Here is a 56180-nt window from a genome sequence, read left to right on the forward strand (position 1 = left end):
CGGGAACACGTTCGGCATAGGTGGCAATCTGGCCTGCCGAGTTTGTGTCGATTCCGGTACCTTGAGGCAGGGCGAGTGAAAGATCGAAGTCATGGGGCACACAGACAGTCGAACATGTCAGCAAGGACACACGGGCACGCAGTTTCAGAGGGTGCCCGGCGTCTTCAAGTCTCGCGCGGATCGGCAAGACAACCTGACCCGAATAGCCAAAGTTCTCGATTCCGAAGGCCTCGAAACGTTCCGGCGCGGGCCAGAGCAGCTCCGCAGATTTCAGATTGGTCGAACCAGTCCAGTCGATCTCCGGCGCTAGGCCAACCTCACCGGGCGTGCGCCAGTATCCTTTCCAACCCTCGCCGTACTCCAAAGCCAATCCAAGTGAAACCGAGGCGGCATCTGGCGCAATCCCGTCTTCGGCCGAGATCAGACGCGCGGTTACGGCGGGGTTTGAAAAGCCCTCGGATTCGGCAGCCTTGGCGGCATCGGATAGGAAAAGGCCGACGCAACCAAGAAGGAGGAGCAGAGGCCAAACTCCGAAGCGAAAGACGCGGACCGTCATTTTGATGAGCATGCGATCAACGCAAAGTGTCAGGCAGGCTTGCCAACGCCGCCTCCATATCCGTCACGGGCAATCCGCGTGCGATCCAGCCTGGCCCCTTCGGTGATCCCAGCATCCCTTCTGAGACATCGATGAAGCCCGTGTATCCAGCTTGCTTCAAGGCGCTCAAAAGGTGGCCACTGCGCCCTCCGGTGGCGCAGATCAGAGCAATGGGTTTCTCGCCTGAGAAATCGCGTGCGGCGAACAAGCGGTGCTCGAATCCCGGTTCATGCATGCTGATCGGCCATGCATCTTTTGCGACGCCCGTTTCTATCCACTCAGGCCGCGATCGCACATCGATCAGGGAAACCCTGTTCTGCGCCAATGCGTCGGCAGTCTCGGCAGCCGACCAGATCGTGCGGGTCGCGGCCGCGACGAACTGCGGGGCCACGACCCACGACGAGCCAAGCAGGAAGAAACACCGCCTATCCATATTGTCTCCACAGTCGATGGACGACAAACGCCAAGACATCTTGGGGCGAGCCTTCCAGCCTATGCAGCCGTGCAGACATCTCGCCAACCCTCTTCGCGCTCCAGCGCGATGATTTCCCGAACCATATTGTCGCTGATCTGACCTTGGACGACGGTCCGGCCGATCACGAGGGCCGGCGTGCCGACAAAGGCGAACACGCGTGCAAGAGCCGCGCTGTCCTCCAATTCGCGCGCGATCGCAGCACTCTGCATGTCGGCAACCAATTTCTCGCTATCGACGCCAAGATCAGTGGCGAGGCGCGAGAGATATTCTGGCGTTGCCTGGAAAGGGGATTTCATCAGCCGTTCATGAAAGGCGACATAGGCATTTTGCCGTTTCGCTGCCAAAGCCGCTTTAGCCGCGAGATTCGACGTATCGCCGAGGAGCGGCAACTCGTGCCAGGCCACTGTAATTCTGTCCGGCATCTCGCTCGTCATGTCGGCCAACCGTTTGGTCTGCACCCGGCAAAAGGGGCAATAGTAATCCGAGAACGACGCCATCGGGACCTGGGTAGGCGTAGGACTCAGACCACCGTACAGGGCCGAACAAATATTCTCGGAAACACGCTGCAAAGCTGCTGCTTTCTGCGCTGCCACCTCGGTGCTGTCCGCCGTGCCAAGGCCTACAAACGGATCGAAGCCGCCTGACGTCTCACCCGCAACATACTTTCGAAATCCAGCTGGACTATCGAGCGCCTGCAGCTCCAGTTTTTCCGGAAGCAGCGACGGAACTGTGCGCAGGGCCGCGTACCCTGCGATGACCGCACCGATCGTCAAAAGTGTTGACCGTTTCTTGGAATCCATCTGAAGTCTGATCTCACCGTGTCCCCCTAAAAGTCGTAGTGTGCAGCCTTGGAAAAGGTCAACTTTACAAACTGATACAATCTTTCTGTCCCGCTCCGATTGCCGCAACTTCTGGAGAGCGCTATCTCACGCTTATGATTTTGAACGCGTTCTTTTTTCTGCGATCGGCATGTCTTGCCCTTGTGTGTCTGACGATCACAGTCGTCGGAACCCAAGCGATGCCGTTTGGAGAAGAGATCAGCAGCGCGGAGGATGGTTTTCATATCGTCAACGGATCGCCCGGTAACATCCACGCGCATCATTCTCATGACATGTCGGACGACAAAAAAGATGTTCACGCAGGACATGGCGACGGATGCCTTACCTGTCTGTGCTGCGTCATGGATTACCAAGTTACCATTGCGGATCGGAGCGACGAAAGCGCCGCAGCTCCACCGGCTGAGATGAGGCTTTTTGCGGCACACTCAACCCGAGAGCCGCTCGTCCCCGACCGACCGCCCCAACACTCCTGACATTTCGCTGTCCGCCTACGCGGGCTTTTTGATCATGCGATCGCTGCATCCGGTGCAGCCGTCAGGAGACGATATTCATGCGTGGAAGATACGCGGCACTTTCAGTCCTTGCTCTCGCTGCCGGAGTTGGCGGCGGAATATTCCTTGAACGTCTTTACTTGAACCCGGTGGCACAGGCCGGATCCACCGGGCCTGAAATCCTCTACTGGGTTGCCCCGATGGACCCGAACTTCCGGCAACCCGGTCCGGGGAAATCACCCATGGGGATGGACCTGGTCCCTGTGTACGAGGGCGAAGAGCCTTCGGGGGATCCCTCGGAAGTCACGCTGGACGCGGCTGAAATCAACGCGATTGGGGTGCGCACAGCGCTCTCACGCATGACGGAGGTCGAGCCTCGAATCGAGACTGTTGGGTTCGTCGGATATGATGAGCATTTGACCAGCCACGTGCACACCCGCGTCGAAGGGTGGATCGAGAAACTCAAGGTGAGGGCCGTCGGTGACCGAGTGCAAGGAGAACAAGTACTGTTCGAATTGTTCTCACCACTGATTGCTGCGGCAACCGGCGATTTGGTGCGCGCCGTTGAGGCTGGTGACCCTCGTATCCTTGATGCGGCTCGCAATAAGCTGATGAGCCACGGCATGTCAGCACGTCAGATTGCCGAAATCGAGGCTGGGGGTGAACTTGTACGCAACATCGAAATCGAAGCCCCGCAGAACGGTGTTGTCATCGCCCTGAATGCGGCGGACGGGATGTATTTGCAACCTGGGACACTCGCGTTTTCAGTCGCGGATCTGTCTCAAGTCTGGCTCATCGTCGACGTCTTCGAACGTGACATCGCCAGACTCTCGGACGATATGCGAGCGGTCGCTCAGTTCGAACATCTTCCGGGACGCAGTTTCGAAGGTGAGATCGACTATATTTATCCCGAGCTGGACCCTCAGACCCGGACCCTGCCTGTAAGGCTAAGGTTCGACAATTCCGATGGTGTCCTTCGTCCCGGCATGTTCGGGAGCGTAAGCCTAGTACCGACAGAAACACGGACTGTATTGACCGTACCGTCAGAGGCAGTGATCCGCACTGGATCAGCGGAACGGGTCATTCTGAAAACGGGTGAGGGGACCTTCAAACCCAGACTGGTGACTACAGGATTGCGAGACAGTTTCGGCGAAGGTGGACGTACCGAGATTTTGCAGGGGATTGGGCCCGGCGAGGAGGTGGTGGCCTCCGCACAATTCCTGATCGACAGCGAAAGCGCTCTGAGTGCCGGCTTTATGCGCATGGCACCAACGGATGCGGAGCCTGCCCGCGGCAAAGGCATTCTCGTAGATCTCGACCGCGAAACCCGGGTCGCGCGCGTTCGTCATGATATGCTCGAGAGCCTGGACTGGCCGGCGATGACGTCCGAGTTTCCTGTAAGGGCTGGCGTTTCGCTTGACCGGCTGAATGCGGGTGACGAGGTCGCCTTTCTTGCTGCAAGGGGTGCCGACGGGCTTCTCAGCTTGATGGAGCTTGCACCTGATGACGGCATTGCAGGTACGGGAACCGGGATGGCTCTGGCCGTCACGCCAGACGGCAAATTGACCCTTGAGCACGGTCCAATCCCTGAGCTTGGCTGGCCCGCCATGACCATGGATCTACCGGTGGTTGGTGTCGATCTCGACGCAGTGCCGCTTGATGCACCTATTGAGTTTGATTTGGCAGCGGACGACGGCGGAATGTTCTCTGTCATAGCAGTCCGTGCCGAAGGCGCAGAGTCCGTCGCCGTGATGGAGCCAGCAGAGGAGCCCGCGGAAGGGGCTCCACCAATCGTCGTCTCTGGGACCATTGATGCTCTGAACGCCGAGAATGGGAGAGCGACGATCACTCATGGTCCGATGGCTGAAATCGGCATGCCCGGGATGACCATGGAGTTTCCCATCGATCCAGCCTTGGATGCGACTACATTGATGACCGGCGCGGAAATGACGCTGACATTCGCGCGCCCGGACGGGATGAATATGGTTTTGGCTGCGGCCGAACCGGTGACCCCCGCCGCCGCCCCTATTGTCACGACCGGCTCCATCAACGCTGTGGATGCCGCGGCGCTCAAAGCAACGATCAGCCATGGGCCGATGAAAGAAATCGGGATGCCTGGGATGACCATGGACTTCCCGATTGATCCCTCAATTGATCTAGCATCCTTGCCGACAGACGCCGAAATGACGCTGACCTTCGCGCGTCCGGATGGAATGAATATGGTTCTGGCCGCGGCTGAAGTTGTCCCTCCACCGATGCAGGTCACAGGTCAGATCAACTCCATCGACAATGATACGAGGACAGCAAACGTCACTCATGGCCCCATGGTCGAAATCGGGATGCCAGGCATGACCATGGATTTTCCATTGTCGGAGGACGTCGAGGTTTCACGCCTGCCAATTGGAACTGACGTGACGCTTATTCTGCGACGAAACCCTGACTTCTCGATGACGCTCTTGGATGTGACCGTTGACGGGAGCGTGACGCAATGATCCCGGCGATAATACGCATCTCGCTCGCCAACAGGTTCGTCATTGTTGCTTTAGCCTTCATGATGGGTGCGGCAGGCATTTGGGCCATCCGCGAAACACCGGTCGATGCTATTCCGGATTTGTCCGATGTACAGGTGATCGTCCGCACACCCTATCCGGGACAGGCGCCCCAGGTCGTAGAAAACCAGATAACATACCCGCTCGCGACGGCCTTGCTTGCAGTGCCCGGTGCCGAGGACGTCCGTGGGTTTTCCTTTTTCGGCGACAGCTTTGTCTATGTTGTTTTCGAAGACGGCACGGATCTTTACTGGGCCAGATCTCGTGTGTTGGAATATCTCGGACAGATCTCAGGCAGCTTGCCGGAGGGGGTCTCACCGCAGCTTGGACCCGATGCCACGGGCGTGGGATGGATTTATCAGTACGCGCTGATTGACCGGACTGGAAATCATGATCTGGCCCAACTCAGAACACTCCAAGACTGGTTCCTGAAATACGAATTGCAAGCCGTGGATGGTGTGTCCGAGGTCGCCACCATCGGCGGCATGGTCAAACAATACCAGGTTGTTGTCGATCCCAACAAACTCCGGGCCTATGACATCACGCTGGCCCAGCTCAGAAACGCGATCCAAGCCGCCAACCGTGAAACCGGCGGCAGCGTCATCGAGATGGGCGAAGCGGAGTTCATGATCCGCTCGTCCGGCTACATCGATGAGCTGTCAGATCTCGCAAGCGCGCCTCTCATGGTCAACGAGCGCGGCGCGGCACTCACCCTTGGGGACGTCGCGGACATTCGGTTGGGACCGGAGATGCGGCGCGGCGTCGGTGAACTTGATGGGGAAGGGGACGCCGTCGGAGGCGTCGTGGTTCTGCGTTGGGGTGGCAATGCTCTTGCAACGATCAAAGCGGTCGAAGAGCGCATTGAGGAGTTGCGGCCCAACCTGCCGGACGGCGTCGAGATCATAACGACCTACGACCGGTCAGGCGTCATCGAGCGGGCCATCGAAAACCTGCAGAAGAAGCTAACGCAGGAATTCATTGTGGTGGTTCTGGTCTGTGCCGCCTTCCTGCTGCACCTGCGATCCTCGCTGGTGATCCTGCTGTCGCTGCCATTGGGAATTTTCGCCGCGTTCATCCTGATGAAAGCACAGGGCGTGAACGCCAATATCATGTCCCTTGGCGGCATAGCCATCGCGATCGGGGCAATGGTGGATGCGTCTATTGTCATGATCGAGGCTATGCACCGAAGACTGGAAAAGGAAAAACTGACCGCAGAGAACAGATGGCGGATCGTGCAGGAATGTGCGGCCGAGGTCGGCCCGGCACTCTTCTATTCCCTCGCGATCATCACGGTAAGCTTCCTCCCTGTCTTCGTGCTGGAAAACCAGGAGGGGCGGCTATTCTCTCCACTCGCCTATACCAAAACCTACGCGATGGCCGCCGCGGCGATCTTGTCGATCACGCTCGTGCCAGTCTTGATGGGGTACTTCGTTCGAGGGCGGATTCTGCCTGAACGGAAGAACCCGCTGAACAGGCTGGTTGTCTTCATCTATCGCCCGTTCCTTGATGCGGCGATCGCATGGCCTTGGGCCACCACTTTGCTGGCCGGTGCGCTGGTCGCCTCGATGTGGTATCCCTATCAGCGCCTTGGTTCAGAGTTCATGCCGGAGCTGAATGAGGGCGACTTCCTTTACATGCCCAGCTTCTACCCGGGCATATCGACAGGAAAAGCGCGCGAAGTTCTCCAACAGACCAATCGACTGATCGCAACCATTCCGGAGGTCGAAACTGTTCACGGCAAGGTGGGACGGGCTGAGACGGCAACCGATCCCGCGCCCCTGACGATGGTCGAGACAACGATCCAGCTGAAGCCGGAAGAAGAATGGCGTCCCGGCATGACGATGGAGAAAATCCGCGACGAGCTTGATCGGACGGTCCAGGTGCCGGGTGTCACAAATGTTTGGATCCAGCCCATCAAAAACCGCATCGATATGCTGGCAACCGGGATCCGCACACCAGTTGGTGTGAAGGTCTCGGGGGCCGATCTCGATGTGATTACGCAGATCGGGATAGAGGTTGAACGCGCTGTCGCGGAGATCGAAGGCACGGCGTCCGCCTATGCAGAACGACCAGTCGGCGGTCGATTCATCGAAATTGACGTGAAGCGGGACGCTGCCGCGCGGTACATGATGAGTGTCCGGGATGTGCAGGATGTTGTGCAGACTGCGATCGGCGGGATGCAGGTCTCAGAGTCGGTTGAAGGTCTCGAGCGTTTCCCTATCAACCTGCGCTATCCGCAGGCGTGGCGCGACAGCCCCGAGCGGCTCGAAAACCTGCCGGTCGTCACACCTTCCGGCGCACATGTACCTCTAACGGCCCTCGCGGATATCCGCATCGTTGATGGGCCTGGCATGATCCGTTCAGAGAATGCAAGGCGGACAGGTTTCGTCTTCATCGACATCGCCGGGCGAGACTTGGGCGGATACGTGGCTGAAGCCCAGAAGGTCGTTGCTGAGACTGTAGACTTGCCACCCGGCTACTCTCTGACTTGGTCCGGTCAGTACGAGTATATCGAGCGGATGCAGGACAGGCTTGCCATCGTGGCACCCGCGACCTTGTTGATCATCACGCTGATGCTGTTTCTCGCCTTCAATCGGGTAATCGAGGTCGGCATCATCCTTGCTGCCCTTCCGGTGGCACTCGCGGGGGGCGTCTGGTTCCTGTGGTATCTCAGTTTCGATATCTCGATTGCCGTGCTGGTTGGCTTCATTGCCCTTGCGGGTGTAGCTGTCGAGACGGCTATCGTCATGCTGCTTTACCTCAACCTTGCTTGGGAAAAGCGGCGAAAACTGGCCCAGTCCGAAACACGCAAGCTGACCCGTGACGATATCGAAGACGCGGTGTTCGAAGGTGCCGTTTTGCGGGTCAGACCGAAAGTCATGACGGTGGCCACGATCTTCGCGGCCCTCATCCCGATCATGTATGGCACCGGGACCGGCTCTGAAATCATGCAGCGGATTGCGGCCCCCATGATCGGCGGAATGGTCACCGCAACGCTACTGACTCTGTTCGTCATTCCTTCGATCTTCGTGATCTGGAAGCGGCTCGCACTGCGCCGCGTGAACCGCGAGATCGGTCCCCTTGTTCTGCGACCGACCGATGCGCTGCCCGCTGAATAATTCAACTATCAACCCAAACAAATGGAGACACCAATGAAAACACTGACAGCAACACTTGCTCTGCTCAGCATCACCGTGACGGCAGGTTTCGCCCAGATGAACCACAACATGGATCACTCCAACATGCCGATGTCGGATGAACAAATGGAGGGAGCTGTCCATGCCAAAGCCGTGATCAATTCGATGGGTGACGGAGTCGCAAATGTAAGCCATGACCCCATCCCTGAAATCGGTTGGCCGGCAATGACGATGGATCTGACGGTGCTCGACAACGCACAGATGATGGGCGAGGTGGCCGCCGGTGACGAGGTGACGCTCATGCTCGTGCAAGGCGAGGATGGCATGTACGCAATCGGCGCAATGATGCCGAACTAAACAGTTGTTTGCGGTCGTCAAAGCATTGTCGACCGCAAACTCTGAGCATATCGACACTGGTATCAGGTTAAGAGGGTTAAGCATGAGATCATTATCCCCTATGCAGATTGGCGGTATCGCCGCCCTTGGATCGGCGGGTCTCCTACTCGGTGCATTCAGCTTTCAGGCACTTGGTTATGCACCGTGCGCGATGTGCATCTGGCAGAGGTATCCACACGCCGTGGCGATTGGGGCAGGCGTGTTCGTGGCCATTGGACTTGCTCCATTGCTTTTCCTAGCTGTTGGTGCCGCGTCCGCAGCGACGACCGCTGCTATCGGGGTGTACCACACGGGTGTCGAACGCGACTGGTGGCAAGGGCCCACATCTTGCACCGGGTCCGGACTGGATTTCTCGAATATGACCGGCGCAGATCTTCTCCCATCAGCATCGTCGGGTCCTTCCAACCTGGTCATGTGCGACGAGGTCGCCTGGGAGTTCCTTACTCTGTCAATGGCAAGTTGGAATGCTTTTTGGAGTGCCGTGCTTGTCGGGATTTGGGTTCTGGCGATTGTGCGAGTATTGGCCCACGGGCAGTCTGCAATGTCGACCTAGAGCTGCAGACGAACGAAAACGGTTGCCAGAGCTGTCAGGCAGCCTGCTCCGGCGAAAAATATCAGAAGCGCGAAGGCAGTCGGTCCGATAGGTGCGGGAAAGAAGCGGAGCACCGGCGCGAGGCGTGTCGAGCGCCGGACCGCTGATGCGTACAAAGGTATGGCGCTTACCAAAGTTGCATAGAGATAGACCCCGGAGATGTTGTCGAAGAGTGCAGAGCGCGCAAGTGTCGGTGCGACGACCCGCAAAGCCGTCGCACGGCTTCCACCAAACGATCCGTACCAGTCGGCTGAAGCAACGTAAATTAACGCGTGAAGGCCAACGAAAAGACCAAGTCTGAAGAAGATGTCGACGACGATGTAGGTCCCTGGATCGTGACCGCTTCTGGAACTTTCGTGAGACAGCGCGAAGAGAAAGAAACCAACGTAGTTGACGATGACAACTACTGGCAAACCGTTCGTCAAAACCTGCCGCAAAAATCGCCCTAGAGCGGGACCTCCGCCTGCCAAAGCGGCTGTAAAACCAGGCGAAAGCGCGATGTAGAGTATCAAGCCCGGCAGCAATCCTGCGAGACTGAATAGCAGGACGTTTCTGAGAAATACCATTCCTGGCATCCGGGTGGTGAAGTGCCGTTCCAATTGAGTAGACCAAGCTTAAGCGTTGTCTTCAGTCTAGCTTTAAAAGAAGATGCTTTTCTACAGACAGTCATCCAAATCGCTCAGTGTTTCCGTCTTCCTGTTGATTGCAATATCCCGGGTCAGGAAATTGCATATTACTTAACATAAGATTGATTATGCGCCATGTCAGCTGTAGCCGCAAAGCTAAAATGTCACCCGTCTGCAAATCAGGAATGTCACTCTCGCCCGCAATGATAACGAGCAGAGAGATCGGACATGGGATGGGTGATTATGAGCGAGCGCGAGCTGAACCGCGTGGAAGTGTTGGCACAGGTTGATGATGGACGTCTAACCGTCGACAACGCAGCGAACATGTTGGACCTGACACGTCGCCAGGTATTTCGGCTGTTGAAGCGGTATCGACACGATGGCGCATCAGCGATCCGGCACAAGGCGCGCGGCAAACGTCCGAACAATTGCATCCATCCTGCCAAACGAGACTACGCCTTAAGTGTGATCAAAGAGCAGTATTCAGACTTCGGGCCAACACTTGCAACTGAGATGCTGGTCGAGCATCGCGGCTTTAAGGTGTCGCGCGAGACAGTTCGCAAGTGGATGCAGGAAGACGGTCTTTGGCTTTCGCGCAAACAGCGCCGCACGTTCCACCAGCCACGATCGCGCCGGGAATGCTACGGTGAGTTGATCCAGATCGACGGCTCAGACCACCGATGGTTCGAGGATCGCGGCGATCCTTGCACCCTGCTCGTTTTCATTGACGATGCGACCAGCACGTTGATGGAACTGCGGTTTGTGACCTCAGAGAGCACCTTCAGCTACTTCGAAGCACTGGAAAGCTATCTGCTCAAACACGGTCGCCCTGTCGCCTTCTACAGCGACAAGCACACCGTCTTCCGTGTTCCAAAGCCCAACGAACACATGACGGGCATGACCCAATTCGGGCGTGCCCTGGCGGAGTTGAACATCGAGATCATCTGCGCAAACTCTTCTCAAGCCAAAGGTCGCGTCGAACGCGCAAACCGCACATTGCAAGACCGCCTCGTCAAGGAGCTTCGCATTGCGGGGATCTCAAACATGGAGGACGGCAATGCTTTTCTGTCTGGCTTCATCGAACGCTATAACGGCAAGTTTGCGAAGGCTCCCGCCAAGCCAGACAACCTGCACCGCGCCTTGAACATCGAGCCGGATCGCCTTGCCGAAGTGTTCTGCCTCCGCGACAAACGCTATGTCACCAAGGATTTGACGCTGAAGTATGACCGTAAGCGGATCAAGCTGGAAGTGAACGACCTGACCCGCGGTCTCGTCGGCAAGTACGTGGATGTCTACGAGATGCCGGACGGACGTATCCAAGTCAGGACCAAAGGTATCGCCCTGCCCCATTCGATTCTCAACCCGGAACGGCGTGTCACTCATGCCGCAATCACAGAGAGCAAACATCTCAGCGCGGTGCTGGCCCACATCAAGGCCGAGCAGGATCCGCAGCCAGCCAGTCCCAAGGTCAAACCGGTCAGCCGCAAGAATGGATATGTAAAAACTGGGCGGCGACCGCCAGGAAGGCCATCTAAACTTGAACTTCACTACGCAGCAAAGCGGGCCGCAGAGACCTAATGTCCCTCGGCTGAGGTCGAGGTCATTAGTGCGTCCAGCATCGGGCAATCACGTGTACCGGCCGAGCAGTTTTCGACCAACTCGGATAAAGCCCCTTCAAGTTTCTGAAGCTCGAAGATCTTCGCTTGGACATGCTCAAGGTGTTTTCGGCCAAGTTGTTCGACCGCTTCACATGCGTCCGATGGCACCTTTGCCAAGTTTTTTAGCGCGACCGCGTCGTGGACAGAGAAGCCTAGATCACGGCACCGTTTGATAAAGCGGAGCTCAGATATCTCAGCGTTTGAGTACAGTCTTCGGCCCGACGCGGTGCGCTGTGCTTTTGTGACGATACCCTCGCGTTCATAGTAGCGGATCGTTTCAATCGATACGCCGCTCAAACGTGAAGCTTCTCCAATCGCGATCACGTGAACATTCTCCACTTGCTCCTGTAGTGACTACAGGTTGTATCAGATTTTCATGATGTCGAACACCGATACCCTCGAAGAAGAAGTGAATGGCCCAAACCGCATTTTGATCGGCGGAGCAGGTTTTCTCGCTTTACTCAGCGCGTCTTGCTGTGTTCTGCCCATTGGGCTGTCGATTATTGGACTCGGTGGCACGTGGCTGACGATGCTTGGTCCCTTCGTTGCTTATCGCGTAGAGATTCTGGTTGTTGTCGGTTTGATCCTGGCCTGGGGGTGGATCCGGCTTTGGCAGAGATGGGGTTGCGCGCGTCGGAGACGGTCCACGGTCATCCTTCTTGGCTTCACAACACTCGCATTTCTCTTGGCTGCCAGTTCACCATTTTGGGAAGAAGACGCGGCCCGCACCATGTGGGCATTGTGGAGGCAATCGCGATGAAGGGTTGGTTGTTACCTGTGAGCTTAGGCGGAGCTGGATTGGCTGCGGTCTGCTGTCTCACACCCTTCCTACCTTGGTTGTTCGGAACACTTGGGATCAGTGGAGCGCTTAGCTACGTCTACCGTGACGACGTATTGCTGCCGATCCTTGCAGGTTTTCTAATTCTATCAGGATACGCACTATGGCAACGCAAGCGAACGAAGTAGCTCTACAGTCCACGATCACATGCCCGGAATGCGGGACATCAGTCGAAGAAACGATGCCGACAGATGCCTGCCAATGGTTTTACGAATGCACAAGTTGCAAGGTCGTGCTGAAGCCAAAGCCGGGCGACTGCTGCGTCTATTGCTCCTACGGAACCGTCCCCTGCCCGCCCATTCAAGAAGGAGGCTCGTGCTGCGGCTGAAGCTCCGCAAGGCTTTTCAGCCCTGCGATATTTGAGGTCTCCGGGCTGCTAAGCCTTGCTCCCGTCGCGCTCTGTGGTGACACTTCTGCTTTGCAAACCGAGTGACATTTCTACTTGGTTGCAACATTCAGCAAAGCTGACGCACCTGAGCTCAGCGCCGATCTTACTCAATACATTTTGTCAATAGTATTAGATATGATGCTGACGGCATCAATCACCTGACCTTCTGTTGAAAACCGTCCAAAACTAAATCGGATACACTCCGCTGCATCTGAGTCTGACCAGTCCATGGCGCGCAAAACGTGAGACGTTTCGATCGATCCGGAAGAACAGGCAGATTGAGATGAGGCGGCAATCTGCGGTTGGAATCGCGCCAAGAGATCAGATGCGTCAAACCCAGGGAACCGCATTAACGCATTGCCGGGATGTCGGTGATTCAACACTCCAACCAGCTCTGCTATACCCTTCTCTTGCAGTTGCATTACGAAACTGTCTCGCAAATTCGCAACCATCCTTCGCTCGGCCGCTCCGCCTTCTCCAAGTATTCGACATGCCTCTCCAAACCCAACGATCAGCTCGGTTGGCTGTGTTCCACCTCGCAAGCCAGCCTGTTGGCCTGCACCTACGATCACAGGCCTCAAGACTTTGGACATCCCAGGCAAGGTCAGCAAAGCCCCTACCCCCTTTGGACCGTAGAGCTTATGCGCGGAGATCGTCGCAAGCCCGACATCAAGTTCGAGCAGATCGATGTCCAAAGCCAACGGAGCTTGGGAAAGATCGACGTGCAAGAGAACGCCATGTCTTGAGCAGAACTCGGCAATGGCACGGAGATCAGTGATAGCGCCATTTTCGTTGTTTACACCAATGATCGATACGAGTGCTGTCTGTTCGTTAATGACATTTTTGAGATGGTTGGCATCGGGCGCTCCGCCTCTGTCGAGGGCAATATGTTGGACGACCAGACCAGCGTTTTCCGCCTCATTCAGCACAGACCAATGATCACCAGCTCCGACGAGTACGGCATTGCGGTTCGTGAGTTTCGAAATGTTCTGAGCCGAGCGAAAAACCATAGCATTCGCTTCACTTGCGCCCGACGTGAAGACAACGTCATCACCCTGTAATCCAAAGAGATTTCCGACTTTTTGGGCTGCTTCCTTGATCGCGACTGCGGCTTGCCACCCGAGGGCGTGATCTGCCGAATGAGGGTTGGCAAACAAGGTTCTTGTTGCATGTGACATTGCCTCAACGACGCGGTCGTCAACGGGTGTCGACGCTTGGTAGTCTAGATAGATCGTTTCACCAACCTGCATGTCAGCTCCAATACTGGACGGAGTATCCAGAAAGTGTATAACTGAGTTGTGTACTGGATGACATCCCCAGCAGGTCAGGCAAGCATGCAAAATCTTAAATCCGATGGCTATCGCCCGACCTTCTCAGGTCATGAGACTTTCCCCTTGCGATATGGGTGGCTACAAAAAGCGTATCGTGCTGTAGACGACGCGCCGTCCGCGAAAGCCGCAGTGCATGTTTTCCGAGACCCGGACTCTATCGCGCGCTTTGGCGTCGGGCGAAACATGGTCGGTGCAATAAGATATTGGGCGACAGCCGCAGGTGTGCTCGACGAGACCGAAGAAGGCCTTGAAACGACTTGGCTTGGCGACCTGCTATTTGGGAAAACCGGAACGGATCCGTACCTTGAGGAAGATGCGTCTCTATGGCTGCTTCATTGGAACTTGGTCTCACGCCCAAGACTAACCTCGGCCTATTGGCTCTTCAATGAATACCGAGGCGGAAGCTTCGTTCGAAAAGATATCGAAGAGCAGCTTCTCAAACTTGCTCTGGAATGTGGGTGGAGCCGCGTGGCACCAACGACAGTTGACCGCGATCTTCAATGCCTGCTGAGAAGTTACATCGGCGGACGCGGGTCGAGTGAAGCGGGCGACTCCATTCTCGCAGAGCTTGGTTTGATAAGGCCTATGGACAAGACGCGCTCACGACTGTCCCGCGGTCGGAAACCTACCCTGCCAGATGCGGTATTCCTGTACTGTTTCAAAGAATTTTGGGAGCGCTTTTCACCAAGTCAATCGACAATGACATTTGAGAATACCGCCTACGCCCCCGGCTCACCGGGGCGCGTATTTCTTCTGGACGAGGATGATATTGTTGAGCGCCTTGAACGGCTTGAAGAAAACTCGGACGGGTCTCTCGTTTGGTCCGAAACAGCGGGTCTGCGGCAAATCATTCGCCACAAAGACCGATCAATGAAGACTGAGCGCCGGCTCTTGAAGGATGCCCTCAGTCGCAGTCGGGTGCAGGTCGCAGCATGAGCGAAGTCGCAACGATCACGCCAAGGTTTAGACGATCGGTACGGCTCGATATTGACTTCGCATCCGCAACCGCAATAGATGGTTTTCATTGCCCCGCATCTTTTCGAGCGGCCATAAAATTCATGGCATCGCACGTAGCCGAAACTGAACAGGGTGCCTTCACTTGGACAGGGCCTTACGGCGGAGGCAAATCAAGTCTGGCTGTTGCGCTGGCATGTTTGTTCGGCGCCGCGAAGCCAATCAGAGAGCGGGCAGCCAGCCTGTTTGGGGACGACGTTTTCAACGCCCTGAAATCCGCGCTCCCGTACTTCCCATCGCGATGGGATGTGCTGCCACTGGTCACCGAGCGGCGGTCACTGACTGACCAATTGGCCGAACTCCTCGATCTGCCGAGGCCATGCAACGCATCTGAAATCCTGAAGGAGATCGAAGGCAGAACAAAAAACCGATGCCTATTGCTCATCATGGATGAGCTAGGGCGCGGGCTGGAAGCAGCAGCAGATGGAGACGGGGACCTCCACCTACTTCAAGATATTGCCGAACTTGCGGCTCGAAGCCAAGGACGGTTCATTTTCCTTGGCGTTTTGCACCAAGCGTTTGAAGAATATGCGGAACGCCTCGGACGCAAAGCCAGAGATTCCTGGGCAAAAATTCAAGGTCGGTTCGTCGACATATCGATATCCGTGTCACTTGAAGAAACCGTAGAACTCATTGGGGAAGCTTTAGGTCACGAACGCGCTGTCCGAAAAGCTCTGCCTCTGGCAGAAGAATGTGTTACTCAGTTGCGGCCATTGCGGAAGAAAACCGAAGCGAAGCGGATGGCCGGCAAACTCGCTCGGACTGCGCCGCTGCATCCTCTGACCGCATGCCTTGTAGGCCCACTCTCTCGGAGGCGGTTTGGGCAGAACCAACGGAGTGTGTTTTCATTCTTGAGCTCGGCAGAAGCCTTTGGTCTGCAGGATGCGCTCGCAAGAGATTTGGCCGCTGAATACTACCCTCCTCATTTGCTGTGGGATTACCTTCAATCAAATTTCGAAGCTGCGATCCTGTCGTCCGCTGACGCACGCCGGTGGGCCTTAGCGCATGATGTTTTGGAGCGATGCGTTGCTCGGAGCGCAGGCGAAACGGAACAAGCCGTTTTGAAGACGATAGCAATCTTCGAGCTACTCAAAGAGCGATCCGGGCTTGTGTCTGATCTCGACACCCTAGCGCTTGCGCTCAACGAAACTCGTCGTGTTGATGTTGAGACCGCGCTGGCCCGCCTTGAAGAACAATCGGAGATCGTTTTTAGAAAACACGTAGGCAGCTACGTCCTTTATGCAGGATCAGACTTCGACGTCGAAGCTCGCCTTGAAGAAGTCTTGTCCGAAACCAGAGAAATAGACGTCAATCTGGTCCGCGCGCTTGCAGACCTGCAACCGATGCTTGCAAAACGGCATCACGAAGAGACTGGTGCCATGCGCTGGTTTGAAATGGTGATCGAACCTATCGATGCACTGGATGACGTAAAACCAGCGAAAATCGTGCAAGATATCATTGGACGCGTCGTCTTTGCTCTCCCCATGGCCGGAGAGAGCCAAAGAGAAACACGCGACAGATGCACGCGCGCGGCGAAAGCCCATCCCGAATTTCCACAGATCGTCGGTCACCACTCTGAGGCGTCGAAACTGCTCGACCTCGCTCGCGAACTCGAGGGTCTCAATGCGCTCGAAAGAAGGTTTCCGGAACTGCAAGGCGACCCTGTTGCACGCAAAGAAATCGATGCCCGATCTTCGGAGGTTCGCCAACGCATCGAGGCATTCCTGCATAACTTGATCAATGAGTGTGATTGGTATGTGGGAAACAACAAGCCCCAAAAGTTCAGCAAACGTCGCCTGAACGAGCAACTGTCTGATCTCGCGGATCACATCTATCCTGATGCCCCGCTGATCTCGAATGAGCTTCTGAACTGCTCAGATCCATCATCGAACGCTGTGAGCGCACGCACAAAGCTCATGAAGCGCATGGCAATGCGAGGCGTTGAGGATGATCTTGGCTTTGGTGGAAAAAACTACCCCGCCGAGCGTGGTCTGTACATCTCCTTGCTGAAGGAATCGGGAATTCACGATGGAGGAACGTATCTCCAGCCAACTCCAGAAAGCGCGCTGGCACCGCTTTGGCGATGTGCTGACGATCTATTGGCATCTCGGGCAGGTACAGTAGGCGCCGACGAAATTATTCGTGCTTGGGGCGAAGCACCGATCGGTTTGAAGAGTGGGCTTGGCCCTGTCTTCCTGACTGCTTATGTGTTTTCACGCCGGGATCGCGTCGCGGTCTATGGGGAGGGCGTCTTTCAAGCTAGTTTCAATGAGCTCTGCGTGGAATTTCTTGCAAGAGACAGCAAGGACATCCAGCTGCGGCGCGTTGAAATGGAGGGTTTTGTTGGGGCAACACTGAAGACCTTGGGCAGCCTTTTGAAGATCAAGGGCGAAGTGCAGCCCCTCATTGTCGCGAGAACCATAATCGGTGAATTTGATGCGCTTGTCCCGTGGACGTCCCGAACTCAGTCGTTGTCTCCCAAAACGCTGAAGGTTCGCGAAATCCTCAAGCGCGCGAGTGATCCAAATAAGCTTCTGTTTGATGATTTGCCAAAACTGACAGAACCCCGCGCCGACGGTAGCTTCGACCCAAACGCAACTGCGGTTTTGCTCCGAGACGCGCTTGCAGAAATGAGAGCTGCCTACCCGAAGATCCTTGAAGATCTGAAGGACTTGATGCTGCGGGAGCTCGACGTGCGCAGTCAATCCGAAGACGCATACCAATCACTTCGTGATCGTGCTGATAACATTCGGCATATTGGTGGCGATCTGCGTCTTGAGGCGTTTGTCGGTAGGTTGACGCAGTTTCATGGAACCCGCGAGGACATGGAAGGCTTAGCTGGCGTCGCCATCAATAAGCTTCCGCGAGATTGGAATGACAGTGACCGCGAACAGGCTGCCGTCGGTCTAACCGAGTTGGCGACCAACTTCTTGAAGACTGAAACCATGGCCCGGGTGAAGGGCCGGAAAGATGGTCGACACGCAATGGCTGTTGTCATGGGCAAAGAGGACATGCCTCATTCGCTCTTCGAAGAGATCCAGGTCGCCGATGTTGATTGGGGTGACGTTGAGAGACTTGCAAGGAACTTGGATCAGGCACTCAGCGAAGCAGATCAGCAACGTCGTGAGGTTATCTTGGCTGCGCTTATCGAGGTGGCGTCCAAATATCTCAATGCGAATGACAAACGCCGCGTTGGGGAACGTGCATGAGCCAAACACGCCACGTCTTGGGTCTGTCGGGCGGGCGGGACAGTGCAGCGCTCGCGATTTTCATGCGCCAGCGCCACCCTGAGATCGATATCGACTACTTCTTTACTGACACCGGGAAAGAACTGCCCGAGGTATATGAATATCTGACCCGTTTAGAGGGGTATCTCGGCAAGCCGATCCAGCGTCTCAACCCAGATCGTGACTTCGATTTTTGGTTGAAGAGCTATAAAAGCTATCTCCCGTCCGCGCAGTCCCGTTGGTGTACTCGGCAGCTGAAGCTTCGGCCTTTCGAGAAATGGGTGCGCGAGTACTTGGAGGCCGGCGACACTGTGGTTTCGTATGTCGCCATCCGAAGCGATGAAGAGTACCGTGAGGGATATCAGTCTAAGAAGGAAAAGCTGTTCGTACGATTACCATTCAAGGACGCGAACATCGACAAGCCTGGTGTCATTGAGATCCTTGAAGGTTCCGGGCTAGGCCTTCCCGACTACTATCACTGGCGCAGCAGGAGCGGGTGCACTTTCTGCTTCTTTCAGCAGAAGATCGAGTGGGTTCGCCTGAAAGAAGAACATCCGGAAGCATTTGAGGAAGCGAAGCGGTACGAGAAAACCGCGCTAGAGCACGGTTCGCCGTTTACGTGGAGCCAGGGTGAATCTTTGACCGAGTTGGAGCAACCAAAACGGCAAGCGAGGATAAGGGAGGAGCACGAGAAACGGCTCGAACGAGCTCGGGCGAAGCTTCAATCCAATCCACTTCGACCTAACGAAGCGATAGACCTTGATGATGTTTATGGAGGCGCAGCCAAGGCCTGTCTCACATGCCACAAGTAGAGATTCTATGGGATGCAGCCCCGTTTTTAGCGCACATTGGCTATGAAAAAGGCCGCAACCAAAGGTTAGAAATAGTTGATTTTTCTTAGGCTTAAGGGTCAAGTCGAACCAACGCGCAACAAGCACTCAATGGGGCAGATTAGTTATACGTCATGTTCACTGTTACGGCGAGAACGGTACTAGAGCTCGGCTCAGAGCTAATATCTTCAGACGTGATCGCCTTTTATGAGTTGATCAAGAATGGGTTTGATGCCCAATCCTCGTCTGGCGTTAAAATAAAATTTGACATTTTACTAACACAAAGGTCCGCTCAAACGGTTTTGCGTTCATCGGTTCAAGATCCGGAAGAGTTTAAGGCATTGATCGAAAGGCACATAGAACGCGATATCGATCCGTCCATCAAGACAGCGTTTGAATCTGAGCTCGACGAAGCAAACTCGACAAAAGAGCTTAGGGAGATTGTTGCAAACGCTCCCGAGAAGCATAACCGAATTGTCGTTGAAGACACCGGCGATGGCATGTCAGCAAAGAGCCTGAAAGAGGCTTTCTTGGTCATTGGAACATCATCACGCCGAGATGCAGTTTCCGAAGCCCTAAAAACGGGAAAGGCAGCCACACCTTATTTGGGTGAAAAAGGGATAGGTCGTCTCAGTGCGATGCGCCTTGGGGACACTCTGGAAGTCGTCAGTGCCAGTGAAACGGACACTCATCTAAACATTCTGAAAATTGATTGGAGTGACTTCTCTGAGCCGGGCCTCATGCTCGAGGACATAGATGTCAAGCCACGCAAGGGTCGCAAAAAGCCCACCCCTGACTACCATGGAACAAGGCTCTTCATTGGGCGGCTTGAACAGTCTTGGTCACGTGAAAAGGTAGCCGAACTTGGAAAGTATGACTTCGCTAGGCTTATCGATCCACGCATGCCTCAGAAGAAGCGCCCCAAGGTTACCGTGTATTTCAACGAAGAGCGAATAGCGACTCCGAGACTGCCTTCCTCGATCTTGGAAGCAGCTCACGCTTCGATGAAAGGCCGGTTCGAGTACGTCGACGGCGAACCAATCCTGACGTGCAATGCGGAAGTGAAGGACCTTGGGTTTGATCATCCGCCGGAGACCCATACTTACGTGCTCGATGCCCAAGAAATGCAGGGAGCCTTCGGTGAGGAGCTTGGGGAGGTGCTTGATGAAGCCCTGCAAGAGCTCGGTCCATTTAAGTTTGAACTCTATTGGTACAATAGACGCCGACTAAGCCGCGTTGATAGCACAGGGCAGAACAAGTCTCTTCGCGAACTCCAAGACCAATGGTCAGGAATCATGCTTTTTCGCGACGGTTTTAGAGTCTTCCCTTATGGCGAAGATCGCGATGATTGGTTGGATCTCGATCGCAAAGCTCTCAGACGTAGCGGGTATCTCCTGAACAAAACCCAGTTTATTGGCAGGATATCGATCTCACGCATACAAAACCCGCTACTAATCGATCAAACAAACCGGGAAGGGTTGCGTGAGAACGACTCCCAACAGGCGTTCTTGAACATTGTGAAGTGGGCGACCCAAGAGGCGCTCGGGGATGCGATCGGAACGACAGAACGGGAACATAAGCCGCAGAAGGCCCGAATTGTGGGGGCCGCAGATCGCCTCAAGACGCTCGAGCGTCGTGTGAAGTCGGCGGTAGGAGGACTGAGAGAGGTCGTGCCGCCTGGAGAACGCGAACCTGTCGATGAAGTTCAGCACACTCTGCAAGAATTGCTCGCGTTTGCTGAAGCCTTGAGAGGACGAATTGATGAAGCCGAAAAGGAAGGACGCCAACTTCTGGATATGGCAGGCGTAGGTTTGATGGTTGAGGTCGTGGCTCATGAGTTGGCCCGGTCTTCGGAGAACGCGTTAAACGTCCTCGGCTCGTTGAAAGATGCCGATGTTTCCGACGAAGTCCGCTCTCAACTTTCAACGCTGCAAGCAGCCCTCAAGTCACTAGGAAAGCGCATTCGCATTCTAGATCCGATGAGTGTTTCCGGGCGCCAAACCAAGGAAACCTTCGACTTGAAGAAGGTCGTCGACGAGGTTCTGGAGGCGCATCAGTCGCAATTTGATCGCGAGAGTATTCAAGTGCTGCGAGATGACGATCCGAGGCCGGTGAAAGTCACCGCCGTCCGGGGCATGGTCATCCAGGTGCTAGAAAACCTCATTTCAAATTCGGTCCACTGGCTTGACGTGCGAGGCAAACGGGACGTGAGCCTTACACCGACTATTCGGATTTCTGTAGAAGCTAATCCGCCGCTGATCACCTTCGAGGACAATGGAGCTGGGATCAGCCGGGAGAACGCAGAGAAGGTGTTTCATCCATTCTTTTCACTGAAAGAGAAACGAAAACGGCGAGGACTTGGGTTATACATCGCCCGTGAAATTGCAAATTATCACCAGGGAACATTAGAGCTTTCCAATCAAATTGATGACGAGACGGGTCGTCTCCACAGATTCCTTTTCGAGTTACCTGAAGAAGCAAAAAGATGACACTTGAAGAAGCTTTGAAAGACCACGGAATTGCTAACGTACTCGTCGTCGATGATTGCTTTGACGATGTTCCCCTTGCGAATGATCTTGCCGACATAGATGAAGCTTGGTCGAATTTTCATGATGACTGGAATGTAAAGATCGAGGAGGTCATCGCAAAGGTATACAACGGTCAGCTGGACGAGCCACACGAACTAAGACAGGATGATGATTACATCGCCGCACTTTGGCATTCTCGGGCTGAAGTTGGAGCAGAACCAATCTTCGAGGCCTATGAAGCCACACAACGTTTGGATGGCGATGTCGCAGCAAGGCTTGAAGAGTATTTGGGTCAGCTTGGACTGACTTGCACTCGAGCCGGACGTGCATTTGCGGACACGGAAGTAAAAGCGGACCTGATCGTCATAGACTTATTTCTGGGGGCTGCTCAGGATCCAAATGCTGCTGAGCTTTCAAAGCAGGGCCTAAGGAAAATCGCAGAGCAGTACGGTGCTGAAATGCCACCGGCGATTTTGTTTTCGAACAGTACCAGATTGGCGAGCAACGCGGATGAGTATCGTGATCATGTAGGCCTTCTCGAATCCGGGTTTAGGATCCTGGCTAAGTCGGAACTTAAGACCGATGGTGCTCTAAAGAGGCAACTCGAGCGCCTAGTATCCAATCGCAACGAAACTGTTGTTCTCGGTAGGTTTCTTTCAGCGCTTGAGGCAGGCATGGCAGATGCTTCGAAAAGAACAATTTCAATAATGCGAGGCGTGAACCTTTCTGACTTGGCGCAGCTAAGACAACTTTTGTTGGAGTTTGAGGGAAAGGCGCTTGGTGCTTACCTGGTAGATGTTTTCGATCGGGTTCTACAACACGAAATCGAGAGCCAAGTACCAATAATTGAAACAGCCAACGAACTCAGCAAGATTGACAACCTCGACCCAGGGCCTCCCTACCTTTCTGGCGCATTTAGGACTCAAGACTTGGTAGCCCGCATGATCTCGCAAGCTGAGGCCAGACTACCTTTGGGAGGGAGCGAAGAATTTCCAGTAGCGTTCGGTGACGTCTACATGAAACCGACCGCCGTGCCTGAAGCGCCCGAAGCTCAAGATGGTAAAGTCGACAATGAGCCCGCCAACGATAGTCCTCCGGCTGACCCCCAAAAGAACGACGTGGCTTCCGAGGTACTTCTGGTCGTGACCCCCGCATGTGATCTTCTTCGTGGGGCGGCGGAGTCTGCGCTTTTTTTGAAAGGACAGTCTAAACAAATCTCCGACCAGAGCTGGCTGTACAAAGGAGATAAGAGCCCCGCAGTCTCAATCGATGGAACGCTCTGTCGTATCGACTGGGACCTTCAAAAGTATACTACGCTTCCACTTGCGGAGGTAAAGACACTGATCGAAGAGGGTAGTGTCAGAAGGGTCGCCCGCCTTCGTCAACCACACGTGCTGGAGCTACAGCAAAAGCTTCTGACGTCAATGGGACGTGTCGGTTTACCCGCTCCAATGCCCGCTCGAATAGAGACGACTGTCCATGCATTTTACTATGGTGCCGATCTCAAAAGAAAGTCGTTGGAGACTGAAAGTCTCTCCGCTGGTTGTGCATGCTTTGTTGGGCGTGACGAAAAGGGAAACCGCGTCGCAAGCTTAGTATTGACCGAGAGCGCTTGCGAAAATGCAATTACTGCTTTGGACAACCTTTCAGACGACGACGTTCACAATAACGGCCGTGCCTCACTTAAGGCAATGACAGAGTCTTCCGAATTGCAGAAGTTACTAGAGCAAGGAATTCAACTAAACAGCCCCGAAGATGGCAAGGTGAGAAGCATAAAGATACAGACGAAAGCAGGCCAAGTTCCAGTGCTTCACTTACTATGGAATGGAAACGAACCGCCCGAAGAAATAGAGGCGAACAATACTTTTATCAGAGGAATAGTTCTCCACATTCAAACTCATACCGAGCAACCAGATCCGCAGCTTCAGTTTGTTGCAGCGTTCGAATGAAACAAGTTGCCTAACCAAAGCATATGGTTGTGTCCGAGATCTCATCAAGCGTTTCAAGTAGTGAGAATGTTCTGCTGCAGTTTCAACTGCGCGGCCCTATCTCCGGAACCATATTCACGGAATTTCTTTTCTTAAGAAGTAGTCGCCGATGGTTTTGAGCTCACCGGGCATCTCAATAGAAAATTTGCTGCTTTCAGCAAAACCAAGATCGATCTTGTCATTGCTGCCTGAATCGACCGTCAATTTAATCAATCGCATGTCCCCTGGCATACTCTTAACTCCCGAAACCAACCAAGTTGCCGTGGCAGTCATCAATCCCAAAGAAGCTCTCGAGAACTCGGCAAAACGAACGAAAATTATCAGGCTCTTGCCAATCGAAAAGGCTCGTGAGCTTTGCGCAAAGCTGGGTTTGGAAGCTGAGCGCAATCCTTACAGCGCAATTGAAGCGAAGATTGCAGAAACCGGCGTCCAACCACTCTACGACTTCTTTGGAATTGTTGAAGATCCACATGCTCCGCGCGCGGCAGCGTCTACCTCACAGTCGGTGCCAGCGGCCTACGGGCTCTTCCCTCATCAGCGAGTTGCGGCAAGAAAAGTTGCGGAGGCATTGGCACGTGCGCCACGAAAGGTCATCCTGCACATGCCCACCGGTGCAGGAAAGACGCGCACCGCGATGCATCTTGTGGCGCGACACTTACGGGAATTCGGGCCAACGGTCGTTGTGTGGTTGGCCCAGAACCGGGAATTGCTCGAACAGGCATCTGACGAGTTCGATAAGGCATGGCAGCCGCTTGGCGACCGGGATGTGCAGTTAGTTCGCTTCTGGGGGAATCGACGTGCGGCGGTGAACGACCTGCAGGACGGCATTATGATCGCGGGCCTCGCGAAGATGGCCAGTCTTGATACGAGAGATGTGTCGACGCTCTTATCGCTCGCTGACAGGGCCTCGTTGACTGTGATCGACGAAGCGCACCAAGCGATCGCACCAACCTACGCAAACGTCCTCAAGGCGCTATCCACGAAAAGGCCAGAAAACGCCCTTCTAGGCCTGACGGCGACGCCGGGGCGAAGTTGGTCGAAAATTGAAGAAGACAAGCGCCTCTCGAACTTTTTCGACGGACAGAAAGTCCTTCTTGAAGTCGAAGGCTACGATGACCCAGTCTCTTTCCTGATGGAAGAGGAGTATCTTGCGCGTCCCGAATTTAAGCAACTCGAAGCGCCATCAGACCTGAGATTCGAGAAGTCAGACCAAGCACTGGTCGAAGATGAACCGGAAATTTCGGATGAAATTCTCGAGAAGCTGGGGCGAGACGCGGCGCGAACAGAAGCGGTACTTGGGGCAATCGTTGACGCGACAGACCGGCACGACCGCATTATCGTTTTTGCCCCGTCTGTTGAGAACGCCAAACTTCTCCAGGCAATGCTCACAATCAGAGACATTGAAGCATTGTTCGTGTCGGGGGAAACTGAGACCGCAGAACGGTCCCGACGAATTCGACGATACAAGTCCAACGCAAAGAACAAGATCGTGATGTTGAATTTCGGGGTGCTGACTACCGGCTTTGATGCGCCACAAACGAGTTGCGCGATCATCGCGCGACCAACTCGTTCGTTGGTGCTTTATAGCCAGATGGTCGGCCGTGCCACCCGAGGCATTCGCGCTGGCGGCAACGAAACTGCAGAGATCATCACAGTGACCGACCCTGCCCTTCCAGGTTTTGGCTCGGTCACTGAGGCGTTTTCAAATTGGGAGGACGTTTGGCATGACCCAACAGGATGAGGTGGACCAATTGGCTCCAGAGGCGGAGATCATTCCACCGGAACTCGCCGTGCGAGCGATGCGCGATAGTGGGTACCGCAATACGGACTATGCGTTGGCCGAACTTATTGACAATTCGGTGCAAGCGAATGCCACCCAAGTTGATGTGATCTGTCTGGAGGTCATGAAACAGGTCAGTCAAAGAAAAAGTCGCCGCATCGAACAGATCGCCGTTGTTGACAACGGCGACGGTATGAATCCGGCTACCCTCCGCATTGCCCTTCAGTTCGGCAATGGGACGCACCTGAAGGACCGCAAAGGCATCGGACGGTTTGGCATGGGCCTCCCAAACTCATCGATTTCCCAATGTCGGCGCCTGGAAGTCTGGTCATGGCAGGCGGGACCCAAGAACGCGATGTGGACATATCTGGACGTCGATGAGATCGAAGGGGGTTTAAAGGCGGTGCCGCTCCCTGTTCAAAAACCAGTTCCGCCCGAGTGGCTTGAGCGTTCTGACTTATTCGGGACGTCAGGCACCTTGGTTTTGTGGTCAAACTTCGACGACCATCGCCTCCAGTGGAGAGGCGCAAAGGCGACCCTGGAAAACACCGAAAACCTAATTGGACGAATGTACCGAAAGTTCATAGACGCCGGCGATCTGACGATCAGACTTGCCGCGTACCATGATGGCGTTGCCACCTATGACGCACCAACGCGCGTGAACGATCCGCTCTATCTCATCAAAGAATCCTCCACCCCTCAACCGTTTGACAACGAGCCGATGTTCCAAGCATGGGGCGGAGGCGAGCAAGAATTCAGCATCGAACTTGATGGTAAAACACATCAAGTCTTTGTTCGCACAAGCTTTGCACGGGAAGAAACGGTAACCAGGGGTTCGACTGCTGATCGAGGCTCGACACCCTACGGCAAACACGCAGCCAAAAACGTGGGTGTATCCATCGTCCGCGAACGTCGGGAACTCGAACTCGATAAAGCCTGGACTATTGGCTATGATCCCAGAGAGCGGTGGTGGGGAGTCGAAGTCGAATTTCCGTCAGCACTTGACGAGATCTTCGGCGTCACAAACAACAAACAGCACGCGAATACCTTCGCCGCTATGGCCCAGTTCGATTGGACTGAGGAAGCGGAACCGGGGGAGCAGAAATCCGTTTTCAGGGAGCGGATGTTGAGCAACGGGGACCCGCGCGGGCTCCTGATAGACATCGCCGAGTTCATCCAAGAACAGCTTGATGAACTCCGTAGAAGGATCAAGGCGCAAACAAAAAACAGGCGCAGTACCCAAAAACGCCACGATGACCCTGACATCGAAGATCAGGCAACAGACAAATTCCGCCAGCGGGCAGAAGAGGGTCATTCGGCGCCGACCGATGATGCCGGATTCTCGGACGGTGATAGAGCGAACCTGCAAGACGACTTGATCGAAAACGATCACTATTCCTCTCAAGATGCCAAGAACATTGTGGAGGCCGTCGTCAGTCGCAAACGCAAAGTTCAGTTTTCGACAGGCCATCTCGACGGGCATCATTTCTTTTCAACCAAGCAATTTGGCGATCTGACCAAGATCACATTCAATACTAATCATCCGATTTACGACCAGCTTATCGAAGCGCTTGATCCGGACACTGAAGATGACACAGATGCAGATCTGCTCGATCGTGTTCACCGCGCATCAGATACCCTGAAGTTGCTGTTCGCTGCCTGGGCCAGGTACGAGCTGGAAGAAACCCAGAAGCATGACGACCTCATGGAGATGCGCCAGGAATGGGGCAAGATGACCAAAGCGTTTCTTCGGGAAGAAGTCGAGGGCAAGCCGTGATAATCGGCGACCAACTGCTCTCACTTCTAAGCGGCGCCAAAGGATCAGTTCGTATCGCAGCGCCGTTTATTAAAGTCCATGCGCTTGAACGCGTTCTTTTGGCCATACCGGACGGGGTCGACGTCACTTGCATTGCCCGAATGCGTCCAGAAGACGTCGCCAGTGGGGTGTGTGACTTGGAGGTATTTGACTGCCTTTTTGATCGCAGAGGCGCCACACTTCTGATCCACCCTCAATTGCACGCGAAGTTTTTTGCTACCGATACAACTTGTCTGGTTGGCTCGGCCAATTTGTCTCAGACAGCATTGGGTTGGCGGACACCTTCAAATGTAGAGCTCTTGATCAAGCTCAGGACCACTGAGCATGGATTGGAGGAATGGTGGACGCAATTACTTGCAGAAAGCATTGAGGCAACCGAGGAGCTACGCGATGCGATAAAGGACGAGGCCGTCATGTTGGTGGAATCTGGAAAGCAAATAACAAGACCTGAGATTGAGCAAGATAGCATCGAGAACCCGCCTGTGTGGGTACCAGAATGTCCAAGATGGACCGGTCTTTGGGAAGTCTACTCCGGCGACGAAGAGCAGCTACCAAGCAGCGCCCTAGTGTCGGCAAAATCTGATCTCGCTGCTCTAGGTCTGCCTCCAGGCTTAAACGAACACGGTTTCCTAAAGGCAATGAGAACATCATTCAGGCATACACAAATCTTTCACCAGCTAGATCAACTATCACAGCAGGGCTTAAGCGACCTCGCCGGAAGTCAGCTAATGATCGATGTATGCGGTGTTGAACGGAGGGACGCCGGAAGACGTTGGCAGCTCCTGAAGAACTGGCTGAGCGGACTTTATCCAAATGAGTTTCGCATCGAAGCGGGCCAAGAAGTTCTGTTGAAAGGCAAATCGTTCTAGGAAATTGCAGTCAACGTTTAGAGCGTAGTTGGATCCCTGATGGAATTGAAATTCGCAACAAGCTAGTTCTGGTCAAGGTCCTCTGAGAGGCGCGACTGGATTGATCAACTCTATGTCTGTTTCCCGCCCAGCCCGCGAAAGACGAGACCACTATTCCCGTGTGATTTCGGGAGTGGCCTCTCCTCTCCAAGCAAATGTCCACGTATCGCCTTGACGGACGTTCTGAACCAAGTGCGGACGAAAAGCGACGAGGCAGCGCCCTCCGTCGAAACGTGTCGAGGGGTAAAGCAACCCATTGCCGCCTGACCCCAGCACGTCCTGTGCGAGCGTTTGGCCGATCGGGTAGGCAACGCGGGGGTCTGCGTGCAAGACCTCCTCCCCTGCCCTGTCCGCCAGATCATGCAACCGCGTCGTGAAACCAGCGAGCAGTTCGCGATACGCCGTCAAGTTTTCGAAGACACCCGTTGCTTCCAACTCGCGCGTCAGATGCCAGGACACTTCGGCTTGCGCTGTGAGGGCTGCTTCCTCGCCGTAGCTTGCATACCAGGCCCCGCGTTCCGGGCCGTTGAACCGGTTGCCTGTCGCCCGTGTGTAGCAAAACGCGGCATTGATGTACGTCCATCCATACCCGGCCGCCGCGGTTAACAACTCGGCAGGGTCAAGCCCGCCCGGGACTGGAAGCGTCACAGTTCGGCGCGCTGAGGTCAGTCCTTCGATCTCTTCAAGGACCGCCAGATCGTCCTCATCGTCGGCCAGCGGCGCCATGGCCGGCTCATCGATGTAGGCCGTGGAGATCAGGCGGATTGTCGTCGGATCGGTGAAGTCGACTTGATTGAGGTCTTCGGCTCGGATCACACGCCACCCCGGAGCGCATCAATGTGTTGCCTGACCTTCATCATCGCCGGAATGCCGCCATCGCACATGACCTGAACCGGGCTCCTTCCATTGAACCCCGGCCCCGTGTTTGCGGTTTTCGGCCAGCCATAGGTCAGCGGACCGTTGAACAAGAGCCGGAGTCCCTTGAAGAGACCGATCAGAAGGCTCGCCCTTGTGACTTTGTCCTGATCCAGCACACCTTTGTAGGTGCCGGCCTTCATTCTGCTCCACGTCGCACTGGGGACATCAAAGAGTGCCGCCGCTTCGGCATTCGACAAACCCCATGCGTCGGCAGCGCGGACGACAGCCTTGACGATTGCCGCAATCTTTTCAGCCTCGGCAACAGGTTGCACGGTGCCATCTTCGGGAGCGAACTGAACGGGTTCCAACATGGGGGCTCTCCATATGATGAGATACAAGTAGTCATATGAGGCACACAAGTCAAGGAATGGTTGGTGGTGAGTTCGTTAGCGTTTCAAACTCTGGCCAGCGATATCCAACAAGAGACAGACGTCTGCACCAACTGAGTAAAGCGCACTCTTACTCCCCTCTCGAGGTGACGATCGCTGTCATCACTTAATGCAAGACTACAAGATCGACACCTCGATTGACGCGCATCAACACGTCCCGAATGCCCATATGTATTGGATTCCCAGCAACATGATGCTTAATGCTATCAGCGGAATCGCGCCGATATCATAACATCGTCGCTGCTCGGCTGAGACGTGACTTGGGGCGGCTGACCTTTTCAAGACGAAGGGGTAGAGGCTGGCAAGGGGGAAGGAATGACGTTTGATCTGGGGAAGACCGCGCCAAATGTGGTCACCGAAGGTCGTTTGCGAAGCCTGATGGCAGAGGGGTTCAATGCAGAAGTCATCTGCACATCGTCCGCCACCCGAAAAGCCGCAGTCTGGTATGGGAAGTGGGTCATTCGCGGTGTGAGCCAGGACGGCTCATCTGAACGCTTGCTCGTTCTTTCGAGAGCCTCCGCCGACAAAGACGAAGTTCAAATCCGCGAATTCAAGACCGCCAACGGTTTGATCTCATTCCTCTCTGATCTTGGATGCAGTCACGCCAACATCCCTCTCAAGGAAGGCGGACGGTCAACACATACCCTGCAGCCTGGCGACGCAGATTGACGCCGCTCAATGGTCCTTGGATACGCTCTCGAGAAAGCGGCCGTATTCCTGGCTGACCTCTTGGGCTTCGGTAAAGGCGCGAGTTCTTTCTTGATCAAGGCACAGGAAGTATCGCTGGATTTCAGCGATGTAGGTTTCGAAATCCTTCTGGATGATATCCGCGAATTCGCGGGCTTGTGCCGGATCGCTCGGAACAAACGGCCGTGGTGGCGCAAGGCAGGTCATCGCATGCGCCTGATATCCGCAGAAAACCGCTGATACTATAAAAATGAAAAGAACCGCTGATGGATTGACCGCAGCCATCGATCTCTCTTTCGCGCTTAGAAACAATGGATTAGACCGTCATCCGACGCCAAATCAGCCTAATTTCAATATTTTATTGCTGTCAATATTATAATCTCATATCGTAAGCACATCCGTCACCAGGGCCCGGCCTGCAAACCAAGAGGTACGTCCGCAGACATGGGGTCTCAGTCAAGTGAAGGTGCTCCGAATGTGGTTACAGAGACTCTGTTCAAGACCCTCATTGAGAGTGCATGCAGCGCAGAGGTCGTCTGCGTCCAAACAGCCGAGAAAAAGTCGTCGGTCTGGTATGGCGCCTGGATCATTCGTGTCGTTGATCCGGCGCGAAACTTCGAAAAACTCCTTGTCCCTGCGCGACACCAAACGGCCCACGGTCCTGAGATCGTTCCAAGAACCTTCAAGACCGCCAACGGCCTCATCTCCTTTCTTGGGAGCCTTGGCTTCACGCATATTACAATCCCGCTTTACGAAGGCGGGCGCGCATCGCACACGCTTCCATCTGACACCGCGTCTGACCCGTCGTATCGTTAGTGTCTTCGCAATCTGCGTGATACCTGCAGCCGTGCAAGGGGAAGGGATGGTTCTCGTCATGCAGGGCGACGGCTCGCTTCGGGCCTCAACGTCGCAAAGCAACTTCGCACGAAACTACAACGACGGGATCGGCCAAGGATCGGCAAGCCAGGAGCTGGCGATCCTTGGAGACGAAGAGGAGGCATCCGCCGATGGCTTCAGAACCGGCATTGTCAGCCGGAGGGCTCTTGCCCCGACCCCGGAAATCCTTTCAGCGATCGACGACACCGCGCTCCGCTATGCCGCCCACCCCGGCCTGAGGCGCGCAGGCATCACCGTCACTGAGTGGCGGCTGGTCTTCCGTTCCAATATCGAGATCGAAAGCGCCTACAACCCGGCCGCCCGTAGCCGTGTCGGAGCCGTTGGTCTCGGTCAACTAATGCCGGACACAGCGCGCGCGCTTGGCGTCGATCCCCATGACTGGCGCGAGAACCTCGACGGCTCCGCCCGGTATCTGGCGCAGATGATGGCCGAGTTCGGCGATGTTCGCCTCGCCCTCGCTGCCTACAACGCAGGCCCCGAAGCCGTGGCCCGCCACGAGGGCATCCCACCCTACCGAGAAACGCAAAACCACGTCAGTCGTGTGCTGGCCGTGTTCAACAGGCTTGAAGGAGAGACCTCGTGAAACCAAACCCGAACGCCACCCTGGCCATGGCAACGCTCCTGTTTGCCATGGCCTCCCCTGCCCTGGCGCAGAGCATCGACCTGTCACCTATCCAGACCCTTCTCCAAGGGATTGTCGACGCCATCACTGGCCCACTTGGCATCGTGATTGGCACCCTTGCCCTGATTGGTGTCTTCCTCTCCTGGCTCTTCGGCATTCTCGATTTCCGCCAGGCACTGTGGGTCCTTGTTGCCATCGCGGGCATCGCCGCTGCGCCGACCATCGTCGCTGCAATCTGGACAACCTGAGGATCACCAAGATGGCAGCGGAACAGTCCCCCCTCTTCACCGGGCTCGTGCGTCCCCCCAAATTGATCGGATTGCCGATCATGTACGCCATGGTCTGGCTGTTCGGGTCCGTTTTGCTGTTCCTGTGGATCCAGCATTGGGCCGTTGCCATTGCGGCAGCGGCGGCCTATCCGGCCCTTTGGAAAGCGGCGGATTGGGACCCCAATTTCCTAGACGTGGTGGCCACCACTCTGCAGGAAACCCCACCGACCGCGAACCGTCGAATACACGGGGGCGACAGCTATGCCCCGTGACGACGTCCAAGCGCAGGACACGCTTCTTCCGGCATGGACCGGCAGGGAAAGACAACTGGCCCATATGCTGCCCTATGTGAGCCTGGTCGACGGCCAGACAGTTCGAACGCGCGGCAATGAACTCTTCCAGTGCCTTCGACTGAAGGGCGTCAACAGCAATACGACAGATGATGTGTACCTCGACAAAACACGGGCGCTTTTTGCGCAGATCATCGCCCAGATCGGTCCGGATTTCGGGTTCTATGTGCACAAGGTCTCGAAGGGGATTGAACACCACCTGCGGCCAATTGAAGGCGATGATTTCGCTGCGGCTGTAGATACCGAGTGGCGCAGATTTCTGGATCAACGTGGCCTTCGGGACAAAACGCTGACGTTGACCGTGGTGCATCGCCCTGCCCTCGTGTCACGTCTGCCCTTTTCGACGCGCAAATCCGTCTCGCTCCTGGCGACCCAGACGGAGAAACGCTTGCGCCGCCTGGGCGAAGTTGTCGGCTTCCTGAAATCAACCTTCGCGGATATGTCCCCGCGCCTCCTCAAGGCAAGCACGGGTGAGCTTCTGGGCTTTCTTGGAGGCCTGAACACGGGCCAGGAACTGCCCCTCTTCCTGTCCTCCAAATTTGGCTTTGTGGCGCATGACGTTGCCAACTGCCGGGTCACCTTCAAGGGCGCAAGCTTTGTCGTTTCCGATGGCGCGGTGGGGACGCGTTACGGGACCACATTCGCCATCAAGACCTATCCTCCGAAGACCGCCTGCACGATGTTCGATGACCTGAACCTGCCGGTGGATATGGTCGTCACCCATTCGTTCACGCCCATCAATTCGAACATCATGGGATCGCGGATCAAGCGCCAACGTCGGCTGATGCGCGCCGCCGATGACGGCGCAATCTCATTGGAAGCCCAACTCGCCGACGCACTCGACGATCTGGAATCCAAACGCCTCAGCTTTGGCGATCACCACATGACTGTCACTGTCTTCGGTGACACACCGGAAGAGCTCAGCGCCATTGCCGGGGAAGTGCGCAACATCGGGGCGTCCGAAGGTGTCAATCTGATCACCGAAGCATTCGCGGCAAAGACCCATTTCTTCGCGCAACACCCCGGAAACACTGCTGCCCGGAGCCGCAAGGCGGCAATCACCAACCGGAACTTTGCCGACCTCGCTGCCTTTCATCGCACCCAACTCGGAAAGACCAACGATCAGGTCCCCTGGGGCCAAACAATCACGATGTTCCCCACACCGGAGCAATCCGCCTATCGCTTCAGCTATCATGAACAAGGCGCCCCGACCGCAGAGCCAACTGGCGGGCACACACTGATCCTCGGTCGTCCCGGATCAGGCAAGTCAGTCCTGTCTGCCTTCCTGCTCACGCAGGCGCGCCGCATCGGGGTGCGTGTCTTTGTTTTCGATTATCGCCAGGGCATGGAGATGGCTGTCCGGGCAAACGGTGGCCGCTTTTCGGCTGTGAAGGCGGGCGAGCCGACAGGCCTCAATCCTCTTCGCACCGAGATTGATGAGCGCGGTCAGGCCTGGTTGTCCGATTGGCTGGCGGCCTTGATCCATCGCGAAGACAAGCCTCTGTCACCAGCCCAGGCAAACCGGATTCAGGAAGTGGTCCGCCAGAACGCAACCGCGGCCCATGACGACCTCCGGAACTGGTCTGATCTCGCATCGCTCTTTGGATCGACGGATGACAATGGCGACCTGCATGAGCGGTTTCTGGAATGGACAGAAACCGGGCGATACGGCTGGATCTTCGGACAGACCCAGAAGGATACGTTTTCGCTCGAGGGTGAAATCGTCGGCTTCGATCTCACCGGTATCCTCGACAGCGAAAGCGAGAAGGAGCGCATGGCCGTTCTGTCCTACCTTTTTCGGCGGGTCGAACGGAAAATCGAGGATCGCAAACCCACAATCATCGTCATCGACGAAGCCTGGAAGGCGCTGGACAATCCTTATTTTGCCGAGCGATTGTCCAACTGGCTGGTCACCGCTCGAAAACAGAACGCGGTTGTCGTGATGATGACCCAATATGCCAGCCAGCTGGAACAGACGCGGACCGGCAAAACCATCATCGAAGCCGTTCCGACACAAATCCTGCTGCCCAATATTCGGGCCAATGCGTCCGACTACGCGATGCTCAATCTCAACGACAAACAGCTCGATGTCCTGCTGAACACCGGGAGCAACTCACGTCTTGGGTTGGTGCGGGATGATCAGGGCTCCGTTGTCGTCGACACCGATCTCAGCGCTCTGGGTCCCCTGCTTACAATCCTCGGTGGGATGGAAAAGGGCGAACAACTGGTTGGCACGGACTACCGAACACGTCCCGACTTCTGGAGGCTGCCATGAGATTTCACGTTCCCTTCTTGATCCTGATCTCAGCCCTCGCGGGATGCGAGCAGTACAGACCGTCCGAGGCCAACTGCTTCAGCTTCGTGGCGCGAGGGCCCGCCGAGAAGAACTGCAACTTTGAGCCCTTGGGCGATGCCGATCGCAGCACGGGGTGGCGCGAGTGATCTCCAGATGCGCGGCATATCTTTGCACTATCTGCATCTGCTGGGGAACAGTGCAAGCTCAAGGTGTGCCAACCGTGGATGCCGGCTTGGCGGTGCGCAACCAGGCGGCAAATGCGCATCGCGAACGTGATCTCGCCGTTCAACGCGAAAAGCTCACCGTTAAAGAGCAGATCGCTGAGATCGAACGCGAGCAGCTAAGGGTGCTCCAGCAGATCCTCGACGCGCAAACGAGCTTTGACGGCCAGGGCATTCCGGGCACCATCGACGCGCTCGAGGTCGGCGGAACGCCAGAGCAATCTGCAGATTTTCTATACGGCGCAGATGATCCCAATCCAGGTGCTGATCAGATGTTTGGCGATGCTGCACTCAATATTGAGCAGCTCATAATTCGCGTCGCACAGGAGACCCACGGTCTTGGGGGCGTCGGCCGCGCGGGACTGAGCGTCCGCCAATGGCGTGCCCTGCTGCAGGCTCTGATCTGGCAGGAAAGCCGGTTCACCATCGGCGCACGTTCACCGGTCGGTGCATTCGGTCTGACACAAATCATGCCCGGCACCGCCGGCGATCTCGGCATCTATCCGGAATACTATGACAACCCCTACCTGCAGGTGCATGGCGGCGCGCGGTATCTCGCGGCACAATTGGCGCGTTTTGACGGCAACATCATCTATGCGCTTGCCGCCTACAATGCGGGTCCGGGGCGGGTCATCGAATACAGCGGTGTGCCGCCATTCACGGAAACCCGGCACTACGTCACCGTCATCCCGCAAAAATACAACGCCTATCTTGCCCGCATGGGCGGCGCTGAAGCCCTTGGCACCATCGATCCGGCTTTGCTCGCAAATTCGAACCTATCCCTGACGAGCGCAGGTGCTGCGACCTACGGCAATCACTCGATGGCCTCCATTCAAGCCGCCGCCATGCGGATTGCCAGCATCGTCGAGCGCATCAGTGAAACGTCGGACCTGCAAGAGTCGATGGCGTTGAACGCCTACGCGCGCGCTGAACTTGTTCGGCTCATCGCCGCACGCACACGCCTGCAGGCGACCCGAACACGACCCTTGAGCGCGGCCGAGATCGCCATGGCCTCAGCGCAGCTTGAGGAACAGCAGTTCATGGATTTCACACTGGAGGACTTGGAATGACACATCGCACTTTCAGTTGGGCGCGACGCCGTCTTTGCCTGACCGCCTTGGGTCTGGTGATGGCAACGGCCCCTGCCCCTTTCCTCATTGCACCGGCGGTCGCCCAAGGCGTGCCGACGGTCGATACTCAAAACATCGCGCAGGAGATCCAGCAACTCCGGCAGATGATCGAAGACGAGGTCCTGCAGAACGAACAACTCGTCCAGCTGCGTGAGCAATTCGCCACGCTTCAGGAGCAACTCGCCCAGCTTCAAGACACCTATGCTGCGCTGACGGGGCTGATGGAGCTTCCCACTGTCATCCGCACCGAGATGGAGGACGAACTGAACGGGCTTCTTGATCAGGAGTTCGGCGACATCCTGGCGACAATTGATGCTATTCGCGAAGGCGACTTTTCCCGGCTCGCGGGCAACAGCGCAAGCCGGATCGAAACGCAAATTACCCGTGTCCTGGCCGAGGCCGGGTTTGACGAAGACACGCTGCGCGAGATGGCGACAGGCGGCAATGACGGGGCAAGTCGCACCGCGACGCGCGCCACAACCGGCGCTGTCATGTCCGCCGCGGCCCAGACCTCCTATGAGGAGGCGGGCCAGTCTCTGCAACGGGTGGATCGCCTCGTTGGCATGATCGGCGACATGGAAGAGCTGAAAGACAGTGTTGATCTCAACACGCGCGTCACGGCGGAACTGGCAATCGCGCTGGTCGCGATGTGGCAACTCGAAGCTGTGCAAACGATCGGGACCGGACAAACCGGCGTCATCGACGCAGCCACCATCGCCGAGGAACAACGTTACATGGATTTCACTCTGCCCGAGCTTGAAGCCAGATAGGAGACGCTGGCCGGTGACGCGCGAAGCCGAAATTGTCGAAGAAGAACTGATCTACGGGGCACGCCGCCGCGAGCAGCTATGGCAGCGACTTGCATTCGCTGGTCTGATCTTCGGTGTTTTGGGCTGTCTTTCGGCCGCAGCCGTCTCAATCCTCGACGTCGATCCGGCTCCTGTTGTCGTACCCTATGACCCAGAGACCGGTCTGGCGCTTCCCAATGCATCGGTGGGCGCCGTCTCAGTCACGGAAAACCAGGCCATCATCGAGAGTGCCGTGTTTCGCTACGTGACCGACCGCGAAACCTACAATCAACTCGACAACGATGTCCGCGTGCGCAGCATTCTCGAGCGTTCCGACGGGGCCGCCGAGACTTCTATGCGCAACATCTGGAACAGTGCAAACACCGACGCCTATCCGCCCAAGGTCTATGGAGCCAATGCCCGCCTTGAGGTCGAGGTTCTCAGCATCAACCGGATCGGGAGCAACCGTGCAACGGTTCGCTTGCGGAAGCGTCTAACCTCACCTCAGGGGATCCAGGCTGGTCTCTTCACGGCGACCCTGCTCTTCGAGTTTCGTCCTGAGGAGCGCCGGTCCATCGACGATGTCTGGACCAACCCCTTCGGCTTCACCGTCACCGAGTATGCCATTCGCTCCGACAGGTTGGAGAATTGACAATGCGCTTGATCCTCCCAGCTCTTCTGTCTGTTTCGATATCGGTTGCGGCAAACACCGCTTTTGCCGAGGCCATTCCAAGATCAGGACCGAATGACAGCCGCGTCCGTGTGGCAACGTATCAGGACGGACAGGTCTATCGACTCAAAGTCAGCCTGACCCATGTGACGACGGTTGAGTTCGGACAAGGCGAAACCATCCGCTCGATCATTGCTGGCGACACCGAAGGATTTCAACTCGACGGAGTGCCTGGTGGACGCGCATTTGCAGTGAAACCCAATGCCCGAGGGGTTCACACCAACATCACCGTCTATACCAACCGGCGCAGCTACTACTTCAATGTGACTGAAAGTTCGTCACCCACATTCTACGTGGTGCAGTTTCGGTATCCCGACGAAAACCGGCGACCCACAAACGCAGTTGCGCAACGCGCGCCGAACTACAACTACGCCGCTAGCGATCGGACGAATTTCACACCGTCTTCGGTGTGGGATGACGGCACGTTCACTTTCTTCCGATTTCCTCGCAATGCGCCCGTTCCCGCGATCTTCCAGCACAACAATGGCCGCGAGCGAACCGTCAACAGCACGCAAGTCGAGGACGGCGTTCTGCGGGTCTCCGGTGTTGGCCACGAATGGGTCCTCAGGCTGGGGGACGAGATCGTCTGCATTCAATCGACCAATGCGGGGGCATCGTCATGAGTGATATCGATGATCTCAGCAAACGCCTCGCCGCACTCGAAGGCGCGCAACCGTCCAAACCGAGATCAAAGCCCTCTCTTCTGGTGGGACTTCTTGGAACGAGCGCAATCGCGGTTCTGGGCCTGCTCGTTTACTCAGCTCTGCAGAAAACACCAGAAAACCCGCTCCCGACCGCGCAACCAGAAGAGTTTCAGATGACTGGGGATGGGTTTGGCGAAATCGAGCCCTTCGTGCCCCCTGCCCCGCCGGAACCCGAAGTCGTGGTTGTCGAGTCGGACCCCGAGCCGAATGCGGAATTGCTCGAACAACTTGCAGCCCTTCGTGCCGAGATCGAAGCGCTGCAGAACGCACCGGAACCGGTTGTTGAAGAAGACACCGCGGCCGCAGACGCCATCAACGCACTGACGGCACAGATTGCCGCCCTGGAGGAAGCCTCACAAAGAGCGCAGGACCAATTTGCAGAAGAACTGGCCGCGCGAGATCGGGAGCTTCAACAACTGCGGATGGACCTCGACCTCGCAAAACTGCAGACCCCCGCCCCTGCGCCTGGACCGTCAGAAGCCGATCTCCTGGAAGCCGAACGCCTGCGGTTGCAACGAGAGGAAGAAGCAAGACGCTTGGCTGAGCTGCAGCGTCGAAGGGACGAGGAAGCGGCGTTTCAGGAAGCGCGGATCAAGTCGCCGACCATCGCATTTGGCGGAAACAGCACGGGCGAAGGCGAACTCGCGGAACGGACCTTCGAAGACGTGACCGACTTCGTCCTGAACGGCGCCCTACCCTCAACCGTCACGCAAGCCGAGGTCATCGCAAACCCCGGCAATACGATTGTGCAAGGCACGATGATCCAGGCCGCAATGGAGACGGCAATCTCGAGCGAACTCCCCGGGCAGGTCCGCGCGGTCATCACCGAGGACGTGCACTCCTATGACGGATCCCGCATCTTGATTGCGAGAGGATCGAAGCTGATCGGCCGATATCGTTCGGGTGCCGACATCGCACAAAGCCGCATCACGATCGCCTGGGATCGGATCATCCTGCCCACCAACCAAACGGTCACTATCAGCTCGTTTGGAGGCGATGAACTTGGACGCGCCGGCGCTACGGGGTTTGTCGACACACGCTTCAAAGAGCGTTTCGGCTCGGCGGCCCTCATATCGTTGATCACCGCTTTACCCGGCGCCGCCGCGGCGCAGGTCCAGGATGAAACGTCTGCCGAAATCCTCGAAGATGTGGGTGACGACTTCGCGGACAGCGCCGACAGTGTCATAAACGACTACCTCTCCATCGGTCCGGTGATCTACGTCGAACAGGGCGCAAGGATCACTGTGATGGTGGACCGTGATCTGGAGATCTTCTGATGTCGGGCGCTTATCTCCAGGCCTCGCTCGACAAGCTACCCGATGCTTCTCGCGAGGACGTCATCGAGATTTGCATCAACCCTGACGGTTCTGTCTGGGGCGAATTCCACGGCGACAGGTTCATGTCGCCATTGGAACGCAGCCTGACGCCGACCGAGATCAAGGACATCGGAACCCAGATCGCATCGGCCTCAAACTCGACGATCAGCAAAGCCAAGCCCATCGTATCGGTGAGCATCAAGTACCGGGACCGCCCGGTGCGCGCGCAAGTCATCATGCCACCAGCCGTCAGCGAAGGCATGTCGATCTCGCTGCGGTTTTTCACCTCCCTGCCCCTCCACGACGTCGAGTTGAAATTCCTTTTTGGGGCCGAACGTAGCCTCGAGACAGACAGGTTGAACAGAAACCGGGAGCTTCGAGATGTCGTCAAAGGCGGCGATATCTACGCCGCGATCCGCTTCTGCGTGGCACACAAGCTGAACATGATCGTTTCAGGCGGCACCTCGACCGGCAAGACTGTAGCTGCGCGTAAGATCCTGTCGTTCGTCGCGCCAGAAGAACGCATCATCACAATCGAGGAAGCCGCTGAACTGATCCCTGCGCAACCAAATGTCGTGACCCTGCTGGCCAGCAGGGAAGAGAGAACACGCAACGCTGACACGTTGCTGACATCGACTTTGCGCATGCGCCCGGATCGCATCGTTCTGGGCGAGGTCAGAGGCTCCGAAGCAATGACCTTCCTTGAAGCGATCAACACCGGCCACGGCGGATCCATGACCACTTTGCACGCCGAAACGCCCCAGTTGGCAATTCAACGCCTAGCGATCGCCGCTCTCAAGACTGAAGTGCCGATGACCCACACCGACATGGTACAATACATCGAAAGCTCAATTGACGTGATCATCCATGCCGCGCGCCATGCAGGCGACCGCGGGATCACGGAATTCTATTTGCCCGGACAAACGGGAGGAAACGCAACATGAAGACCTTTGAACACGAAGTCCTGACTTACGATCTTTCGGAGCAAGGTATGACAGCTCAAATGAAGACTGAACTTGCAGAATGGGGGCATGCCGGCTTTGAAGTCGTATCTGTAGTCAACTCGGACAACTACCGAAGTGTCGTTACAGTGTTCCTCAAACGCTCAAAAGACGATGAGAGCGACAAGCCTGGACAAGCGGCATGAGGTGGGTTGTCCCAGTCATTCTTGGTTTAGCTGCCACGGTACTGGACGCGATCTCTCAACAAGCGTTGGCAAACGAAAGCGAAACCTTCCCTTTTTGCCAGGATCGCCCGGAAGAACCACCGATAATCTCCGACATGGGCCCCAAAGACGCGCATCGGGCATACTTGCTCCAGCGAATGTATCGCGCTCATTCCTTCGAATTGATCGCGTCAAGAAATGACTGTTCATGCGACAACAGGTTTCCTGGCTGGGAAGCTGTGCTTGTTGAATACCGGGAGCGGTTTGCCCGGCTTGAAGATCGCCATGATGTATACGAAGCGACCGAGCAATACGAAGCCGCGATCAGGACCAACCGGACGCTCGCCAGAGAACTTTGCGTCGCTCAAGGGCATTGGAACTGAGGTCGCAGTATGTCGGTCGTTACATACTTCGTTGAAACAGCTGAGAGTTTCTTGGAAACTGCTGCCGAAACGCAGTTTGGCGCCGTCGCCGCCACTACCGGCACAATTATCCAGGTAGCTGCGACTATCGTCGTAATTTTTGTTCTGTTGAACGCCGCGTTTCAGTACCGATCAGTAGACGGTCGAAGCGCCTTCTGGTTAGCCATCAAAATCGTCCTTGTAGGCGTGTTTGCGACCAACTGGGCTCAATTCAATTCGCTTTCCTCCGCTGTTCTGAGCGGGATCGACAGCATAGCAGGTTCATTGGTCGCCTCGGTGGGAGGCGGTACACCGGGACCCTCGGGGACCTTTGCCGAAGAATTTGACCGATTGATTGCCAGCTTAGGTGACTATCTCAACTCCGCAGGAGCAGAACTGAATTGGATGGCAGGCGCGTTGATGGACACTATAGGAGTTGTTCTTCTTTCGCTGCTTGGCGGACTTGCTGCCTTCATTATCGTTGCGTCACGGTTAATGATCGCTCTGTTGATCGGAATCGCTCCGATCATGATCTTCCTCACGCTTTTCGACGTTACAAAAGACTACTTCGCTCGATGGCTGTCGGCCTTGGTATCGTTTTCGCTATACCCAATCGTCGTGGCCGGAGTGTTTGCTACGATTACAGGTGTATCGCGCGCGCTGCTTGTTGAGCTGGGAGATCCCGAAGGCGCAACCAACATCGGCGCCCTAATTCCATTCTTCATGATGGTGCTGATGGCAAAGGGATTTATCATTGCGACACCCTTCATTGTCAGAGCGATATCCGGCAACATCGTGATGCCAGCTTTGACATCAGGGCTAGGTGGGACCTACGCGTTTAGCCGTGCCGCAATGGGTAGCCAGCAAGCATACAATCGGTTCTTGGTGGGTACAGCCACTGCTCCAGAATATGCCGCAATGCGCTCTCGGCAGTTCCTAGGCTTCCAGAATTTGCCAGCGCGCGGCTCCATGGTCCCAGCCAACAATTCTGTCCCCACAAACCCCAACCCACCATCGACAGGGACAGCGGCTCGGATGGAAGCTCAGAAAGCCCGTGCTCAGCGTTTGGCGGATGCAAAGAAGTGTTAGAACGGGCTTCACACCTTGTGTGTGAGCGCCCGTTCTCTGAATTCGGTCTCGATATCCTCACCATCCCGTACACGATGCTTCGTGATTTCGCCGATGTCGACGCCATCCTCAATGCCCTCGCTCACGGGAGATGTATCATCATCACCGTCTGAATCGGTCTCTGCATCGGCCGCAGCCACAATTGCCTTGCGCGACGCTGCGCCCCCGCCCTGACCTGCCGGGTCCTCCGCACCAATTTCCGCAAGTGCAGAGATCGTCGATTGCACGGCAGCTTTGGCGTCTGCTCCGTCACCGGCGATCATGTCCGTCAGCTTGAAACTCTGCTGCACGGTGAGGTCCAACGCAGCCTGATCTGGGGTCAAACCAACTTCGCGAAGCGCCTTCGCACTCTTCTTGCGCCGACTGGTGGCAAGCGTCGTGCCAGTGGACGCCGTGGTTTGTGAGGCCGCAATGCTTGTCTCAACCGGCTTCGACGGTGCTTTGCGGGCAGACCGCGCCATTGCAGCTTCCGGTTTGGCCTCAACGTCTTCCGCGCGGGTTGCCGCCCGTTCCCCCTGCCCCGCCTCAGTCACCTGGACCCGCGGGTCTTCTGCGGGAACCACTTCTGGAAACGGCAGCTCGCCCGACTGTGCTTTGTGAATGCTCTTGAAGAATGGGTCGTCAAAATACCGAATGCGCTTCGCCCGTACCGGCATCTGGGCATCCACGACCATCACGATGTCATCGAGCGACATGCGCCGGGCTTCGTCCTTGGGCAAGAGCGATGTCTCTTCCGTGCGCTCGGACATGCTGCGCCCCTCGAACGGATTGCGGCCGATGGAGCGTGAACGGGTGACCACGCGTTTGGTGGTCATGCCGACCGCGCCACTCAGCTCCTCGACGGTCTTTTCATCGGACGGTGTGAGATAGAGCTTGATCCCGGCATTCCCCTGCAAGGCGCGGCGGGTGTTTTCGCCATAGATTTCGTCGAGCGCCGGGATGGTCTGGGTCACGATCGCGAGGTGACCGCGATAAGACCGCAATGTCTCGATGCTTTCGACCACGATGGGCATCTTTCCGAGCCGATTGAACTCATCGAGCATGATCATGACCGGCCAAGGCTCGTCTGGACCCGGCTCCCGATCCTGCAAGGACGCAATAAGATCGGAAAAAAACAACCGGATCAGCGCCGCCATGGGGCGCACCATGTTCGGGGCCACGACCAGGTAGACCGAGAACGGCTTCTTGCGAATGGTCCGGAAGTCGAAATCCGACGTGGAGGTCGCGGCATCGATGGCCGGGTTGCTCCACTGATCGAGGCCGGAGGTCATCAGGAGCGAGATATAGGAGGTCAGCGTGTCATTGTTCGTTGAGGCCATCCGCTCAAAGATCAGCTTGGCCGCCGTGTTCTGCACCTCGTCACGCCGCTTCATGAACTCCTTGCGCTTGTCCCCACCGGACGCCGTGATGCGGTAGATTTCGCCGAGTGTGGGGCGCTTACGCTCGAATGCGAGCAGGCCCGCCGCAACAAAGAGATCGATCCCGCCTTTGAGCAGGCCGGACGTTCGATCGTTATCCGTTTGCAGAAAGAGCGTTGCGAGGAGTTGCAGTTCCATTTGCTGCTGGTTGGGATCGCGGAGGCCGGCGATCCGCAGGAGCGGGTTGTAGCGATGCGACCGGCGGTCGTTCCAGTCCGTGGGGGCGAAACGATAGACATCATCCCCCTCTGCCGCCCGGTGTCGGGCCGTCGCCTCGAAATTCTCGCCCTTCACGTCGAGAACAACAGCGCTGCCGCGGAATGTCAGCAGGTTCGGGATCACGAAGCCGGTCGTCTTCCCGCGCCCAGTCGGGGCCACGCACAGCACATGAGGATAGACGCTCGAGGACAGATACCGGCCCCGCCGCCTGGGCGAGGTCATCTTGCCGAGGATGAACCCGCTGCCCGGTGCCGCGAAGAAGCCGTTGCGCTTCAACTCCCCGGACCGTTGCCAATGGGTCTTGCCGAACTTCGTCAATGCGGTGCCGGACAGGACCGCACTCAGGAGCATGCCCGCAAAGGCCGTACCGCCAATGATGAGATTGGCCAGTTGAAAATCATCGGGACGCACCTGACGGAGGCTCAGGTAATTCCTGGCGAGCCAGAGAAAATCGATCTCCGCGCGCAATCCAAGGTCGCGAAACGACAGGAACGCACTCGCAAAGACATATCCGAACCCCGCACTGAGAAGGGTCAGGAGGAGAATGCCGAGCGCGATTCGACCCCTATCCATGGGTCTGCCCTTTCTCGGTATGGCTTTGCAGGCTCTTCAGGCGCTGCGCGTCATATTCCTCTTCGGCAATTTCCGAGACCACCTCGCGCACGGCATCACTGTTTGCGGTCGCCTCATCCGACTGCAGGTAGGCTTTTGCGGCGTAGAGCCGGTCCAGCCGGTTGTCGATCACCTGGTCGAGCGCATTGGCATCCCCTGCGCGCAAGGCGGCGATCCTGTCATCGTCAAGAAGGCTCTCGACTTCCGCGCGATAGGCCGCCCTGCCATCTTCATCGGCAAAGGGTGGATTGATCTTGTCTATACGTTCATGGGCAACGACGCCTGCAAGAACTAAGTTATCCCGCAATCTGTGGGTGGCTTTCGCAACCGCGTGTCGATCATCCGTTGTGACCTCGCCGCGCCTGGCGGCAAATGTGGCCGCATAGGTTGCTCCGAGACCGCGCGCCAGATGCTCCGGCATGTCCGGATATCGTGTGCGTACATCGTTCGCGACGGCCTCGTCGATCTGCAAGGGCCCATCGGACCGCGACAGGATGCGATCAATCTCGGAATCGATCCGGTCCGCCCGCTCCTCGTCAATGATGCGAACGTTGAACGGATTACGCGCATCGATCACATCGCTTGGCCGTGCCGGCAGATCAGGATGTCGCCGCAGAAAGGCTCGCTGCTCCATCTCGAGGCGGACCTCAACACGGATAGTGATTTCATCCGCGCGCTCGGCAATGTCTTTTTCGGAAAGCCCCTGCCCGCGCATGTCTTGCCGCATCGCGCGCGCAGCATCATCCACGCTTTCTGCATCGTAATGCATGTCTGGGGTACGGTCGTCTTCGATGACACCATCACGGCGCAGCACTTCCGCACGCTCCAGGGCTGTCCCGAGGGCGACATGCACCTTGTCGAGCTTGCCGACGGCGACCTTCAGGTCCTCGCTGCGCTCGAGATTGAGGTTCTGCGCCTCCGCGATTTTCTCAAGATCGTCAGCATACCATTCCCGTTCCAGAGCCGCCGTATCGGCCCCCTGCTCGATACGCGCCACAACCGTTTCCGAGGAAATCCCGGTCCCGCGTAAGGCAGTGTCAATCTGCGCCCTAGTGCGCCCTTCCCGCAGCTTCTCCAACAGGCCCGCGTTGATGTTGGCCTCAGAATAGATGCCAGTCTCGGTCGGTCGCTCTGTCAGCGTGCCTGAGCGCAATCCGAGCGGCTGCATATGTGCAACGGGTCTGAGGGCTGCCACCATCTGCTTTTGCAGCGCCGGGCGGTCAGCCTCTGGTGCCTCCCGGATCAGAGCTGCAACACGGTTCATCTCATCGGCAAAGCGACTGTTCAGATCGTCGAAACTCTGGTCCTGGCTCATATAGATGTCTCCAGTTTGCGGGAGTTTGCCCTGCCGCGCGAGAAGCGTGCTGGCCTTGAGCAAGGCGTCCTCGATGTCTGCGCGATTCTCAGGCGACGCCTCGGCCGCGAGCGATCGATACACCTGAGCATTGCCCGCGATCTCACCGAGGGCGCGGTCAAGATCCTCTCCGACCCGTTCCCGCTGGCGAACCGCCCGCCCCTCCTCTTTCGCCGCATAGACCTCGCGGGTGCGGGGTGGATAATGGGATTCACCGCGATCGACGCGCCGGGTCGCCTCGAGACGAACCCCGTACTTCTCCGCGTCTTCGACCATCGCAAGACGGAAGGCGTCGTAGTTGAAGTGATGATCTCGTCCGAGATAGAAGAACTCGCCTTCCTGCGACCGGCGATTGAGAACCACATGGGCATGTGGATGGTCACGGTCTTGGTGAACCGCGATCAGGTAGTCGAAGTTGCGGTCTGCATTCTGGAAGAAGCGCTCGCAGACATCACTAGCAATGTCGCGGACATGGGTGGCCTTGGTGCCGCGTGGAAACGACATCAAAAGGTGACTGGTATGTCCGAGCTTGGGGTTGAACCCCTCATCCCACCGCGACGTGAACCGCTTGACCACCGAAGTGATCTCCTCCCCCGAGAGCCGCGACTTCCCATCATGGACGCCCCGGCTGTCAACAATGTGGGAAGACTTCGTTGTCAAATAGGTCAGCTGGTTCTGGAGCTGGGCCTTGGTGTGTGTGCCGCCTGTGCGGATCGGTTTGAAGACGGCGGCCCGGTGGCCATAAGCCGCGCGCACCATCTGCGCCCGCCGTGTCCCCAGACCTTGCATCGACCCCCTGATGCGGCTCCAGCCCTCGCGAAAGATTTCCCCGGTGACGAGTGTGACGGCATCACTCCTGGACATCTGCGAAGCCCTTCAATGCGCTGTGGGCTTCAAGCGTCACATTGCTCACCCGCCGCCGCGCGAGCGCATCGACCTCGTCCGCGAAGTCGAGAACGAACCCGGACAGGAGCCGCAGTTGCGTGAGGCTGCGCTCGCCGAAGACCGGCGCGATCCCTTTCGCGCGTGCCTCGTTCAGGCGCTTGGCAATCTGGGTCACGTTGTTGCCCACGCGATTGAGCGCCGCGCGGAACAACTTGAGCTCCTCGGCGAGATGTTGGTCGGGTTGAAAGACGCCGTTTGCCGACTGGATGAGAAGGCGAACACCCGCAGACCGACTGGACACTCCGTGCCGCGCGAGCACCTCGTCGAAGCCTTGCAACTCCTCTGGCGTGAGCGTGACACTGACCTGCTTTGTGCGAATGCGCGTATCCCGACATCGGTCTTTTTCAGTCCGAAGCGTGTAATAGATCGTGCGCTCACTGACCCCGAACTGCACAGCCAAATTCGCGTGCGTCACACCCTTCTGGCGTTCGCGAACGATCTCCTGACGCTCTTCGGGGGTCAATCTGCGCCGTGACACCATACTGCAAATACACTCCCTATTTCCTGCCAGTCTCATACAGGCCATCTGGAGTGTCTGATATTATAGTATTGCAGTCAATAAATACTCTTTATCGAACCACGACAGGATGGCCTGTATTCCGTTTCAAGCCGAACGCGTCCGCGTGAGGCTCTTCCTTTTTGTCGTCAGGGTCTCGCTTTCCCGGAACACGAGTTTGGAAAAAATCGCGTACTGAGCGGCCTAAGCGCGATTTGGCACCCGTACCCTATCAAAACCTCTTCATCGGCTTGTAGCCCCTCTCTGGCGCCCGCTACGCGCTGCTTGAACGGAAGCGATCGGTTTTAACCTCCGGTTTAGGCCAGGATTCTGGCGAATATGATGGCACATGTGATCTGTGATATCGCATATGCATTATTAGTTATGGCAAATCACATATCGCGCGTGGCGGCGGCGATGTCTCGCCGAAATGCGCGATGCGAGCCCACAACCACCTCCCGGGACCGCTTCGGTGCGCCAGGCAACATCAGAAACCGCACTTTTCCGGCTCATGGCAAATCACATATGCAGTATCAGAGCTGCAACATCGGATATGCAAACACAAAAAACGCCAAGACGGCCATTCAAAATCGGAAATCCAATATCACACATCATGCCTCAGACATCCGCTATGCCACATCAAGTATCATTTATGGCAAATGCAACATGCAGCATCAGTTATCCTTGATGCAACATCCTCTCTGGCATATACCGTATCCAAAATCATAAAAACGACCCTTGAGGATACAGGATCATGCCCAACGAGCAGTTGAAGGTCATCGCGATCATGACCCGAAAAGGCGGTGCGGGAAAGACAGCGCTCGCACGCGCCTTGATGAGCGCCATCATCGCTGACGGGAAACGGTGCATCGCCATCGATGCCGACCCGCAGCAAGCACTCTTCCGCTGGTGGGAGAGCGTCACCACCGAAAACCCGGATGTCGCATCGACGGCCCCAGGACTTAGGGTCCTCGGCATCGAAAGTCCCTCCGACCTCGAAGCGATCATCGACGACGCCTATGAAAACGACACGGCCGACTTCGTAATCATCGACACGATGGGGGCAGGGGGCCAATGGGCCGACGAGTTGGCCGTCCACAGCGATCACATCGTCTTGCCGATGATGCTGTCGGACACCGATATGCGGATCGCCACCGACACCTACAATTGGTACCAGGGCCTCTTTGAGCGCGCCGAAGACCCCTCAGTCCTCCCGAAACTCACGGTCGTGCTCTCCCGCGTCGACAAGAACCCATCAAACGCCATGCGCGCCATGGCGCGTGAAGCCAATGCAAAGTTCCCGGTCATCGAGGAGCTCTTCATGGATCGCAAGCAACATGCCGATGTCGATCGCGAGGGCCTCTTCCACCAGATTTCGAAATGGCGAACCGAAGACCCCAACCCGCTGATGCGCACCCATGCCCGCCTCTACGACGAGGCTCTCGATGAGGCGCGTGAAATCCTCTCACTGGTACTGGAGGCTGAATAATGGCGCGCAAGAAAATCACCTCACTCCTCGGCGACGACCCGGTGTATAGCAAACAGTTCGGAGACAAGCCGAAACCCACCGAACCCACTCCCAAACCAGAACCAGCTCAGGAGGCGAAGCCTGCAGCTGCTCCAACCGCAGACCCAAAACCAGCTGCCGAGAAACAGGCCCCAAGCCCGGAGCCGCCAGCCAAACCAGCAAGCGTTGCAAACAAGACCAAGTCCAAGACGAAGCCTGCACCGAAACCAAAGGCGCCGAAGAAGCCCGAGACCCGCGCCGTACATGTTCGCGCCGCCCCGAAAAAGGACCATGGCCCAGGATTGGACGCTCTGGAAGCCGCCGGCCTGCCGGCCTCGGATGTTGTGCGCCTTGCCGGCAAGCGCGCCATCGACAAGTTCGAACTCAAACCGAAATACGTCGCTCCGGATGACGCCGAGCGTCTTCCGAGCAATATGAGCTTTCGGACCATGAAGACACTCGACGCCCAGGTCCTCGACAAGCTGCGGGATCAGGCCGATCCGCTCCGCCTGCGCTCGGACGCAGCTGTTATCCAGGGCCAGTTGGAACCTGTGTTCTGGTCGGAACTCACAAGCCTCATCAAGGAACTGCGCAAGCAGTATTCTTGAAGGCGCGGCATCGCCGCGCCGCGATTTTTGTCTAGAGGGGGAAGGAGTTTCGGCTTCCTTCCCCCTGAAACAAAATAGACAAGACCGTGTTGTCGGCTGCGCCTCCGCCCGCACCACTCTTGTCGATTTGGTTTCACCCCCATCCTCTCAAGCTCCGCGCATACTCGCGGGTAAGCAGCAGCTTACCCTGTCACGATTTGTGATGCGGGGAAAGAAAACACTACCTGTGCAATGAACCTTGAGAGACAGCGATGCCGGACAGCAGAAGATCTGAAGCGCACCCCATCAAGAAGATCATCGATCAGGAAACCGGCGCGCATGTCGGCTGGCTCTATGAATGGAACACCGGCGACCTCGAGCCGATGTGGTGCAACGGTCCCAAAACCGATGTGCGATACGAGGACATACCGCCGGAAGAGATGCCACACGGGTAGGATCATCGCCCAAAGGGCTCGGCGCGAAGCGACAGGCGGGCCAGGGGGCGGCAGCGCTGCCTGCTGCCGCGTCACCTCCAATGGGAAACGTATAAACGAGGGGCCGCCTAAGCTGCCTGCCCGTACCTCTCAACTTGCGCATTGATGAAATCCACCGCTTTCTGCGCTTCGGCCGCGGCCTTGAAGATCAGCCCTTTGTCCGATTTCAGCGCTTGCAACCATCCTTCGATGTAAGCGGCGCTTTGATCGAAGGCGGGCGCGACCCCCAGCTGAACAGCCAGAAAACACGCGCCGATCTCTGCGACCAGCTCCTCGAACGCGTATCCGGCGCGGTCCTCGAAACGCTTGATCCGGTCGAGCCGCGATGCACTCCCGGTCCAGTGAACGGTCTCATGTCCCAAAGTGCCGTAATACCCGCTCGCATCGAAGAAGGTGCCAATCGGGGGCATGTGAATATGGTCCGGACCCGGTGCGTAGTAGGCCTTCGGCGTCTCGCTGGTGACAACTGTCGCGCCCGTTGCGGCAAAGAATGCCTCCAGCTCAGGTACTGGTTCGGTGCCAAGATCAAGGGGCGGGGCAGGGCGGACGTAGTAGTCTTCCGGCAAACCCTCGATCTGATCGGCATTGAAGACATTGTTGCACTTGGCGTAGCGGCCGGTTTGCGGCTCATTCTCGCCGTCGATCTCTTTCTCGAAGGTTCCATAGAAAACCGATCGCGTGGCCTTCTCGCCTTTGCGCACACACGCCCCGAGCGCGAGGGCTTGCCGATAGGTCATCCAGCGGGCCGACGCATAGCCTCTGATGTGAGACGTGGCCCAAAGCATCAGGACATTCACCCCCCGATAGGCGGTGCCATCATGTCGCAAAGGCAGGGCGGCTCCAGTTGCGTCGCCCGTCCACGGTTTCCGCCACGGCGGCGTACCCTTCTCCATTTCGGAGATGATCGTGTCTGTCACATGCTGCTTGATGTCGATCTTGGCCATGTCTATCGCTCCTCATCCTGAATGCGGCTTTCAGGCACCGCGCCCGTCGCGGCTGTCCTGCAAATCTGCTCACGGCGAGTGCGGAGGGGGCGAGACCAGATCGAAAATGGGGAGGGGGATCGCCCGGCATCGCAGCGCGGCAGAGCCGGGACCGATGTTGGGGAGACCCTATTTTTGCGTCTGGTCCGAGGGGGAGGCCGCGCCTCCCCCTGAAACTATTTGGATCGGTCAATTTGTAAGAAGGGGCCAAACCTTCGGCAGCCCTGGGAGACCTACAGGTCAAACCTGGCAAACTGAGTCTCTTAGAATCCAAAGGCGGGCCGGAGCCCGCCAATGAACAGACGGTTAGACCATCCGCTTACTGGCGAAAATGCACCTCGAAACCCAAGAAATCTCAATCAGGTGCTGGCTCTCGTCATGTCACCCGGAACACGAAGCGGCAGGCGACTGACTGCGAGAAGACCCTCACAACCCGGACAGTCGACGCGCGTCTTTCTTGATATCTGTTATGGATTTGGTCGAGAGTATTCCATCGCGCGCCTGCTGGATGCGCGGAGCGAGGAACCGGGACAGGCTTTCGAAATCCGCGGCCTGGTCTTCGCTATCCGCATTCGTTCTCAAGCGGTCTTTATCTGTGTCACCCGGCATGACTCAAACCTAGCTTTGGAACTTTGCAAAATCCAGATCGCAGGTTGCGATAGGGTTGGAGGCTTGAGCTTGGCGACTACGCAGCGGCGCGGTCCATCGACTTCTTCACAGCGAGCGTGAGATTGTCGAAGTCCTCGGCGGCCATGGTCACACCGTATTCAGTCCCGCCATCCTGGTTTTCCCATTGCGACTGGCGAAGTGTCCCACGGGCATTCACCAGATCGCCGGGAGCGACATTCTCGAGCGCCCATTTCATCACGTTCGGATTGAAGATCGTCACTTCGTTCCAGTAGGGATTCGCCTGGAAATCGCCCCGATCATCCTTGCGCCCGTACTCGGCAGCAATCGTGATCCGCACGGTCTTGCCAACTTCCTTGACCTTGCCGACGCGACCGAGAATCTGGAACTCTGCGAATGTGCGCATGACTGTCTCCGCTATTCTATGTCATGGCCAGACCAAGGCCATCGATCTCACAATATTATAATATTGCGAGCCTCGCAATCTTTTGGCTCCGCTAAGGCGGAACTTCGCCAATGAAAGAACAGTATCAGTTATGCAGGACAAACCTGCGACCTGACGCCATATAACAGCGATCCACCCTGGGGTCTCAGTGCTCACGTTCGCAAAGGTCGTGGTCAGCCAGAGACGCAAGTACATAGCAGTCTTCGGACAGTCTGTCGCCATCACAGCCCTTGGAGATTCGCGCCAACTCTTTCTCAAGTGCACGGAGGCGTTTGATCTTCGCTCGGACATCCGAAAGCTGTGCCGACGCGATATCGGTAGCTTCCGCACATGACCGATCCGGGTGCCCCTGTAATTCGATCAGGGCAGCAATCGCCTCAATCGAGAAGCCGAGATCACGGGCATGTTTGATGAAGCTCAGGCGTTCCAGTCCTGCCGCATCATACCGGCGCTGATTGCCTTCCGTCCGTTCCGGGGCGTCCAAAAGCCCGGACTCTTCGTAGTAGCGGATCGTCGGAACCTTGACGTTGGTGCGCCGCGATAATTCGCCAATGGAAAACATGAAAATACCTCTTGAACCTCTAGTCACTAGAGATCGTATATGAGTTAGGACGCAGAAGCTAGAGAACACCATGTCCCAGAGATACCTCGCCGAAACCCCAATCCTCGATTTTCGATCCGGCGCTATCCAAGCAATAATTGCCGAGCGCGGGTGGGTCTCTCTTGAACCCGCCGCGCGCATCGGTGCCGCCTATGATTTTGTCCGAAACGATATCTTGTTTGGGTACAACAGTGACGATGCGATCCCGGCCTCCAGTGTTCTGGCGGATGGGTACGGGCAGTGCAACACCAAGGGGACACTTCTGATGGCCCTGCTCAGGGCGTTGGAAATTCCGTGCCGGTTTCATGGCTTTACCATCGACAAGGGCTTGCAGCGTGGCGTCGTACCGGAGGTGGTCTACCCGCTTGCCCCCCGAAGCATCATTCATTCGTGGGTGGAAGTTCTGATTGACGGCAAGTGGGTAAATCTCGAAGGGTTTATCCTCGATCAAGGCGTTCTTGGAGCGCTTCAGGAGACCTTCCCGGAACGTTCGTCGCTCTGTGCCTATGGCGCGGGGACGGATTGCCTTCAGGACCCGTCAGTCGAGTGGTCTGGCCAAAGCACATACATCCAGAAGACAGGTATCAACCATGACTTCGGTGTCTTTGACACTCCGGATGATTTCTACACGGAGCACCGGCAGCTTTCCGGGTTGCGCGGGCTATTCTATCGCTCTGTCATACGGCACTGGATGAACCGGCGCGTGGCGCGGATCAGGCAAGGCCATGTGCCAACCATCCCTGGTGGCGGGGACAACCTCCTTCCAAAACAGGCATCGATCATTCTGAAGGAGGCCGTGTGATGTCAGGATGTTGTGGACACGACGCCAAGTTCGACGGCGTATCAGATGACTACAAAAGGCGGCTTTGGATCGTCATAGCGCTGAACGCGACGATGTTCGTCGTTGAGATGACCGCCGGTCACTACGCGAAGTCGCAAGCGCTTCAGGCCGATGCTTTGGATTTTCTGGGGGACGCGCTGACTTACGGCATTTCGCTTGCGGTGATCGGGGCTTCGATCCGGGCGCGTACCAATGCAGCCCTGGCAAAGGGGGTGAGCCTGCTCCTGATGGGTCTGTGGGTGTTTGGATCGACCGTTTACCGTGTTTTCTATGTCGGCGTGCCCGAAGCGGAGATCATGGGCATCGTCGGCTTCTTCGCTCTGCTGACCAATCTTGCAAGTGTCCTTTTGCTGGTGCGTTACAAGGACGGTGACGCCAATGTCCGCTCGGTCTGGCTCTGCTCCCGCAATGACGCAATCGGAAATGTGGCCGTGATGTTCGCAGCCCTGGGCGTCTGGGGTACGGCGACCGGCTGGCCCGACCTGATCGTCGCATCCGTCATGGCGACTCTGTTCCTATCGTCTTCCTTCCAGATCGTTCGACAAGCATTGGCTGAACGTCGCGAAGCCACGACGCATAACCACGCCGACGCATGATGGAAACGGGAATCACAATCGTGGGACTAGGGATCGCGTTGTCCACGCTCGCTGCGATCCTTGGTCCATAGCACGACCCTCGCAACGGTTATGGCCGCCCATCAGGTATACGCCTCTTACGCCGCTTCTCGTCTGGATACCTACCTTCGTACTCTTTGGAACCTTGGTCGCGCTCGGTGTTTTGGGATGGGGCGATTTGGCCTTGTCAGGGTGGTTCCGCTTTGGAGCTGGCATTCCCCTGATCTTGATCGGAAACATTGTGGTTTGGAGCGCGGTCGCTGGTTTTGGCGTTCACAAGACAGGTGGTGCCGTAGGCACATTACAGACTGGCGGCCTCTATCGTTTCTCGCGCAACCCTCAGCATGTAGCGGACATCGCCATGGTACTGGGATGGATGGTCCTTACAGCCGCGCCCTTGGCGATGTTAGTTGGTACTTCTGCGATCATCGTTCTAGCGGCTGCGCCATTTTCCGAAGAACCGTGGCTGCGCTCGCAGTATGGTTCCGACTTCGATCAATATGTTGCGCAGGTGAGACGGTTTCTCTGAAAATCCGGACCATCGAAACCTCTTTGCAGCCTAGCCAGCGGCCTTATTCTGGGCAGATCAGCTCCAGGGACGGAAAATAGATCCGGTACCGCCGCGCATACCGCGTGAGCAGCGGCAAAGACAGCACCGTCGCATGCGCACCGATGAAAAAATCAGGCAGGACGTTCTGCTTCGTCCCCTTGGACCGCCGATAGGCGCAGAAGGCTTTTCCAGCCAGGAACAGGGCATCTCTTGGCATCATTTCGTGGCGGAGCCCGGCGGCCTCGATGAACGCATCGAGCCGTTCCTTTTCACGATAGCCAACAGAGAGCTCGGCATAGACACTGTCATTGATGAGAAGATCGCCTCGCAGCGCGGCGGCTTCCAATTGCGCAATGGACCATTCAGCGAAGGTCTCGTCATCCGTCACAACATCAAGAAGGACATTCGTGTCGACGAAGATCACCCGTCGCCCCGCGTCAGCGCCATGATCTCATCGGTGCTGAGCTCTGTTCTCGCATGGCCGCGAAGGGCACCAAAGCGCGAGACCGGCGCAGTCATGTCTTCCGGAACAATCTCGACCCGGCCATCCTTCGTACGATTGAAGGTCACCTTGCTGCCTGCCTTGAGCCCCAGAAAGTCGCGAACGGCTTTCGGGATCGTGACCTGACCTTTGGATGTGAGCGTCGTTGGCACCTGCGCCTCCAGTAATACCTTCATTCCACCAGGTATTACTTTGCAGGCCGTTTTGCAAGCTCTGATGCCGGTGCTGGACAACAGCGTGCCCTTGCTGACTGTACGCAGCGCGCAACCGGGAAGCCTCGCTCTGGTGTCACGAACCAACGTGAGGGCGGCATCTCTGCCGCCCCTCTGCTCGATATGGACTTATTCCGTGACCTGGCCATCTTCGCCATCCGCCTTGGGCGGGAAGGCGACCAGCTCGGTGACCGCAACCGGAAAGTCGAGCTTGATGGAGAGCACGGTCTCGCCATTCTCGCGGGTGTTCTCGAAGACCGCGCCGACGCGGCGGAAGCTGGTTTGGTCCTTGCCGTCTTTCTTGAAGGTGACGGGAACGGTGAGGGTGAACATCTTGTTGGACATTGTCGATCTCCTTGTTTCGATGCGGGTGACCCGGCGGATCGACGAGGGCAGATCGCGCAAGTGGAAATTCGGAGGCTCCGCCCAAAGGTGGAAACCGCATTTCTGCTTGCCGGAGCGAAGCGACGGGCACGCGAGCGGCCAAGATCCGCAACCCGTAGATCGGAAAGAAACAAGGCAGATCGACACGCCCCAACGGTGTCAGACCGCCCTCATCCCGGAGACATGAGAGACGGGGAACCAACCCCGCAGCCGATATCAAACGCGGTTTTCGACAGCGGCCCGCGCGATGCGCGACACGCACCACCATTTGCGCCACACCCGAGTCATTGCTCGTGATGGGCGTATCGGCCCTCCAAGGCGAGTGGAGATGCGTGCTCAGACGAAATATGGCTAAATGAGGGGGGCAGAGGGCATGCCCAAACGCGATCGACGACATGCAGCCGAGGCGATGGAAACGGCCTGCCCTAGGGATCGTCACCCGCATGGGCGAAGACAGCCTGGCTGGCTTCGTGCGCAGCATAGAGCCCGGTCGGCTCTGCCGAAGGGCCAATTCTTCACCGAAACTGGAAGAGACCTATCGATCCTTGGACAACAGGCCACGCGGGGTAATGGCTGTCAGATTGTCCGGTGTCCGCCGCGTCATCTCCATGCCATCGGACGACACCGCTGCCTCGACAAATTCAGTCTTCTTCAGAACACCGCCATCCGCCTCGACCCAAGTGGTGCTGTCGCCGTCCTCGCGGGTGATCGAGCCGTCATGATTGATGCGGATCGACACACCGCCGACCTTGACGGCAACGGAATGCGCATC

Annotated in this window: 59 protein-coding genes (1 of these 59 running past the window's edge); 38 read left to right on the plus strand and 21 right to left on the minus strand. The window is 56.7% G+C overall.

What is annotated here, in order from left to right; genetic code table 11:
- The 3 genes from ACP150_RS19480 to ACP150_RS19490 all read right to left on the minus strand — a co-directional run.
- The coding region (locus ACP150_RS19480) for a protein-disulfide reductase DsbD domain-containing protein (protein WP_424968375.1) at positions 1–568 on the minus strand (568 nt) is incomplete at its 3' end.
- Positions 569–572: 4 nt separating this feature from the next.
- Complete coding sequence (locus ACP150_RS19485; protein ID WP_424968376.1) at positions 573–1067, minus strand: rhodanese-like domain-containing protein; 495 nt, start codon at positions 1065–1067, stop codon at positions 573–575.
- 20 nt (positions 1068–1087) lie between these two features.
- The gene (locus tag ACP150_RS19490) at positions 1088–1870 is read right to left on the minus strand and encodes a DsbA family protein (protein WP_424968377.1); all 783 of its coding nucleotides are present in this window, start codon (positions 1868–1870) and stop codon (positions 1088–1090) included.
- A gap of 589 nt (positions 1871–2459) precedes the next feature.
- Here ACP150_RS19490 and ACP150_RS19495 point away from each other — a divergent pair.
- From ACP150_RS19495 to ACP150_RS19510, 4 genes are all read left to right on the plus strand, one after another.
- Entirely contained in the window at positions 2460–4892 is a 2433-nt protein-coding gene (locus ACP150_RS19495; protein WP_424968378.1) for an efflux RND transporter periplasmic adaptor subunit, read from the plus strand.
- The gene (locus ACP150_RS19500) at positions 4889–8068 is read left to right on the plus strand and encodes an efflux RND transporter permease subunit (RefSeq protein ID WP_424968379.1); all 3180 of its coding nucleotides are present in this window, start codon (positions 4889–4891) and stop codon (positions 8066–8068) included. Before ACP150_RS19495 ends, ACP150_RS19500 begins: the two co-directional genes overlap by 4 nt.
- A 33-nt stretch (positions 8069–8101) precedes the next feature.
- Positions 8102–8443, plus strand: a complete 342-nt coding sequence (locus ACP150_RS19505) for a copper-binding protein (RefSeq protein ID WP_424968380.1) — start codon at positions 8102–8104, stop codon at positions 8441–8443.
- A gap of 100 nt (positions 8444–8543) precedes the next feature.
- The gene (locus ACP150_RS19510; RefSeq protein ID WP_424968464.1) at positions 8544–9035 is read left to right on the plus strand and encodes a disulfide bond formation protein B; all 492 of its coding nucleotides are present in this window, start codon (positions 8544–8546) and stop codon (positions 9033–9035) included.
- On the opposite strand, the gene ACP150_RS19515 is transcribed toward ACP150_RS19510, so the two are convergent.
- Entirely contained in the window at positions 9032–9640 is a 609-nt protein-coding gene (locus ACP150_RS19515; RefSeq protein WP_424968381.1) for a hypothetical protein, read from the minus strand. The two genes, ACP150_RS19510 and ACP150_RS19515, sit on opposite strands and share 4 nt — an antisense overlap.
- A 288-nt stretch (positions 9641–9928) precedes the next feature.
- Here ACP150_RS19515 and ACP150_RS19520 point away from each other — a divergent pair, with 288 nt between their 5' ends.
- The gene (locus tag ACP150_RS19520; RefSeq protein WP_424968382.1) at positions 9929–11278 is read left to right on the plus strand and encodes an ISNCY family transposase; all 1350 of its coding nucleotides are present in this window, start codon (positions 9929–9931) and stop codon (positions 11276–11278) included.
- On the opposite strand, the gene ACP150_RS19525 is transcribed toward ACP150_RS19520, so the two are convergent.
- Positions 11275–11682, minus strand: a complete 408-nt coding sequence (locus ACP150_RS19525; protein ID WP_424968383.1) for a MerR family transcriptional regulator — start codon at positions 11680–11682, stop codon at positions 11275–11277. The two genes, ACP150_RS19520 and ACP150_RS19525, sit on opposite strands and share 4 nt — an antisense overlap.
- Before the next feature lie 52 nt (positions 11683–11734).
- Here ACP150_RS19525 and ACP150_RS19530 point away from each other — a divergent pair, with 52 nt between their 5' ends.
- Genes ACP150_RS19530 through ACP150_RS19540 form a run of 3 tightly spaced genes read left to right on the plus strand, consistent with a single transcriptional unit; the run spans position 11735 to position 12524 of the window.
- On the plus strand, positions 11735–12118 hold the full coding sequence (locus ACP150_RS19530; RefSeq protein WP_424968384.1) for a hypothetical protein: 384 nt from the start codon (positions 11735–11737) through the stop codon (positions 12116–12118).
- The gene (merF, locus tag ACP150_RS19535; RefSeq protein ID WP_424968385.1) at positions 12115–12324 is read left to right on the plus strand and encodes a mercury resistance system transport protein MerF; all 210 of its coding nucleotides are present in this window, start codon (positions 12115–12117) and stop codon (positions 12322–12324) included. Before ACP150_RS19530 ends, merF begins: the two co-directional genes overlap by 4 nt.
- On the plus strand, positions 12300–12524 hold the full coding sequence (locus tag ACP150_RS19540) for a GDCCVxC domain-containing (seleno)protein (protein WP_424968386.1): 225 nt from the start codon (positions 12300–12302) through the stop codon (positions 12522–12524). Before merF ends, ACP150_RS19540 begins: the two co-directional genes overlap by 25 nt.
- Positions 12525–12691: 167 nt before the next feature.
- On the opposite strand, the gene ACP150_RS19545 is transcribed toward ACP150_RS19540, so the two are convergent.
- Positions 12692–13834 (minus strand): cysteine desulfurase family protein, encoded by a 1143-nt coding sequence (locus tag ACP150_RS19545; RefSeq protein WP_424968387.1) that lies wholly within the window; start codon positions 13832–13834, stop codon positions 12692–12694.
- Between the two features lie 84 nt (positions 13835–13918).
- Here ACP150_RS19545 and ACP150_RS19550 point away from each other — a divergent pair, with 84 nt between their 5' ends.
- From ACP150_RS19550 to ACP150_RS19570, 5 genes are all read left to right on the plus strand, one after another.
- The gene (locus ACP150_RS19550) at positions 13919–14851 is read left to right on the plus strand and encodes a DUF4007 family protein (RefSeq protein WP_424968388.1); all 933 of its coding nucleotides are present in this window, start codon (positions 13919–13921) and stop codon (positions 14849–14851) included.
- Positions 14848–18138, plus strand: coding sequence for a hypothetical protein (locus ACP150_RS19555; RefSeq protein WP_424968389.1), 3291 nt, complete (start codon positions 14848–14850; stop codon positions 18136–18138). Before ACP150_RS19550 ends, ACP150_RS19555 begins: the two co-directional genes overlap by 4 nt.
- Positions 18135–18968, plus strand: coding sequence for a phosphoadenosine phosphosulfate reductase family protein (locus ACP150_RS19560; RefSeq protein WP_424968390.1), 834 nt, complete (start codon positions 18135–18137; stop codon positions 18966–18968). The genes ACP150_RS19555 and ACP150_RS19560 overlap by 4 nt, the downstream gene beginning before the upstream one ends.
- 152 nt (positions 18969–19120) lie before the next feature.
- The gene (locus ACP150_RS19565; protein ID WP_424968391.1) at positions 19121–21475 is read left to right on the plus strand and encodes a sensor histidine kinase; all 2355 of its coding nucleotides are present in this window, start codon (positions 19121–19123) and stop codon (positions 21473–21475) included.
- Positions 21472–23463: a hypothetical protein gene (locus ACP150_RS19570; protein WP_424968392.1), complete on the plus strand. Its 1992-nt coding sequence runs from the start codon at positions 21472–21474 to the stop codon at positions 23461–23463. The genes ACP150_RS19565 and ACP150_RS19570 overlap by 4 nt, the downstream gene beginning before the upstream one ends.
- A 114-nt stretch (positions 23464–23577) precedes the next feature.
- Here ACP150_RS19570 and ACP150_RS19575 read toward each other — a convergent pair whose 3' ends face one another.
- The gene (locus ACP150_RS19575) at positions 23578–23775 is read right to left on the minus strand and encodes a hypothetical protein (protein ID WP_424968393.1); all 198 of its coding nucleotides are present in this window, start codon (positions 23773–23775) and stop codon (positions 23578–23580) included.
- On the opposite strand from ACP150_RS19575, the gene ACP150_RS19580 reads away from it, so the two are divergent.
- From ACP150_RS19580 to ACP150_RS19590, 3 genes are read left to right on the plus strand one after another with little or no spacing between them, the layout of a single operon-like run.
- Positions 23765–25243 (plus strand): DEAD/DEAH box helicase, encoded by a 1479-nt coding sequence (locus ACP150_RS19580; RefSeq protein ID WP_424968394.1) that lies wholly within the window; start codon positions 23765–23767, stop codon positions 25241–25243. The genes ACP150_RS19575 and ACP150_RS19580 overlap by 11 nt on opposite strands.
- A complete protein-coding gene (locus ACP150_RS19585; protein WP_424968395.1) occupies positions 25227–27059 on the plus strand; it encodes an ATP-binding protein in 1833 nt (610 codons plus the stop codon). Before ACP150_RS19580 ends, ACP150_RS19585 begins: the two co-directional genes overlap by 17 nt.
- Complete coding sequence (locus ACP150_RS19590) at positions 27005–27967, plus strand: phospholipase D family protein (RefSeq protein ID WP_424968396.1); 963 nt, start codon at positions 27005–27007, stop codon at positions 27965–27967. Before ACP150_RS19585 ends, ACP150_RS19590 begins: the two co-directional genes overlap by 55 nt.
- Positions 27968–28117: 150 nt before the next feature.
- On the opposite strand, the gene ACP150_RS19595 is transcribed toward ACP150_RS19590, so the two are convergent.
- Both ACP150_RS19595 and ACP150_RS19600 read right to left on the minus strand, forming a co-directional pair.
- Positions 28118–28822: an RES family NAD+ phosphorylase gene (locus ACP150_RS19595; RefSeq protein WP_424968397.1), complete on the minus strand. Its 705-nt coding sequence runs from the start codon at positions 28820–28822 to the stop codon at positions 28118–28120.
- On the minus strand, positions 28819–29235 hold the full coding sequence (locus tag ACP150_RS19600; RefSeq protein ID WP_424968398.1) for an antitoxin Xre-like helix-turn-helix domain-containing protein: 417 nt from the start codon (positions 29233–29235) through the stop codon (positions 28819–28821). Before ACP150_RS19600 ends, ACP150_RS19595 begins: the two co-directional genes overlap by 4 nt.
- A gap of 393 nt (positions 29236–29628) precedes the next feature.
- On the opposite strand from ACP150_RS19600, the gene ACP150_RS19605 reads away from it, so the two are divergent.
- Positions 29629–29982 (plus strand): hypothetical protein, encoded by a 354-nt coding sequence (locus ACP150_RS19605; protein WP_424968399.1) that lies wholly within the window; start codon positions 29629–29631, stop codon positions 29980–29982.
- A gap of 6 nt (positions 29983–29988) precedes the next feature.
- On the opposite strand, the gene ACP150_RS19610 is transcribed toward ACP150_RS19605, so the two are convergent.
- Positions 29989–30285 carry a hypothetical protein gene (locus tag ACP150_RS19610; protein ID WP_424968400.1) on the minus strand — a complete coding sequence of 99 codons (297 nt, stop codon included), beginning with the start codon at positions 30283–30285 and terminating at the stop codon, positions 29989–29991.
- A 577-nt stretch (positions 30286–30862) separates the two neighbouring features.
- Here ACP150_RS19610 and ACP150_RS19615 point away from each other — a divergent pair.
- The 14 genes from ACP150_RS19615 (at position 30863) to ACP150_RS19680 (ending at position 41978) form a co-directional block, all read left to right on the plus strand.
- Positions 30863–31480: a lytic transglycosylase domain-containing protein gene (locus ACP150_RS19615; protein ID WP_424968401.1), complete on the plus strand. Its 618-nt coding sequence runs from the start codon at positions 30863–30865 to the stop codon at positions 31478–31480.
- Positions 31477–31767: a TrbC/VirB2 family protein gene (locus tag ACP150_RS19620; protein ID WP_424968402.1), complete on the plus strand. Its 291-nt coding sequence runs from the start codon at positions 31477–31479 to the stop codon at positions 31765–31767. The genes ACP150_RS19615 and ACP150_RS19620 overlap by 4 nt, the downstream gene beginning before the upstream one ends.
- A gap of 11 nt (positions 31768–31778) precedes the next feature.
- A complete protein-coding gene (locus tag ACP150_RS19625; protein WP_299882694.1) occupies positions 31779–32060 on the plus strand; it encodes a type IV secretion system protein VirB3 in 282 nt (93 codons plus the stop codon).
- Positions 32050–34413: a type IV secretion system protein B4 gene (locus ACP150_RS19630; RefSeq protein WP_424968403.1), complete on the plus strand. Its 2364-nt coding sequence runs from the start codon at positions 32050–32052 to the stop codon at positions 34411–34413. The genes ACP150_RS19625 and ACP150_RS19630 overlap by 11 nt, the downstream gene beginning before the upstream one ends.
- Entirely contained in the window at positions 34410–34580 is a 171-nt protein-coding gene (locus ACP150_RS19635; RefSeq protein WP_424968404.1) for a hypothetical protein, read from the plus strand. Before ACP150_RS19630 ends, ACP150_RS19635 begins: the two co-directional genes overlap by 4 nt.
- A gap of 65 nt (positions 34581–34645) precedes the next feature.
- Positions 34646–35725 carry a lytic transglycosylase domain-containing protein gene (locus ACP150_RS19640; protein WP_424968405.1) on the plus strand — a complete coding sequence of 360 codons (1080 nt, stop codon included), beginning with the start codon at positions 34646–34648 and terminating at the stop codon, positions 35723–35725.
- Entirely contained in the window at positions 35722–36555 is an 834-nt protein-coding gene (locus ACP150_RS19645; RefSeq protein ID WP_424968406.1) for a type IV secretion system protein, read from the plus strand. The genes ACP150_RS19640 and ACP150_RS19645 overlap by 4 nt, the downstream gene beginning before the upstream one ends.
- Positions 36556–36568: 13 nt before the next feature.
- Positions 36569–37225, plus strand: a complete 657-nt coding sequence (locus ACP150_RS19650) for a virB8 family protein (protein ID WP_424968407.1) — start codon at positions 36569–36571, stop codon at positions 37223–37225.
- Positions 37226–37227: 2 nt separating this feature from the next.
- Entirely contained in the window at positions 37228–37926 is a 699-nt protein-coding gene (locus ACP150_RS19655) for a TrbG/VirB9 family P-type conjugative transfer protein (RefSeq protein WP_424968408.1), read from the plus strand.
- Entirely contained in the window at positions 37923–39284 is a 1362-nt protein-coding gene (locus ACP150_RS19660; protein ID WP_424968409.1) for a TrbI/VirB10 family protein, read from the plus strand. The genes ACP150_RS19655 and ACP150_RS19660 overlap by 4 nt, the downstream gene beginning before the upstream one ends.
- Positions 39284–40267 (plus strand): ATPase, T2SS/T4P/T4SS family, encoded by a 984-nt coding sequence (locus ACP150_RS19665; RefSeq protein ID WP_424968410.1) that lies wholly within the window; start codon positions 39284–39286, stop codon positions 40265–40267. The genes ACP150_RS19660 and ACP150_RS19665 overlap by 1 nt, the downstream gene beginning before the upstream one ends.
- Positions 40264–40470 (plus strand): hypothetical protein, encoded by a 207-nt coding sequence (locus ACP150_RS19670; RefSeq protein ID WP_424968411.1) that lies wholly within the window; start codon positions 40264–40266, stop codon positions 40468–40470. Before ACP150_RS19665 ends, ACP150_RS19670 begins: the two co-directional genes overlap by 4 nt.
- Positions 40467–40871: a hypothetical protein gene (locus tag ACP150_RS19675; RefSeq protein ID WP_424968412.1), complete on the plus strand. Its 405-nt coding sequence runs from the start codon at positions 40467–40469 to the stop codon at positions 40869–40871. Before ACP150_RS19670 ends, ACP150_RS19675 begins: the two co-directional genes overlap by 4 nt.
- Positions 40872–40880: 9 nt before the next feature.
- Positions 40881–41978 (plus strand): type IV secretion system protein, encoded by a 1098-nt coding sequence (locus ACP150_RS19680; protein ID WP_424968413.1) that lies wholly within the window; start codon positions 40881–40883, stop codon positions 41976–41978.
- Positions 41979–41986: 8 nt separating this feature from the next.
- On the opposite strand, the gene ACP150_RS19685 is transcribed toward ACP150_RS19680, so the two are convergent.
- Genes ACP150_RS19685 through ACP150_RS19695 form a run of 3 tightly spaced genes read right to left on the minus strand, consistent with a single transcriptional unit; the run spans position 41987 to position 47028 of the window.
- Positions 41987–44227, minus strand: a complete 2241-nt coding sequence (locus ACP150_RS19685; protein WP_424968414.1) for a type IV secretory system conjugative DNA transfer family protein — start codon at positions 44225–44227, stop codon at positions 41987–41989.
- The gene (locus ACP150_RS19690) at positions 44220–46484 is read right to left on the minus strand and encodes a relaxase/mobilization nuclease domain-containing protein (protein WP_424968415.1); all 2265 of its coding nucleotides are present in this window, start codon (positions 46482–46484) and stop codon (positions 44220–44222) included. Before ACP150_RS19690 ends, ACP150_RS19685 begins: the two co-directional genes overlap by 8 nt.
- The gene (locus ACP150_RS19695) at positions 46471–47028 is read right to left on the minus strand and encodes a hypothetical protein (protein WP_424968416.1); all 558 of its coding nucleotides are present in this window, start codon (positions 47026–47028) and stop codon (positions 46471–46473) included. Before ACP150_RS19695 ends, ACP150_RS19690 begins: the two co-directional genes overlap by 14 nt.
- Before the next feature lie 375 nt (positions 47029–47403).
- Here ACP150_RS19695 and ACP150_RS19700 point away from each other — a divergent pair, with 375 nt between their 5' ends.
- From ACP150_RS19700 to ACP150_RS19715, 4 genes are all read left to right on the plus strand, one after another.
- On the plus strand, positions 47404–47790 hold the full coding sequence (locus ACP150_RS19700; RefSeq protein WP_424968417.1) for a hypothetical protein: 387 nt from the start codon (positions 47404–47406) through the stop codon (positions 47788–47790).
- Between the two features lie 25 nt (positions 47791–47815).
- Positions 47816–48550 (plus strand): ParA family protein, encoded by a 735-nt coding sequence (locus tag ACP150_RS19705; RefSeq protein ID WP_424968418.1) that lies wholly within the window; start codon positions 47816–47818, stop codon positions 48548–48550.
- Positions 48550–49176 carry a hypothetical protein gene (locus tag ACP150_RS19710; RefSeq protein ID WP_424968419.1) on the plus strand — a complete coding sequence of 209 codons (627 nt, stop codon included), beginning with the start codon at positions 48550–48552 and terminating at the stop codon, positions 49174–49176. The genes ACP150_RS19705 and ACP150_RS19710 overlap by 1 nt, the downstream gene beginning before the upstream one ends.
- Positions 49177–49427: 251 nt before the next feature.
- Positions 49428–49610, plus strand: coding sequence for a hypothetical protein (locus ACP150_RS19715; RefSeq protein ID WP_424968420.1), 183 nt, complete (start codon positions 49428–49430; stop codon positions 49608–49610).
- A 107-nt stretch (positions 49611–49717) separates the two neighbouring features.
- Here ACP150_RS19715 and ACP150_RS19720 read toward each other — a convergent pair whose 3' ends face one another.
- From ACP150_RS19720 to ACP150_RS19735, 4 genes are all read right to left on the minus strand, one after another.
- Positions 49718–50593: an ArdC family protein gene (locus ACP150_RS19720; protein WP_424968422.1), complete on the minus strand. Its 876-nt coding sequence runs from the start codon at positions 50591–50593 to the stop codon at positions 49718–49720.
- Positions 50594–51058: 465 nt separating this feature from the next.
- A complete protein-coding gene (locus ACP150_RS19725; RefSeq protein ID WP_424968423.1) occupies positions 51059–51241 on the minus strand; it encodes a hypothetical protein in 183 nt (60 codons plus the stop codon).
- A 76-nt stretch (positions 51242–51317) separates the two neighbouring features.
- Positions 51318–51665 (minus strand): single-stranded DNA-binding protein, encoded by a 348-nt coding sequence (locus ACP150_RS19730; protein WP_424968424.1) that lies wholly within the window; start codon positions 51663–51665, stop codon positions 51318–51320.
- A gap of 184 nt (positions 51666–51849) precedes the next feature.
- Positions 51850–52266: a MerR family transcriptional regulator gene (locus ACP150_RS19735; RefSeq protein ID WP_424968425.1), complete on the minus strand. Its 417-nt coding sequence runs from the start codon at positions 52264–52266 to the stop codon at positions 51850–51852.
- Positions 52267–52336: 70 nt separating this feature from the next.
- Here ACP150_RS19735 and ACP150_RS19740 point away from each other — a divergent pair, with 70 nt between their 5' ends.
- The 3 genes from ACP150_RS19740 (at position 52337) to ACP150_RS19750 (ending at position 54289) form a co-directional block, all read left to right on the plus strand.
- Entirely contained in the window at positions 52337–53107 is a 771-nt protein-coding gene (locus tag ACP150_RS19740) for a transglutaminase-like domain-containing protein (RefSeq protein ID WP_424968426.1), read from the plus strand.
- A complete protein-coding gene (locus ACP150_RS19745) occupies positions 53107–53742 on the plus strand; it encodes a cation transporter (RefSeq protein WP_424968427.1) in 636 nt (211 codons plus the stop codon). Before ACP150_RS19740 ends, ACP150_RS19745 begins: the two co-directional genes overlap by 1 nt.
- A gap of 163 nt (positions 53743–53905) precedes the next feature.
- On the plus strand, positions 53906–54289 hold the full coding sequence (locus ACP150_RS19750; protein WP_424968428.1) for a methyltransferase family protein: 384 nt from the start codon (positions 53906–53908) through the stop codon (positions 54287–54289).
- A 43-nt stretch (positions 54290–54332) separates the two neighbouring features.
- Here the strand turns inward: ACP150_RS19750 and ACP150_RS19755 are convergent, their stop codons facing one another.
- The 4 genes from ACP150_RS19755 to ACP150_RS19770 all read right to left on the minus strand — a co-directional run.
- Entirely contained in the window at positions 54333–54734 is a 402-nt protein-coding gene (locus ACP150_RS19755; RefSeq protein ID WP_424968429.1) for a type II toxin-antitoxin system VapC family toxin, read from the minus strand.
- A complete protein-coding gene (locus ACP150_RS19760) occupies positions 54731–54988 on the minus strand; it encodes an AbrB/MazE/SpoVT family DNA-binding domain-containing protein (RefSeq protein ID WP_424968430.1) in 258 nt (85 codons plus the stop codon). The genes ACP150_RS19755 and ACP150_RS19760 overlap by 4 nt, the downstream gene beginning before the upstream one ends.
- Positions 54989–55153: 165 nt before the next feature.
- Positions 55154–55369, minus strand: coding sequence for a hypothetical protein (locus tag ACP150_RS19765; RefSeq protein WP_424968431.1), 216 nt, complete (start codon positions 55367–55369; stop codon positions 55154–55156).
- A gap of 574 nt (positions 55370–55943) precedes the next feature.
- Positions 55944–56180: the 3' end of a hypothetical protein gene (locus ACP150_RS19770; RefSeq protein WP_424968432.1), read on the minus strand. It continues 279 nt past the right edge of the window; the window shows 237 of its 516 coding nt (coding positions 280–516); its start codon lies off the right edge, out of view — the gene reads right to left on this strand; it ends in the stop codon at positions 55944–55946.

Origin of the sequence: Dinoroseobacter sp. S375 (assembly GCF_049800775.1) — a bacterium.
Lineage (GTDB): Bacteria > Pseudomonadota > Alphaproteobacteria > Rhodobacterales > Rhodobacteraceae > Dinoroseobacter.

Bases quoted from the DNA above. Each gene is read 5' to 3' on its own strand.
- ACP150_RS19485 (WP_424968376.1), bottom strand. From the start codon at position 1,067: ATGTCTTGGCGTTTGTCGTCCATCGACTGTGGAGACAATATGGATAGG.
- ACP150_RS19490 (WP_424968377.1), bottom strand. From the start codon at position 1,870: ATGGATTCCAAGAAACGGTCAACACTTTTGACGATCGGTGCGGTCATC.
- ACP150_RS19495 (WP_424968378.1), top strand. From the start codon at position 2,460: ATGCGTGGAAGATACGCGGCACTTTCAGTCCTTGCTCTCGCTGCCGGA.
- ACP150_RS19500 (WP_424968379.1), top strand. From the start codon at position 4,889: ATGATCCCGGCGATAATACGCATCTCGCTCGCCAACAGGTTCGTCATT.
- ACP150_RS19505 (WP_424968380.1), top strand. From the start codon at position 8,102: ATGAAAACACTGACAGCAACACTTGCTCTGCTCAGCATCACCGTGACG.
- ACP150_RS19510 (WP_424968464.1), top strand. From the start codon at position 8,544: ATGCAGATTGGCGGTATCGCCGCCCTTGGATCGGCGGGTCTCCTACTC.
- ACP150_RS19515 (WP_424968381.1), bottom strand. From the start codon at position 9,640: ATGGTATTTCTCAGAAACGTCCTGCTATTCAGTCTCGCAGGATTGCTG.
- ACP150_RS19520 (WP_424968382.1), top strand. From the start codon at position 9,929: ATGGGATGGGTGATTATGAGCGAGCGCGAGCTGAACCGCGTGGAAGTG.
- ACP150_RS19530 (WP_424968384.1), top strand. From the start codon at position 11,735: ATGATGTCGAACACCGATACCCTCGAAGAAGAAGTGAATGGCCCAAAC.
- merF (WP_424968385.1), top strand. From the start codon at position 12,115: ATGAAGGGTTGGTTGTTACCTGTGAGCTTAGGCGGAGCTGGATTGGCT.
- ACP150_RS19540 (WP_424968386.1), top strand. From the start codon at position 12,300: ATGGCAACGCAAGCGAACGAAGTAGCTCTACAGTCCACGATCACATGC.
- ACP150_RS19545 (WP_424968387.1), bottom strand. From the start codon at position 13,834: ATGCAGGTTGGTGAAACGATCTATCTAGACTACCAAGCGTCGACACCC.
- ACP150_RS19550 (WP_424968388.1), top strand. From the start codon at position 13,919: ATGCAAAATCTTAAATCCGATGGCTATCGCCCGACCTTCTCAGGTCAT.
- ACP150_RS19555 (WP_424968389.1), top strand. From the start codon at position 14,848: ATGAGCGAAGTCGCAACGATCACGCCAAGGTTTAGACGATCGGTACGG.
- ACP150_RS19560 (WP_424968390.1), top strand. From the start codon at position 18,135: ATGAGCCAAACACGCCACGTCTTGGGTCTGTCGGGCGGGCGGGACAGT.
- ACP150_RS19565 (WP_424968391.1), top strand. From the start codon at position 19,121: ATGTTCACTGTTACGGCGAGAACGGTACTAGAGCTCGGCTCAGAGCTA.
- ACP150_RS19570 (WP_424968392.1), top strand. From the start codon at position 21,472: ATGACACTTGAAGAAGCTTTGAAAGACCACGGAATTGCTAACGTACTC.
- ACP150_RS19575 (WP_424968393.1), bottom strand. From the start codon at position 23,775: ATGACTGCCACGGCAACTTGGTTGGTTTCGGGAGTTAAGAGTATGCCA.
- ACP150_RS19585 (WP_424968395.1), top strand. From the start codon at position 25,227: ATGACCCAACAGGATGAGGTGGACCAATTGGCTCCAGAGGCGGAGATC.
- ACP150_RS19590 (WP_424968396.1), top strand. From the start codon at position 27,005: ATGGGGCAAGATGACCAAAGCGTTTCTTCGGGAAGAAGTCGAGGGCAA.
- ACP150_RS19600 (WP_424968398.1), bottom strand. From the start codon at position 29,235: ATGTTGGAACCCGTTCAGTTCGCTCCCGAAGATGGCACCGTGCAACCT.
- ACP150_RS19605 (WP_424968399.1), top strand. From the start codon at position 29,629: ATGACGTTTGATCTGGGGAAGACCGCGCCAAATGTGGTCACCGAAGGT.
- ACP150_RS19610 (WP_424968400.1), bottom strand. From the start codon at position 30,285: ATGGCTGCGGTCAATCCATCAGCGGTTCTTTTCATTTTTATAGTATCA.
- ACP150_RS19615 (WP_424968401.1), top strand. From the start codon at position 30,863: ATGGTTCTCGTCATGCAGGGCGACGGCTCGCTTCGGGCCTCAACGTCG.
- ACP150_RS19625 (WP_299882694.1), top strand. From the start codon at position 31,779: ATGGCAGCGGAACAGTCCCCCCTCTTCACCGGGCTCGTGCGTCCCCCC.
- ACP150_RS19630 (WP_424968403.1), top strand. From the start codon at position 32,050: ATGCCCCGTGACGACGTCCAAGCGCAGGACACGCTTCTTCCGGCATGG.
- ACP150_RS19635 (WP_424968404.1), top strand. From the start codon at position 34,410: ATGAGATTTCACGTTCCCTTCTTGATCCTGATCTCAGCCCTCGCGGGA.
- ACP150_RS19645 (WP_424968406.1), top strand. From the start codon at position 35,722: ATGACACATCGCACTTTCAGTTGGGCGCGACGCCGTCTTTGCCTGACC.
- ACP150_RS19655 (WP_424968408.1), top strand. From the start codon at position 37,228: ATGCGCTTGATCCTCCCAGCTCTTCTGTCTGTTTCGATATCGGTTGCG.
- ACP150_RS19660 (WP_424968409.1), top strand. From the start codon at position 37,923: ATGAGTGATATCGATGATCTCAGCAAACGCCTCGCCGCACTCGAAGGC.
- ACP150_RS19665 (WP_424968410.1), top strand. From the start codon at position 39,284: ATGTCGGGCGCTTATCTCCAGGCCTCGCTCGACAAGCTACCCGATGCT.
- ACP150_RS19670 (WP_424968411.1), top strand. From the start codon at position 40,264: ATGAAGACCTTTGAACACGAAGTCCTGACTTACGATCTTTCGGAGCAA.
- ACP150_RS19675 (WP_424968412.1), top strand. From the start codon at position 40,467: ATGAGGTGGGTTGTCCCAGTCATTCTTGGTTTAGCTGCCACGGTACTG.
- ACP150_RS19680 (WP_424968413.1), top strand. From the start codon at position 40,881: ATGTCGGTCGTTACATACTTCGTTGAAACAGCTGAGAGTTTCTTGGAA.
- ACP150_RS19685 (WP_424968414.1), bottom strand. From the start codon at position 44,227: ATGGATAGGGGTCGAATCGCGCTCGGCATTCTCCTCCTGACCCTTCTC.
- ACP150_RS19690 (WP_424968415.1), bottom strand. From the start codon at position 46,484: ATGTCCAGGAGTGATGCCGTCACACTCGTCACCGGGGAAATCTTTCGC.
- ACP150_RS19700 (WP_424968417.1), top strand. From the start codon at position 47,404: ATGGCACATGTGATCTGTGATATCGCATATGCATTATTAGTTATGGCA.
- ACP150_RS19705 (WP_424968418.1), top strand. From the start codon at position 47,816: ATGCCCAACGAGCAGTTGAAGGTCATCGCGATCATGACCCGAAAAGGC.
- ACP150_RS19710 (WP_424968419.1), top strand. From the start codon at position 48,550: ATGGCGCGCAAGAAAATCACCTCACTCCTCGGCGACGACCCGGTGTAT.
- ACP150_RS19715 (WP_424968420.1), top strand. From the start codon at position 49,428: ATGCCGGACAGCAGAAGATCTGAAGCGCACCCCATCAAGAAGATCATC.
- ACP150_RS19720 (WP_424968422.1), bottom strand. From the start codon at position 50,593: ATGGCCAAGATCGACATCAAGCAGCATGTGACAGACACGATCATCTCC.
- ACP150_RS19725 (WP_424968423.1), bottom strand. From the start codon at position 51,241: ATGCCGGGTGACACAGATAAAGACCGCTTGAGAACGAATGCGGATAGC.
- ACP150_RS19730 (WP_424968424.1), bottom strand. From the start codon at position 51,665: ATGCGCACATTCGCAGAGTTCCAGATTCTCGGTCGCGTCGGCAAGGTC.
- ACP150_RS19735 (WP_424968425.1), bottom strand. From the start codon at position 52,266: ATGTTTTCCATTGGCGAATTATCGCGGCGCACCAACGTCAAGGTTCCG.
- ACP150_RS19740 (WP_424968426.1), top strand. From the start codon at position 52,337: ATGTCCCAGAGATACCTCGCCGAAACCCCAATCCTCGATTTTCGATCC.
- ACP150_RS19745 (WP_424968427.1), top strand. From the start codon at position 53,107: ATGTCAGGATGTTGTGGACACGACGCCAAGTTCGACGGCGTATCAGAT.
- ACP150_RS19760 (WP_424968430.1), bottom strand. From the start codon at position 54,988: ATGAAGGTATTACTGGAGGCGCAGGTGCCAACGACGCTCACATCCAAA.
- ACP150_RS19765 (WP_424968431.1), bottom strand. From the start codon at position 55,369: ATGTCCAACAAGATGTTCACCCTCACCGTTCCCGTCACCTTCAAGAAA.